The organism is Streptomyces sp. NPDC031497, assembly GCF_055580905.1.
Window position 1 is genome coordinate 1 of record NZ_JBVIKO010000035.1, and the last position, 57,671, is coordinate 57,671.

The 57,671-nt window shown below is 72.0% G+C and carries 42 protein-coding genes (1 of these 42 running past the window's edge); 9 read left to right on the forward strand and 33 right to left on the reverse strand.

The window, feature by feature from the left end:
* Nucleotides 1-96: 96 nt before the first annotated feature.
* Nucleotides 97-1,599 carry an outer membrane protein assembly factor BamB family protein gene (locus ACZ5K7_RS42985; RefSeq protein ID WP_468922940.1) on the reverse strand — a complete coding sequence of 501 codons (1,503 nt, stop codon included), beginning with the start codon at nt 1,597-1,599 and terminating at the stop codon, nt 97-99.
* 565 nt (nt 1,600-2,164) lie between these two features.
* Between ACZ5K7_RS42985 and ACZ5K7_RS42990 the strand changes: the two genes are divergently transcribed.
* Nucleotides 2,165-5,710, forward strand: a complete 3,546-nt coding sequence (locus ACZ5K7_RS42990; protein ID WP_468922943.1) for an SCO5717 family growth-regulating ATPase — start codon at nt 2,165-2,167, stop codon at nt 5,708-5,710.
* A gap of 74 nt (nt 5,711-5,784) precedes the next feature.
* Here the strand turns inward: ACZ5K7_RS42990 and ACZ5K7_RS42995 are convergent, their stop codons facing one another.
* The 9 genes from ACZ5K7_RS42995 to rimP form a co-directional block, all read right to left on the reverse strand.
* Nucleotides 5,785-6,735, reverse strand: a complete 951-nt coding sequence (locus ACZ5K7_RS42995; RefSeq protein ID WP_351711941.1) for a bifunctional riboflavin kinase/FAD synthetase — start codon at nt 6,733-6,735, stop codon at nt 5,785-5,787.
* 120 nt (nt 6,736-6,855) lie between these two features.
* Nucleotides 6,856-10,509: a trypsin-like peptidase domain-containing protein gene (locus ACZ5K7_RS43000; protein ID WP_468922947.1), complete on the reverse strand. Its 3,654-nt coding sequence runs from the start codon at nt 10,507-10,509 to the stop codon at nt 6,856-6,858.
* A gap of 248 nt (nt 10,510-10,757) precedes the next feature.
* Entirely contained in the window at nt 10,758-11,663 is a 906-nt protein-coding gene (gene truB, locus ACZ5K7_RS43005; protein WP_450973562.1) for a tRNA pseudouridine(55) synthase TruB, read from the reverse strand.
* Complete coding sequence (gene rbfA, locus ACZ5K7_RS43010) at nt 11,660-12,121, reverse strand: 30S ribosome-binding factor RbfA (RefSeq protein ID WP_351711947.1); 462 nt, start codon at nt 12,119-12,121, stop codon at nt 11,660-11,662. The genes truB and rbfA overlap by 4 nt, the downstream gene beginning before the upstream one ends.
* 40 nt (nt 12,122-12,161) lie before the next feature.
* Nucleotides 12,162-12,455 (reverse strand): DUF503 domain-containing protein, encoded by a 294-nt coding sequence (locus tag ACZ5K7_RS43015; RefSeq protein ID WP_351711949.1) that lies wholly within the window; start codon nt 12,453-12,455, stop codon nt 12,162-12,164.
* 158 nt (nt 12,456-12,613) lie between these two features.
* Nucleotides 12,614-15,766, reverse strand: coding sequence for a translation initiation factor IF-2 (gene infB / locus ACZ5K7_RS43020; protein WP_468922952.1), 3,153 nt, complete (start codon nt 15,764-15,766; stop codon nt 12,614-12,616).
* Nucleotides 15,767-15,920: 154 nt separating this feature from the next.
* Nucleotides 15,921-16,190 (reverse strand): YlxR family protein, encoded by a 270-nt coding sequence (locus tag ACZ5K7_RS43025; RefSeq protein ID WP_351711953.1) that lies wholly within the window; start codon nt 16,188-16,190, stop codon nt 15,921-15,923.
* Between the two features lie 156 nt (nt 16,191-16,346).
* The gene (nusA, locus tag ACZ5K7_RS43030; protein ID WP_360497183.1) at nt 16,347-17,333 is read right to left on the reverse strand and encodes a transcription termination factor NusA; all 987 of its coding nucleotides are present in this window, start codon (nt 17,331-17,333) and stop codon (nt 16,347-16,349) included.
* Nucleotides 17,334-17,335: 2 nt separating this feature from the next.
* On the reverse strand, nt 17,336-17,845 hold the full coding sequence (gene rimP / locus ACZ5K7_RS43035; protein ID WP_468922957.1) for a ribosome maturation factor RimP: 510 nt from the start codon (nt 17,843-17,845) through the stop codon (nt 17,336-17,338).
* Nucleotides 17,846-18,061: 216 nt separating this feature from the next.
* Here rimP and ACZ5K7_RS43040 point away from each other — a divergent pair, with 216 nt between their 5' ends.
* The 3 genes from ACZ5K7_RS43040 to ACZ5K7_RS43050 are packed head-to-tail and all read left to right on the forward strand — an operon-like array spanning nt 18,062 to nt 19,999.
* A complete protein-coding gene (locus ACZ5K7_RS43040; RefSeq protein ID WP_468922960.1) occupies nt 18,062-18,589 on the forward strand; it encodes a hypothetical protein in 528 nt (175 codons plus the stop codon).
* Nucleotides 18,586-19,074: a DUF4439 domain-containing protein gene (locus ACZ5K7_RS43045; protein WP_450973561.1), complete on the forward strand. Its 489-nt coding sequence runs from the start codon at nt 18,586-18,588 to the stop codon at nt 19,072-19,074. The genes ACZ5K7_RS43040 and ACZ5K7_RS43045 overlap by 4 nt, the downstream gene beginning before the upstream one ends.
* A 31-nt stretch (nt 19,075-19,105) precedes the next feature.
* The gene (locus ACZ5K7_RS43050; protein ID WP_468922964.1) at nt 19,106-19,999 is read left to right on the forward strand and encodes an aminoglycoside phosphotransferase family protein; all 894 of its coding nucleotides are present in this window, start codon (nt 19,106-19,108) and stop codon (nt 19,997-19,999) included.
* A gap of 63 nt (nt 20,000-20,062) precedes the next feature.
* On the opposite strand, the gene ACZ5K7_RS43055 is transcribed toward ACZ5K7_RS43050, so the two are convergent.
* The 11 genes from ACZ5K7_RS43055 to dxr form a co-directional block, all read right to left on the reverse strand.
* Entirely contained in the window at nt 20,063-20,263 is a 201-nt protein-coding gene (locus ACZ5K7_RS43055) for a ferredoxin (RefSeq protein ID WP_351711965.1), read from the reverse strand.
* A 1-nt stretch (nt 20,264) separates the two neighbouring features.
* Nucleotides 20,265-21,482: an NADH-ubiquinone oxidoreductase-F iron-sulfur binding region domain-containing protein gene (locus tag ACZ5K7_RS43060; RefSeq protein WP_468922968.1), complete on the reverse strand. Its 1,218-nt coding sequence runs from the start codon at nt 21,480-21,482 to the stop codon at nt 20,265-20,267.
* Nucleotides 21,479-22,057 carry a ferric reductase-like transmembrane domain-containing protein gene (locus tag ACZ5K7_RS43065; RefSeq protein ID WP_468922971.1) on the reverse strand — a complete coding sequence of 193 codons (579 nt, stop codon included), beginning with the start codon at nt 22,055-22,057 and terminating at the stop codon, nt 21,479-21,481. Before ACZ5K7_RS43065 ends, ACZ5K7_RS43060 begins: the two co-directional genes overlap by 4 nt.
* Nucleotides 22,054-23,022, reverse strand: coding sequence for an FAD:protein FMN transferase (locus tag ACZ5K7_RS43070; RefSeq protein ID WP_468922974.1), 969 nt, complete (start codon nt 23,020-23,022; stop codon nt 22,054-22,056). Before ACZ5K7_RS43070 ends, ACZ5K7_RS43065 begins: the two co-directional genes overlap by 4 nt.
* Nucleotides 23,019-23,411 carry a hypothetical protein gene (locus tag ACZ5K7_RS43075; protein WP_468922977.1) on the reverse strand — a complete coding sequence of 131 codons (393 nt, stop codon included), beginning with the start codon at nt 23,409-23,411 and terminating at the stop codon, nt 23,019-23,021. Before ACZ5K7_RS43075 ends, ACZ5K7_RS43070 begins: the two co-directional genes overlap by 4 nt.
* 166 nt (nt 23,412-23,577) lie before the next feature.
* Nucleotides 23,578-25,284 (reverse strand): proline--tRNA ligase, encoded by a 1,707-nt coding sequence (locus ACZ5K7_RS43080; RefSeq protein WP_468922980.1) that lies wholly within the window; start codon nt 25,282-25,284, stop codon nt 23,578-23,580.
* Between the two features lie 80 nt (nt 25,285-25,364).
* Nucleotides 25,365-25,895, reverse strand: coding sequence for a GNAT family N-acetyltransferase (locus ACZ5K7_RS43085; RefSeq protein WP_468922983.1), 531 nt, complete (start codon nt 25,893-25,895; stop codon nt 25,365-25,367).
* Nucleotides 25,896-25,954: 59 nt separating this feature from the next.
* Complete coding sequence (locus tag ACZ5K7_RS43090; RefSeq protein WP_351711979.1) at nt 25,955-26,803, reverse strand: GNAT family N-acetyltransferase; 849 nt, start codon at nt 26,801-26,803, stop codon at nt 25,955-25,957.
* Nucleotides 26,804-27,060: 257 nt separating this feature from the next.
* Nucleotides 27,061-28,218: a flavodoxin-dependent (E)-4-hydroxy-3-methylbut-2-enyl-diphosphate synthase gene (ispG, locus tag ACZ5K7_RS43095; protein ID WP_351711981.1), complete on the reverse strand. Its 1,158-nt coding sequence runs from the start codon at nt 28,216-28,218 to the stop codon at nt 27,061-27,063.
* Nucleotides 28,219-29,124: 906 nt separating this feature from the next.
* Nucleotides 29,125-30,417: a M50 family metallopeptidase gene (locus tag ACZ5K7_RS43100; protein ID WP_468923076.1), complete on the reverse strand. Its 1,293-nt coding sequence runs from the start codon at nt 30,415-30,417 to the stop codon at nt 29,125-29,127.
* Between the two features lie 8 nt (nt 30,418-30,425).
* Nucleotides 30,426-31,697, reverse strand: a complete 1,272-nt coding sequence (dxr, locus tag ACZ5K7_RS43105; protein WP_351711983.1) for a 1-deoxy-D-xylulose-5-phosphate reductoisomerase — start codon at nt 31,695-31,697, stop codon at nt 30,426-30,428.
* Nucleotides 31,698-31,885: 188 nt separating this feature from the next.
* Here dxr and ACZ5K7_RS43110 point away from each other — a divergent pair, with 188 nt between their 5' ends.
* Nucleotides 31,886-32,344 carry a lamin tail domain-containing protein gene (locus ACZ5K7_RS43110; RefSeq protein WP_351711985.1) on the forward strand — a complete coding sequence of 153 codons (459 nt, stop codon included), beginning with the start codon at nt 31,886-31,888 and terminating at the stop codon, nt 32,342-32,344.
* Nucleotide 32,345: 1 nt separating this feature from the next.
* Here ACZ5K7_RS43110 and ACZ5K7_RS43115 read toward each other — a convergent pair whose 3' ends face one another.
* Complete coding sequence (locus tag ACZ5K7_RS43115; RefSeq protein ID WP_468922990.1) at nt 32,346-34,280, reverse strand: acyl-CoA dehydrogenase family protein; 1,935 nt, start codon at nt 34,278-34,280, stop codon at nt 32,346-32,348.
* Nucleotides 34,281-34,603: 323 nt separating this feature from the next.
* Here ACZ5K7_RS43115 and ACZ5K7_RS43120 point away from each other — a divergent pair, with 323 nt between their 5' ends.
* From ACZ5K7_RS43120 to ACZ5K7_RS43130, 3 genes are all read left to right on the forward strand, one after another.
* Nucleotides 34,604-35,617, forward strand: a complete 1,014-nt coding sequence (locus tag ACZ5K7_RS43120; RefSeq protein ID WP_450973556.1) for a LacI family DNA-binding transcriptional regulator — start codon at nt 34,604-34,606, stop codon at nt 35,615-35,617.
* Nucleotides 35,618-35,696: 79 nt separating this feature from the next.
* Nucleotides 35,697-37,751, forward strand: coding sequence for a TIM-barrel domain-containing protein (locus ACZ5K7_RS43125; RefSeq protein ID WP_468922994.1), 2,055 nt, complete (start codon nt 35,697-35,699; stop codon nt 37,749-37,751).
* A 117-nt stretch (nt 37,752-37,868) separates the two neighbouring features.
* The gene (locus ACZ5K7_RS43130; protein ID WP_468922997.1) at nt 37,869-39,056 is read left to right on the forward strand and encodes a sulfotransferase family protein; all 1,188 of its coding nucleotides are present in this window, start codon (nt 37,869-37,871) and stop codon (nt 39,054-39,056) included.
* Between the two features lie 48 nt (nt 39,057-39,104).
* Here the strand turns inward: ACZ5K7_RS43130 and ACZ5K7_RS43135 are convergent, their stop codons facing one another.
* From ACZ5K7_RS43135 to ACZ5K7_RS43165, 7 genes are all read right to left on the reverse strand, one after another.
* On the reverse strand, nt 39,105-39,818 hold the full coding sequence (locus ACZ5K7_RS43135) for a glycoside hydrolase family 12 protein (protein WP_450973554.1): 714 nt from the start codon (nt 39,816-39,818) through the stop codon (nt 39,105-39,107).
* A gap of 36 nt (nt 39,819-39,854) precedes the next feature.
* The gene (locus tag ACZ5K7_RS43140) at nt 39,855-42,083 is read right to left on the reverse strand and encodes a glycosyl hydrolase family 95 catalytic domain-containing protein (RefSeq protein WP_468923001.1); all 2,229 of its coding nucleotides are present in this window, start codon (nt 42,081-42,083) and stop codon (nt 39,855-39,857) included.
* Nucleotides 42,080-44,047, reverse strand: coding sequence for a beta-galactosidase (locus ACZ5K7_RS43145; RefSeq protein WP_468923004.1), 1,968 nt, complete (start codon nt 44,045-44,047; stop codon nt 42,080-42,082). Before ACZ5K7_RS43145 ends, ACZ5K7_RS43140 begins: the two co-directional genes overlap by 4 nt.
* Nucleotides 44,047-46,233 (reverse strand): 1,4-beta-glucanase, encoded by a 2,187-nt coding sequence (locus ACZ5K7_RS43150; RefSeq protein ID WP_468923007.1) that lies wholly within the window; start codon nt 46,231-46,233, stop codon nt 44,047-44,049. Before ACZ5K7_RS43150 ends, ACZ5K7_RS43145 begins: the two co-directional genes overlap by 1 nt.
* A 301-nt stretch (nt 46,234-46,534) precedes the next feature.
* On the reverse strand, nt 46,535-47,473 hold the full coding sequence (locus ACZ5K7_RS43155) for a carbohydrate ABC transporter permease (RefSeq protein ID WP_468923010.1): 939 nt from the start codon (nt 47,471-47,473) through the stop codon (nt 46,535-46,537).
* Entirely contained in the window at nt 47,470-48,507 is a 1,038-nt protein-coding gene (locus ACZ5K7_RS43160) for an ABC transporter permease (protein WP_351712005.1), read from the reverse strand. Before ACZ5K7_RS43160 ends, ACZ5K7_RS43155 begins: the two co-directional genes overlap by 4 nt.
* A gap of 27 nt (nt 48,508-48,534) precedes the next feature.
* Complete coding sequence (locus tag ACZ5K7_RS43165) at nt 48,535-50,235, reverse strand: extracellular solute-binding protein (RefSeq protein WP_351712007.1); 1,701 nt, start codon at nt 50,233-50,235, stop codon at nt 48,535-48,537.
* 365 nt (nt 50,236-50,600) lie between these two features.
* Here ACZ5K7_RS43165 and ACZ5K7_RS43170 point away from each other — a divergent pair, with 365 nt between their 5' ends.
* Nucleotides 50,601-53,456 (forward strand): glycoside hydrolase family 3 C-terminal domain-containing protein, encoded by a 2,856-nt coding sequence (locus ACZ5K7_RS43170; protein WP_468923015.1) that lies wholly within the window; start codon nt 50,601-50,603, stop codon nt 53,454-53,456.
* Between the two features lie 172 nt (nt 53,457-53,628).
* Here ACZ5K7_RS43170 and ACZ5K7_RS43175 read toward each other — a convergent pair whose 3' ends face one another.
* The 4 genes from ACZ5K7_RS43175 to ACZ5K7_RS43190 all read right to left on the reverse strand — a co-directional run.
* Nucleotides 53,629-54,015 (reverse strand): TraR/DksA family transcriptional regulator, encoded by a 387-nt coding sequence (locus ACZ5K7_RS43175; protein ID WP_351712065.1) that lies wholly within the window; start codon nt 54,013-54,015, stop codon nt 53,629-53,631.
* Between the two features lie 58 nt (nt 54,016-54,073).
* Nucleotides 54,074-55,144, reverse strand: coding sequence for an NADH:flavin oxidoreductase/NADH oxidase (locus ACZ5K7_RS43180; protein ID WP_467596579.1), 1,071 nt, complete (start codon nt 55,142-55,144; stop codon nt 54,074-54,076).
* 247 nt (nt 55,145-55,391) lie between these two features.
* Complete coding sequence (locus ACZ5K7_RS43185; RefSeq protein WP_468923020.1) at nt 55,392-56,840, reverse strand: aldehyde dehydrogenase family protein; 1,449 nt, start codon at nt 56,838-56,840, stop codon at nt 55,392-55,394.
* Nucleotides 56,841-57,016: 176 nt separating this feature from the next.
* Nucleotides 57,017-57,671, reverse strand: the 3' portion of a protein-coding gene (locus ACZ5K7_RS43190; protein ID WP_468923023.1) for a PucR family transcriptional regulator. 911 nt of this gene lie beyond the right edge of the window; 655 of the gene's 1,566 nt are visible here — the last part of the coding sequence; its start codon lies beyond the right edge, outside the window — the gene reads right to left on this strand; the stop codon is at nt 57,017-57,019.

Genomic DNA, 57,671 nt, shown 5'->3' on the forward strand with positions numbered 1-57,671 from the left:
CCCCACCCCACACCCCCCACCCCCCCCCCCCCCCCCCCCCCCCCCCCCCTCCCCCCCCCCCCCCCCCCCCCCCCCCCCCCCCCCCCACAGCCGGGCTCAGCTCTCTCCGGCGCTGCCGATGCCGAGCACGGACAGCACGGCGGCCTTGGGGTGCTTGTCGTCGGCGGCGAGTTCCCGCTTCGCGAAGAAGACCCTGCCCTGCTCCACCACGATGTCCGACCGCGTCGGGTCGCCGAGTTCGCCCTCCTCGTCGGACGGGAGGCCGAAGAGCAGGTACGGGGTCAGCCTGCCGGTGCGGGGATTCCAGGTCTCCACGGCGGACGGTTCGATGTCGCTGAGGCTGCTGCGGAAGACCAGCAGCCGGTCACCGCTCATCCGCAGCGGGACGACGGGCTCCAGGGGCCGTCCGTCGAGTTTGCCCACGGTCTTGCCGGTCGTGCGGTCGAAGGCGACGATCCAGTTCTCCGGCTGGTCGATCTCGGACTGGTCCTTGCTGGTGACGTAGACCTGGTCGGGCCCGACGACCACGCCGTCGCAGTTCTCCAGGTCGCCGAAGAAGCCGGCGGAGAAGTAGCGGTCGCCGCACCGGGGGTCGTAGGCGTCGCCGCCCATGGAGATGGTGGCGAGCTTGCCGCCGTCGTCGCCGTCGAGGGTGATGAGGTCGGTGACCAGGGTGTCGCCCGCCGCGACCGCGAGCACCGGCGGATCGGCGGAGGGCAGATAGACGTCCTGGACACCGGCGGCGACCTTGTAGGTCCAGCGCGGCTTCCCGGTGCGCGGGTCGAGCCGCTGCACCCGGTAGGTGGTGTCGGGTGCGGCTCCGCAGCCCTCCAGGGCGAGCAGCGCGCCTCCGCCGGCGAAGCCCTTGTCCACGCACTTGGCGCCGGTGGTGCTGTTCCAGAGCCGGTCGCCGCTCTTCATGTCGTAGGCCACCGAACCGTGCCCCCAGGCCACGGCGACGACGCCCTTGGTCAGCGTGAGGTTCGTGTTGGTGACATAGGCCTCGCGCGCCGAGGGCATCCGGGCGGTCCACAGCTTCTTGCCGTTGTTCAGGTCGACGAGGACGACCTCGTCGCAGATGCCGGCGTCCTTGGTGCCCTTGCGCTTGCTCGGCTGCACCACGACCGCGGTACGGCCGTCGACGGTGACATGGCCGCTGGTGGCGCAGAGGTGACCGTCCAGTTGGAGGGTCCAGGCCGTGTCGTCGACGCCCGCCTCTATCTTGACGCCCACGATCCTGGTGCCGATGCCCTTGGCCAGGACCTTGCCGGTGGCCCAGGTGCCCGGCGCGTACCGCGGGCTGGGGTCGCTCTCCTTGGGGAGATCCTCCTCGTAGTGGTCGACCACGACCCGGCCCTCGGGCGAGGCCGGGGTCCGCTCGGTGGTCCGCCGTATCGCGTCCGGGGCGGGGGCGGCGGCCTGCCGGGCGGCGGACGACGTGTCGTCGCCCAGGGACATCACCAGCGCGCCGCCCGCGGCCAGTACGACGGCCACGGCGGCCGCCACCGCGCCGAACAGACGCCTGCGTCGCTTCCTGCGCTCACCGTCGGCGGCGAGTGTGGACTGGGTGTAAATGGATGGAGGTGGGCCGAAGCTCACGCCGAACGTTCCCTTTCTTCCCTTTTCTTCTCTGCTTCGCGCTACGCGTACGGCAGAACTTCCGGGAAGGCTGCGGCATGTGCCGTGCTCACTCGTACTCCCCCGTCCCCCGTGGCGTCCGCGCGCAATACCCCCGTCTTCGGGGAGAGTTCATCTGTGCTCACGCGAACACACGCTCACCCTATCCCCTTCGCACCAGGGCATCATGGACATGACTCACACATGGCTCACACACCCCGGAGCGCTCAACTACCGCCCGAAGTGACGGTTCTTGCCCGTTTTGTTCATCGATTGTTGGGCAATACGAAAGCTCTGCACAGGAGTTCCGGGCAGGGTGTGACCAGGCGGACGTCCGTATTGAGACGGACGGGCCTGCCGAGGTCCGGCTCCTGGTGATTAGGCTGGGAGGGGGGCGCGACGTCAGGACCGTGAACGAGACGTCGGTGCCTCGAGGGGGAGAGCCGGTGGATCGGACTACCTCAAACGAATACGGATGCTGAGAACGACACGACATGGTCGTCGCGCCGGCACGGCATGAGGGTGCTCGACCACACCAGGAGGAACTGTGAGCAGCGATCGGGACGGGATCCGCGGGGGCTGGGCCACACCCGGCGAAGACCAGCCCGACGCGGAGTCCCTCAACGAGATGACGGGCGAGTTCACGATCGACTACGCGCCGCCCGCCTGGTACACGCAGAACGCGGCGGGCGGCCCGGGAGCGGCCGACGGTCCCGGCGGGCCGGGGGCGGCTCAGGGTGCCCCGGGGTCCGGTGACCCGTCCGGCGCGCCCGGCGGAGCGGGGGCTCCGGGCTCCGGTTCCGGTACGACGCCTGCCGCGCAGCCCCGTTCGCCGTTCCCGCCGGGAGCGCCGATCCCCGGGTTGACTCCCCCGCCGCACGCCCAGCAGAGGGGCGTAACGCCTGGTCCCGCCGGTCCGTTCACTCCCGCGCCGACGTCGGGTCCGGGTGTGCCCTTCAACCCGCCGCCGACGGCGACGCCCGGGGCACCGTTCACGCCCCCGCCCGCCTCGACGCCGGGTGCGCCGTTCACGCCGCCGCCCACCGCCACGCCGGGCGCGCCGTTCACCCAGCCGCCCGCTTCGGCGCCGGGTGCGCCGTCGGCACCCGCGCCTGCCGCGACGCCCGGGGCACCGTTCACGCCCCCGCCCACGTCAACGCCCGGCGCACCGTTCACTCCTCCGCCCGCGTCAACGCCCGGAGCACCCTTCACCCCGCCGACGGCGACGCCCGGGGCACCGTTCACCCCGCCGGCCACCTCGACGCCGGGTGCGCCCTTCACGCCGCCGCCCACCGCCACGCCGGGCGCGCCGTTCGCGCCGCCCGCCCCGAGCGCGGACGCGGGGGCGCCGGCCGCTCCGCCGGCGCCGGTCGCCGGGCCCGCCGCGCCGTTCACCCCTGCCGCATCCCCCGCGGAGGGTCCGGCCGCCGTGCCGAAGCTGCCGGTCGGTTTCGAACCGCAGCGGTCCGCCGCCGAAGACCCGGCGCCGGACCCCGAGCCGGAGAACGGCGACCTGGGCAGCGGGTCGACGATGCGGATCTCCCCCGTCGCGCTGAAGCGTGACATCGCCGAGGCCGCCGAGCAGGGCCGCACCAAGGACGAGGGCAGGACCGAAGCCGAGGCCGACGAGGAGGAGCAGTCGGCGGCCGACGTCATCGCGCTGCTGGTCGACTCGGGCGCCAGGGGCACCGACGAACCGTCGCACGTCGGTACCGAGGACGAGGCCCCCCTCGACGACGACGCCGACCCCAGCGGTACGGCCGAGACCGACGAACTCGCCCAGAACGCCGCCCCGGTGAGCGACACCGAGGAGGACGAGCACCAGGACGCGGTCGCCGACACCGACGGCGACACCGACGACGAGTACGACGAGCACGACGACGAGTACGACGAGACGCACTCCGCGTCCGACGATGCCGCCGACGCCGTAGTCCCCGAGGACGCCAACGAGCCCGAGGACGCGCCCCCCGCGCCCCAGGACGCCGTAGCCGCCACTCCCGCGCCGCAGCACGCGCCCCCTGCTCCCGAGGCCGCCGTGCCGCCCGCCGCCTGGACTCCCCCGCCGACACCGCCGACGCCGCCGGCACCGCCGGCCGTGGTGCCGCCCTTGCCGCCGTCCTACCAGCCCGCCGCCCCCGCACCGGCCGCCCACTGGCCGGCCCAGTCGGAGCCGACGCCCGGTCAGCCGCAGCCCCAGCCGGCGGCCGCGCAGGGCCCCACGGGCGTCCCCGGGCAACAGCCGGCGTTCCAGCCGCAGGCACCGCAGCCCGCGCCCGCCCCTTGGCAGCAGCCGGGCGCCCCCGTCCCGCCGCCGCAGGCACCGGACGGCTACGGCTTCCCCCAGCCCGGCGCCCAGCCCGCCCAGCCCCCCGCTCCGCCGGCCGCACAGCCGCAGCCCGCCGCCCCCGACGCCCAGGGCGGTTACGGCTACCCCGGCGCACCCGTGCCCCAGGCGCCCGCACCGGCCGGCTATGGCTTCCCCCAGCCGGCCGCGCAGCCCCCGACGCCCCCGGCTTCCGCGGCCCAGCCCGGCGGTTACGGCTTCCCGCAGCCCGGTCAGCAGCCGCAGGCCCCCCAGGACCCGCGCGCAGTCCAGCCCGCCCAGCCGCCCGCTCCGGCCCCGCACCCCGAGCAGCAGAACCCGCAGGCACCGCAGGCTCCCCAGCCCCCGGTCGACCCGCGGGTCGGTGCCGCCTGGCCGCAGCCCATGCAGCACGACCAGCGGCAGATGACCAACCCCGGTGCGGCGCCGCTGGGTTACACCGCGGCCGTGGAGCTGTCCTCCGACCGGCTGCTCAACAACAAGAAGCAGAAGGCGAAGAGCGGCCGGCCCGCCGCCGCGTCCTCCCGGTTCAAGCTCGGTGGCAAGAAGGAGGAGGCCGAGCGGCAGCGGAAGCTGGAGCTGATCCGTACGCCGGTGCTGTCCTGCTACCGGATAGCGGTGATCAGCCTCAAGGGCGGTGTCGGCAAGACCACCACGACCACCGCGCTCGGCTCCACCCTCGCCACCGAGCGCCAGGACAAGATCCTCGCCATCGACGCCAACCCGGACGCCGGCACGCTCGGCCGCCGGGTGCGCCGCGAGACCGGCGCCACCATCCGTGACCTGGTCCAGGCGATCCCGTACCTCAACTCCTACATGGACATCCGGCGGTTCACCTCCCAGGCGCCGTCCGGTCTGGAGATCATCGCCAACGACGTCGACCCGGCCGTCTCGACCACGTTCAACGACGAGGACTACCGGCGCGCGATCGACGTCCTGGGCAAGCAGTACCCGGTCATCCTCACCGACTCCGGAACCGGTCTGCTCTACAGCGCCATGCGCGGTGTGCTCGACCTCGCCGATCAGCTGATCATCATCTCGACGCCGTCGGTGGACGGTGCGAGCAGCGCGAGTACGACGCTGGACTGGCTGTCCGCGCACGGGTACGCCGACCTCGTGTCGCGGTCCCTCACGGTCATCTCCGGGGTGCGCGACACCGGCAAGATGATCAAGGTCGAGGACATCGTGGCGCACTTCGAGACCCGCTGCCGTGGCGTCGTGGTCGTCCCCTTCGACGAGCACCTGTCCGCCGGTGCCGAGGTCGATCTCGACATGATGCGGCCGAAGGTGCGCGAGGCGTACTTCAACCTCGCGGCGATGGTCGCCGAGGACTTCGTGCGCCACCAGCAGATGCACGGCCTGTGGACCAGCGACGGCAACCCGCCGCCGGTCGCCGCCCCGCCGATGCCGGGCCGGCCGCTGCCCGGCCAGCAGTACGCCCCGCCGCCGGCCCCGGGCCGGCAGGAGCCGTACGCGCCGGGACAGCCGTACCCGCAGCCGTATCCGCAGCAGCCTGGACAGCCTCCGCAACAGGAGCTCTACGGCCGGCCCCAGCCCGGCGCCCAGCCCTACCCGCCGCAACAGCCCGGCCAGCCGTATCCCCCGCAGCCGCAGGCACAGCAGCAGCCCGGTTACGGCTATCCGCAGCCGGGCGCCCAGCCCCCGGCGCCCCCGGCCCCGCCCGGCGGCTACGGCTTCCCGGAGCAGCCGCAGCAGGGCCAGCCCCAGCCGCCCCACCCCCAGGAGCCGCCGCAGCCCCCGCAGCAGTAGCGGAAACGCCGAAGGGCGGCCGGTGCCTCACCGCACCGGCCGCCCTTCGGCGTGTTCCTGGACGGACCCCCGGGTCAGGCGTCCTCGGCCGCCAGCAGCTCACGGCACCGTTTGACGTCCTCGGCCATCTGCTCCAGCAGCGCGTCCAACGAGTCGAACTTGGCCTGGCCCCGGACGTAGGCCAGGAAGTCGACGGCGACATGCAGCCCGTACAGGTCGAGGCCGACGCGGTCGATGGCGTACGCCTCCACCGTGCGCTCGGTGCCCTCGAACTGCGGGTTGGTGCCGACGGAGACCGCCGCCGGCATCACCTCGCCCTGGGCGTGCAGATAGCCGGCGTAGACGCCGTCGGCGGGGATGGCCGTGTGCGGCAGGGTCTCCACGTTGGCGGTGGGGAAGCCCAGCTCACGGCCGCGCTGGGCACCGCGTACGACCACGCCCTCGACCCGGTGCGGGCGGCCCAGGATCTCGCGGGCGCCCGCCATGTCACCCTCGGCGACCAGGCGCCGGGTCAGGGTCGAGGAGAACGGCTCGCCGCCGCCCGCCTCGCCGCGCACGTACAGGTCGACGACCTCGACCTCGAAGTCGTAGACCTTGCCCTGTTCGGTGAGGAACTCGACGTTGCCCGCGGCCTTGTGGCCGAAGCGGAAGTTGGGGCCCTCGACGACGGCCTTGGCGTGCAGCTTGTCGACCAGCACCTTGACCACGAACTCGGCCGGCGACAGCCGCGAGAACTCGGCGGTGAAGGGCAGGACCAGCGCCGCGTCCACGCCCAGCTCCGCCATCAGCTCGGCGCGGGTGTGGTGCGGGGCCAGCAGCGGCGGGTGGCTGCCGGGGCGGACGACCTCGCTGGGGTGCGGGTCGAAGGTGACGACGACCGCCGGGATGCCCAGCTCACGGGCGCGGTCCACGGCATGCCGGATGATCAGCTGGTGACCGCGGTGCACCCCGTCATAAGAACCGATGGTGACGACGCTGCGCCCCCAGTCCTCGGGGATGTCCTCCAAGCCACGCCAGCGCTGCACTGTGACCGCTCCTCGAACCTGTGTCCGTTGTCCGTCTTAGCCAGGTCTAAGGGTGCCATGTTTGCCGGACCCGTCTCACACCGGCACGGTCGCTGTGACCCGGCGCACGCCCTGACCGTGTCACGCGGGCACCCGGACACCGGCCAGGTTCCCCAGCATCCGCCGGGTGCTGGGCCCCACCACGGCGGCCCATTCCTCCGGGGTGTCGGTGAGCCAGCGGGCCATCTGGGCGGCGAATCCGGGCACGTGCCGGCCCAGGTCGACCAGTCCGCGGTCGAACCGGGTCGCCCCGTCCGGGGTACGGACCAGCAGCAGCCCGGTGCGCCGGACCAGCTCACGCATCGCGTCGCCGTCGTCCTCACGCTGTACGGCGGCCGCGTGCAGCAGCGCGTCGAGCACGCCCGGGTCCCGCTCGTGGGCCAGCAGGAACTCCAGCAGTTCCCGGCGCAGCGGGCGCGAGACGGGGGTACCGGCCGCGCCCAGTACCGTCGCCAGAGCCGCCCGCACCGGCTCGGGGCCGTCGTCGAGCAGCCCGGTGACCAGCGGCAGCAGGACGGCACGGGCTCCGACGCCCTGGTCGAGGCGGCGCTCGACGAACCCGGCCACCTGCCCGGCGGCCTCCGGGCGCAGCTCGACGGCCTCCAGGACCAGCTCGGTGACCCGGTGGGCGAGGGCCGGTGTGGTGACGTCGGCGAGGGCGCGCAGCACCTGTCCGGCGCCGGGCCCGCGCAGCCGGGTACGGAAGGCCTCCAGGACGTCGTCGGGGTGGGTGGCCAGGGCGGGCACCAGGGCACTCGGCGCGAGCTGCGGGTCGCCGGTGGCGAAGTGCCCCAGCGCCTGCGGGAGATGGCGGGCCCGGGTCCGCGGGTCCCGGACCAGCAGGGCGAGGGCGCCGCCGTGCAGGGTGCAGTCGGCGGGGCGGGCGAGCAGGGCGAGCGCTGCGTAGCGGAGCAGTTCGCGGTCGGGCTCACTGCGGACGTGCGGGGCGGCGCGCAGGCCGTAGGCCACGGCGGCCACCCGGCGGGCCGGGCGCTCGTCGTGCGCCCAGCGGTCGACGGCCCGGCACACCGCGGACGGCTCGTCCTCGGCGAGCACGGCGAGCAGTTCGTCGCCCCGCCGGTGCGCGGCGTCGACCAGTACCTCGGTCAGATCGTCCAGTGCCCGGTGCCGATGGGTGTGCAGCAGCGCCTGGGCCGCGGTCGCCACGGTGGCGTGCGGCATCGCGGGCAACGGCCGCTCGTCGTCGAACCACCGGGTGAGATACGGCTGTACGGCGGTGGGGGCGGCGGCGAGCAGCCGGGCGACGGCGTCCAGGTAGCGCGGGGCGGTGCCCTCGGGCTCCTCCGCCGCCGGCTGGGCCCCGAACCGGCCGACGCCCGCGGTCTCCGGCAGCGGCTCGTCGGCGAGCACCAGCCTCCGCAGCAGATCGAAGCGATCGGCGTCGGACAGGGCGAGCGCGGTCCAGAAGTCAGGCGCGAACTCGGCGGGTGCGGTGCGCTGCCGGCCCACGACCCGGTCGGCGAGCAGCCGCAGCACCCCGGTGTACGGCGTGGCGTCGGGCAGCCGGAGCAGGGTCTGGGTGAGCAGCCGGGCGGCCCACCAGGAGCCGGGGTCGAGGTCGAGGGCGTGTGCCAGGTCGTTGAGCCGGGGGGCGAGTTGGGCCGGCCCGTACTGGCGGTCGAGGAGCAGCAGCGCCTGCACCACCGGGCCGACCCGGTGGTGCGGGACGGGCAGGGGGTGGGCGCTCCCGGGGGTTCGGGGCCGGTGGACGAGGGCGTGCAGGGCCTCGTCCAGGTCCAGGTGCATGCCCTGGATCCAGTCGGCCAGCTCCTCGTGGGCGAAGCGGTAGCCGCCGCCCGCCGGGACCAGCAGGCCCTCGGTGAGGACGGCGGAGGCCCAGCCGGAGCCGCCGCCCAGATGGGCCGGGACGGGTCCCCAGGGGAACACCGCCTCGAACGACTCCCGGTCCAGTTCGCCCTGGCCGGGCCCGAGGCTGCGCCGGGCGGCCTCGTGCACCTGGCCGGAGACCCGGGCGGCGAGCCGTCGTACGGCCGTGCCGCGCAGGCCGTTCTCGGCGGCCAGCCGGACCGCGATGCGCAGGCACAGCAGGTCGAGGTAGGCGGCGAAGACGTCGTGCCGGTCGATCGGGCCGTCGGCGGGGGCGTCCGGGAGGGCCGCGCGGACCTCGGAGAGCAGGCGCAGGGCGAGGGGGTGGCGGGCGTCGCGGTCGGTGAGGACGCCGTCGGGCACACCGTAGCGGGAGCGGGCGCGGCGGGCCTCGTCGGGGGTGAGGTCGGTCAGCCGGACGCAGGAGGGGGTGCCGGTGCCCCGGTGCAGCAGGTGGGGCGGGAACTCGGCGCCGGCCCGCTCCCAGTACTCCTCGCGGCAGGCGACGAGGAGCCGGGCGCCGGTGTCGCACAGCCATGCGGCGGTGCCGGCGGTCCAGGCGGAGAGCCGGTGGGTGAGGACCGGTGGCATCTCTTCGGGGCCGTCCAGCAGGAGGAGCAGTGGCCGTCCGGCCCGGGCGGCCACCCGGGCCAGCCGTTCCACGGTGAGTTCGCCCAGGTCGCCCGGGAGTTGGGAGCGGGAGGCGGCGACAATCCGGACGGCGCGCTCCAGCGAGCGGCGGGCCGCGTCGGCGACCGAGTCGTCGGCGTCCTTGAGGTCGGCGCCGCGGAGCCAGAGGGTGGGGGCGGGGTGTGCGCCGCGGTTGCGGCGGGCTGCGAGGGCGGCGAGTTCGGTGGTGCGGCCGGTCCCTGGGGCGCCGACGAGGGCCAGGACAGTCCCGTTGGTCTCGTCGGTTCCGGTGTCTTCGGCGAAGGCCGACAGTTGTTCTGAGGTTGCCGCCCGCTCCACGGGCTGAACGGGGTCGGTGTGTTCGTCCGCGGGTGCGTGGGGGCTTGTCGCGCCCACGTGGCGGTAGCCGCATGTTTGATGCAGCCCCGCGCCCCTCTGGGGCGCTCCGGTGCGGGGCGCTGACATGCGAGGTGTGGAATGGCCCACATAGCCGGCCAGGGCGCCCGGGGGGCCGTCCTGGCCTACCGACGTGGCTGTCAGTTCCAGGAGGCCTGCGAGGTTGAGGTCGGGGCCGTAGGCGGGGACCGTCGCGGCGTTGCGGGTGAGGAGGTCGGTCAGGGGGGCGCTGTCCGGGTGGTGGAGCGAGACGGCGAAGCCCACGTCTCGCTGGCCGGACTGGAGGGCCGTGCCCAGGACGCCGAGGACCGCGCCGGTCTCCGCGTCCAGGACCGGGCCGCCGGCCGCGCCGCCACCGAGGCGCAGGGCGTCCCGGCCGGCCGTGCCGATCGCCAGTTCCAGGGCGTCCTCGAGGAGGTGGAAGCGGTCGGTGGCGGTGTACGTCACCTGCGTCGCGGCCAGCACCCTGGCCTCGCGCCAGCGGTCGGCGGCGATCCGGACGTAGGTTCCGGCCGGGATCCGCTCCCGTACCGTGATCGGCAGCGGGTCCACGCAGAGGCCCTCGGTGCGGATCAGGGCCAGGTCGTGGGCGGGCAGCGGAGTGACCGCGTCCGAGTCGACCACGCAGGTACGGTCCCCGGCCGCGTGCAGCACGATCCGGGCGAGCCCGTCGACGGCCTCGTGGCTGGTGATCAGGGTGCCGTGGTGGTCGGCGAGGAAGCCGGTACCGCGTGGGCGTCCGGCGAGATCGCGGACCCGGACCAGCCGGTCGTCGAGTACCGGCCAGGTGTCCTGCCGTGCCTCCCGCGTACCGTCCGCCGTGCGGCGACCGCTCCCGGTCCGCGGGCCCCGTCCCGCCATGATCGAACCTCCCCGCCCGTACATCCGTGCCCTTGTCTGAGACGGTAGGCGCGAAATGATCAGCGGGACAGAGCGGGTGGCGAACGCGCCCCCCTCCGCTCCCCCGGTTCACTCCGAGCGCCTGCTCGGTCGGGTGAATAGCCCGGGGCGGGTGGATACACCCTAGGGGTGGGGGAACCGAGGGGGGACCGTGGAGCGGCGGCGGCGCCAGACCCCGTGGTCGCCGCTCCACGGGCACACCGGGTGGTTCAGCCGAACACGGCGAGGCTCTTGGCCTTGCCCTTCTGCTCCTCGACGAGCACCAGGAAGCGGCCCTCGGGGCCGAACACGGCGACGGGACCGGCGTCGGCGTACTGCTCGGGCATGTCGATCCGCACCCCGTTGGTGAGCAGGCCGGCCCGTCTGGCGTCGACGTCCCAGCGCGGGAACGCGGCCCCGGCCGCCTCGGCGATCGGCATCACGGTCAGCTCCTGCTGGAGCTGGTCGAGGGTGCGCGCGGAGTCCAGCTTGTACGGTCCGACGCGGGTCCGGCGCAGCGCGGTGAGGTGGCCGCCGACGCCCAGGTCGGCGCCCAGGTCGCGGGCGAGGGCGCGGATGTAGGTGCCGGAGGAGCAGACCACCGAGACGACCAGGTCCAGCACGGGGGTGCCGTCCTCGGCGACGGCGTCCCGGACGTCGTAGACCGTGAACGACGAGACGGTCACCGGCCGGGCCGGGATCTCGAAGTCCTCGCCCTCCCGGGCACGCTTGTACGACCGGACACCGTCGATCTTGATGGCGCTGACCTTGGACGGCACCTGCATGATGCGGCCGGTCAGCTTGGCGATGCCGGAGTCGACGGCCTCGCGGGTGACCTTCGAGGCGTCGGTGGACGAGGTGATCTCGCCCTCGGCGTCGTCGGTGAGGGTGTTCTGCCCGAGGCGGACGGTCCCCAGGTACTCCTTCTCGGTGAGGGCGAGATGCCCGAGGAGCTTGGTCGCCCGTTCGATGCCGAGGACGAGGACGCCGGTGGCCATCGGGTCGAGGGTGCCTGCGTGCCCGACGCGCCGGGTGCGGGCGATGCCCCGCATCTTGGCGACGACGTCGTGCGAGGTGAAGCCCGACGGCTTGTCGACGATGACAAGGCCGTCGGGCGGGGTGGGCTTGCTGGTCATTCGGTGGCGTCGTCCGTCTCGTCGGCGTCGTCCTCGGAACCCGGCTTCTTGTACGGGTCCGCTTCACCGGCGAAGGCGGCGCCGGCGGAGACCTCGCGGACCTTCGCGTCCGAGGCCCGTGCCTTGTCGAGCAGGTCCTCGATGGTCTTCGCGGTGTCCGGGAGGGCGTCCGCGACGAAGGTCAGGGTCGGCGTGAACTTCACGCCCGCCGCCGCGCCGACCGCCGAGCGGAGCACGCCCTTGGCGCTCTCCAGGCCCGCGGCGGCCGCGGCCCGCTCCTCGTCGTCGCCGTACACCGTGTAGAAGACGGTCGCCTCCCTGAGGTCACCCGTGACCCGGGTGTCCGTGATGGTGACGTTGGTGCCGAGCCGCGGGTCCTTGATCCCGCGCTGCAGCTTCTGGGCCACCACCTCTCGGATGAGGTCCGCCAGCCTCTTGGCACGCGCGTTGTCGGCCACTGGTCCGTCTCCCGTTCTTTCTTCTTTGTCGTTCTCAGGTCTAGTCGTCGTCGCCGTGGACGCGCCGTCGGACGGACAGCAGCTCCACCTCGGGGCGGGCGGCGACCAGCCGTTCGCACCGGTCGAGTACGTCGGTCAGGTGCGCGACGTCGCCGGAGACCATGGCAAGGCCGATGCCGGCCCTGCGGTGAAGGTCCAGGTGGTCCACCTCGGCCGCGCTCACGGCGAACTTCCGCTGGAGTTCGGCGACGATCGGGCGGACGACGGAGCGCTTCTCCTTCAGCGAATGGACGTCGCCGAGGAGGAGGTCGAAGGACAGAGTCCCCACGTACATGTATGTAACCGGTTCACCCGCCGGTACGGGATCGATGGCCCTGTCAGGAACGGTACCCCGTCCCCGCCTTGGGCTCGACCGACTTTCCCGGCCCACGGGGCCGGGAAAAGCGCCGGCCGACGGTACCGAAGTCCCGTCGGCCGGCGCCAACCGTGGGATTACACCCGCGGCTTCTCGCGCATCTCGTACGTCGCGATGACGTCGTCGATCTTGATGTCGTTGAAGTTTCCGAGGTTGATACCGCCCTCGAAGCCTTCCCGAATCTCGGTGACGTCGTCCTTGAAGCGGCGCAGACCGTCGATGTTGAGGTTCTCCGCGATGACCTTGCCGTCGCGGACCAGGCGCGCCTTGGTGTTGCGCTTGACCTCGCCGGAGCGGATGAGAACACCCGCGATGTTGCCCAGCTTGGACGACTTGAAGACCTCGCGGATCTCCGCCGTACCGAGCTCGACCTCTTCGTACTCCGGCTTGAGCATGCCCTTGAGGGCCGCCTCGATCTCCTCGATCGCCTGGTAGATGACCGAGTAGTACCGGACGTCCACACCCTCGCGCTCGGCCATCTGCGCCGCACGGCCTGCCGCGCGGACGTTGAAGCCGATCACGATGGCGTCCGAGCCCATCGCCAGGTCGATGTCCGACTCCGTGACCGCACCGACGCCGCGGTGCAGGACGCGGATGTCGACCTCTTCGCCGACGTCCAGCTGGAGCAGGGACGACTCGAGAGCCTCGACGGAACCAGAAGCGTCACCCTTGATGATGAGGTTGAGCTGCTGGACCTCGCCGGCCTTGAGCACCTTGTCCAGGTCCTCGAGGGAGACACGGCGCGTGCGCTTGGCGAACGCGGCGTTGCGCTCACGGGCGGCGCGCTTCTCGGCGATCTGACGGGCCGTACGGTCCTCGTCGACCACCAGGAAGTTGTCGCCCGCACCCGGGACGTTGGTCAGACCCAGGACCTGGACCGGCGTCGCGGGTCCGGCCTCGGCGACGTTGTTGCCGTTGTCGTCGAGCATGGCGCGGACGCGACCGTAGGCGTCGCCCACGACCATCGTGTCGCCGACCCGCAGGGTGCCTCGCTGGACGAGGACCGTCGCCACGGCACCGCGGCCGCGGTCGAGACGGGACTCGATCGAGATGCCCTGCGCGTCCTGGTGCGGGTTGGCCCGCAGGTCGAGCGAGGCGTCGGCCGTCAGGATCACGGCCTCCAGCAGGGAGTCGATGTGCAGACCCTGCTTGGCGGAGATGTCGACGAACATCGTGTCGCCGCCGTACTCCTCGGCCACCAGCCCGTACTCGGTGAGCTGACCGCGCACCTTGGTCGGGTCGGCGCCCTCGACGTCGATCTTGTTGACCGCGACGACGATCGGGACGTCGGCCGCCTTGGCGTGGTTGAGCGCCTCGACCGTCTGCGGCATGACGCCGTCGTTGGCCGCGACGACCAGGATCGCGATGTCGGTCGACTTCGCACCACGGGCACGCATGGCGGTGAACGCCTCGTGACCCGGGGTGTCGATGAAGGTGATCTTGCGCTCTTCGTCGTTGACCTCGGTCGCGACCTGGTAGGCACCGATGTGCTGAGTGATGCCGCCGGCCTCGCCCGCGATGACGTTCGTCTTGCGGATGGCGTCGAGCAGTCGGGTCTTACCGTGGTCGACGTGACCCATGACGGTGACGACCGGCGGACGGACCACCAGGTCCTCCTCGTCGCCCTCGTCCTCGCCGAACTCGATGTCGAAGGACTCGAGCAGCTCGCGGTCCTCCTCCTCGGGGCTGACGATCTGGACCGTGTAGTTCATCTCGCCGGCGAGGACCTCAAGGGTCGCGTCGGAGACGGACTGCGTGGCCGTGACCATCTCGCCGAGGTTCATCATGACCGCGACGAGGGACGCCGGGTTGGCGTTGATCTTCTCCGCGAAGTCGGTGAGCGACGCGCCGCGGGAGAGACGGATGGTCTCGCCGTTGCCGCGCGGCAGCATCACGCCGCCGACGCTCGGGGCCTGCATGGCCTCGTACTCCTGGCGACGCTGCCGCTTCGACTTGCGACCGCGACGCGCCGGACCGCCGGGACGGCCGAAGGCGCCCTGCGTGCCACCACGGCCGCCGGGACCGCCCGGACGCCCGCCGAAGCCGGGACGACCGCCGCCGCCACCGCCGGGACCGCCGCCGAAGCCGCCGCCACCGCCGCCGGGGCCACCGCCGCCGGGACGGCCGGCGAAGCCGCCGCCACCGCCCGGACGGGCGCCGCCACCGCCGCCGCCGGGACGACCGGCGAAGCCGCCGCCGCCCGCGGGACGACCGGCGCCGCCGCCGGGACGACCCGCACCGCCGGGACCGCGACCGCCGCCACCGGGGCCGGGACGCGGGCCGGCAGCGGGACGCTGCGGCATCATGCCGGGGTTCGGACGCGGACCCGCGGAACCGCCGCCGGGACGCGGACCGCCCTGCGGGCGGGGCATGCCGGACGGGCTCGGACGGGAACCGCCGGGAGCCTGGGGACGCGGACCGCCGCCCTGGGCGCCGGGCGCCTGGGGACGGGGAGCGCCACCGGGACCGCCGGGGCCGGGACGGGCGCCGCCCTGCGGGCGCGGGGCCTGCGGGCGGGCCATGCCGGTGGAGCCACCGGAGGTGAAGGGGTTGTTGCCCGGACGCGGACCGGCCGGACGGGCACCGCCCGGACGGGGGGCGCGGTCACCGGGACGCTGGCCGCCCTGGCCCGGACGGGCCTGGCCCTGACCGGGGGCGGGACGACCGCCGGGGCGCGGGGCGCCCTGGCTCGGACGAGGAGCGCCACCGGGACGCTGGCCCTGGCCCTGGCCCTGGCCCTGGCCCTGTGCGGCGGCCGGGGTCTGCGCCGGGGCGGCCGGAGGGGCCGGCGGGGCGGTGAACTCGGGCGCGGCCGGAGCCGGACGCGGGGCGGGCTTCGGGCCCGGACGCGGGCCGGAGGCGGCCGGCGCCGGGGTGACCGGTGCCGGAGCCGAGGGCGCCGCCGAGGCCGAGGCCGAAGCCGCGGGGGCGGGCGCCGCAGGGGCCGGCGGCTGCGGGACGGCCGGACGCGGCGCGCCCGGCTTGGGTGCGCCACCCGGGCGTGCCGCCTGCGCCGGAGAGGGCGCGGCGGGCCTGGGGGCAGCCTTGCGCGGGGCGGGCTTGCCGTTGCCACCGCCCTGGAAGGCATCTGTCAGCTTGCGTACAACGGGCGCCTCGATCGTCGAGGACGCCGAACGGACGAATTCACCGAGTTCTTGGAGCTTGGCCATGACGACCTTGCTCTCGACCCCGAACTCCTTGGCGAGTTCGTATACCCGGACCTTAGCCACTTCGCTCCTTTTAGGTCCGGGTGCGTCCGGACCGTCGCTACTTCATGGGCGTACTCATCGCGTGCTCATCGAGTGCTCATCGCAATCTCGACCTACTTCCAACTCGCGGGGTACCAGAGCCGCACGGACGTTCCGTACGACGCTTCTTACGGTGTTACTGCTCGACGTAGGGGCGCAACGCCTTTACGTCCAGCGGACCCGGGACGCGGAGCGCCCTCGGAAGTGCCCGGCGGCGCACCGCCTGGTCCAGACAGACCTGGGCGGGGTGTACATATGCACCCCGGCCGGGCAGCGTACCGCGAGGATCGGGGACACATTCATCCTCGACCGCCACGATCCGCAGCAGTTCGGTCTTGGCCGCTCGCTGCCTGCACCCCACACAGGTGCGCTCAGGGCATGCGCGGGCATGCGTCCGGCCAGACACTGCTAAGTCTACCTCCCCGTACCGACCTCACCCCTTCGGGGCAAAGATCGAACGGCTGTTGTCGTAATCCAAGCGACCTGCGGCTTGGAACTATTCCCCCCGTCCGAGTGAACCCCCGACGAGGTCGAGAGCGATCCGGACGAGGGCGAGAGTGATCTACTCGGACACCTGTTCGGTATCCGGCCGGATGTCGATCCGCCAGCCGGTGAGACGGGCGGCGAGGCGGGCGTTCTGTCCCTCTTTGCCGATCGCCAGTGACAGCTGGTAGTCGGGCACGGTCACCCGGGCGGACCGGGCCGCCAGGTCCACGACCTCCACCTTGGAGACGCGGGCCGGCGACAGCGCGTTCGCCACCATCTCGGCCGGGTCGTCCGACCAGTCGACGATGTCGATCTTCTCGCCGTTCAGTTCGCCCATGACGTTGCGGACCCGGCCACCCATCGGGCCGATGCAGGCGCCCTTGGCGTTCAGGCCCGAACGGGTGGAGCGGACCGCGATCTTGGTCCGGTGACCGGCCTCGCGGGCGATGGCGGCGATCTCGACGGACCCGTCGGCGATCTCCGGCACCTCAAGGGCGAAGAGCTTCTTCACCAGTGCGGGGTGGGTGCGGGACAGCGTCACGGAGGGACCGCGGACACCCTTCGCCACCCGCACGACGTACGACCGCAGCCGCATCCCGTGCGGATACGTCTCGCCGGGGACCTGCTCCTGCACCGGCAGGATGGCCTCCAGCTTGCCGATGTCGACGAGCACGTTCTTCGGGTCGCGGCCCTGCTGGACCACACCGGTGACGATGTCGCCCTCGCGGCCGGCGTACTCGCCGAGCGTGGCGTCGTCCTCGGCGTCCCGGAGCCGCTGCAGGATGACCTGCTTGGCGGTGGTGGCGGCGATCCGCCCGAAGTCCGACGGCGTGTCGTCGAACTCGCGGGGTGCCTGCCCCTCCTCCAGGTCCTCGGGGTCCTCCTTCGCCCACACGGTCACATGCCCGGTCTCCCGGTTGAGCTCCACGCGCGCGTGTCGGCGGCTTCCCTCGGTGCGGTGGTAGGCGATGAGGAGGGCCGACTCGATCGCTTCGACCAGCAGGTCGAAGGAGATCTCCTTCTCCCGAACCAAGCCCCGCAGGGCACTCATGTCGATGTCCACGGCTACGCCTCCTCTTCTTCCGTCATGTCCTTCTTGTCCTTGCGGTTGAACTCGACCTGCACGCGCGCCTTGTCGACCTCGGCGAAGCCGAGTCTGCGGCTGGTGGCCTTGCGGCCCTTGACGCCGGGCACTTCGAGATCGAGGCCTTCGTCGTCAACGTCCAGGATGCGCGCGACCAGTTCCCCGCCCTCGGCCAGCTGGAATCGCACCAGGCGGTCCACGGCACGCACGTAGTGCCGGTGTTCGGTGAGGGGGCGCTCCGCGCCCGGGGTGCCGACCTCGAGGGTGTACTCGCCCTCGCCCATCGCGTCGCTGTCGTCGAGCTTCGCCGAGAGCTCACGGCTCACATCGGCGATCTGGTCCAGGTCCGCCCCGGTGTCGGAGTCGACGACGACGCGCAGCACCCGCTTGCGTCCGACGGAGTCCACGGCGATCTCTTCGAGATCCAGGCCCTGAGAGGTGACGAGCGGTTCCAGGAGCTCTCGCAGCCTCTCGCTCTGGGTCGTGCTCATCCGGGTGACTCCTCGGCCGCGTGTGCTGTTGTGGGTTGGGTCGCGTGTCTGGTCAAAGGGTATCCGGTCGCGAGGAGTGTTGCCGTCCACCTGGGTACGGACGGTGCCGATGAGTGGCTTCGGACAGGTGCGCGGGTACGGTGATCACGGGCGGGTCCGTCCCGTACCCCTTTCCTTTCGCGTTTCTTCGTTTCCTGCTCCCCGAGGACGTCTGCCGTGCCGTTCCCCCCGCCGTCGCGTACCCCCTGGGGAGTACGCAGAAGGAGCCTGATCGTCTCGGCGGCCTCGGCCGCCATGCTGGCGGGCTGCTCCGCCGCCCCCGACCCCGCAGTCAGCGGCGGCAGTACGTCGGTCTCCGCGCGGGCACGCGCGCGTGCGGCACGGGACAGCGAGGCGCTGCTCCGGCAGTACGACGCCGTCCTCGCCGCCCACCCCGCGCTCGCGGAGCGGCTACGGCCGCTGCGGGCCCAGGTGGCGGCCCACGCCGCGGCCTTCACGGAGGGCGCTTCCGGGGGCGGTACGGCGACGGGCTCACCGTCGGCCACGGCGTCCCCGCCGGCCTCCCCCGAGGTTCCGGCCGACGAGAGGTCCGCGCTCGCCGCGCTGGCCGCCGCCGAGCGCGGCCTCGCCGACCGGCGGGCCAAGGAACTGCTGGACGTGCCCGGCGAACTGGCGCGGCTGCTGGCCGGGGTCTCGGCGGCCGGGTCCGCGCACGCCTACCTGCTGACGGAGGGTGAGAAGTGAGCGACGAGGCGGAGGCCGGGGTGCTGGCGGCGCTCCAGGCGGCACTGGCGGCCGAGCACGCGGCGGTCTACGGGTACGGCGTCGTCGGCGGGCGGGTCGGCCGGCAGCGGCTGACCGAGGCCCGTTCGGCGTACGACGCACACCGGGCCCGCCGGGACGCGCTCGCCCGTGAGGTGCGGGACCTGGGTGCCGCACCCGTCGCCGCGAGCGCGGCCTACGCGCTGCCGTTCGCCGTCACCGACGCGGCGACGGCCGTACGGCTCGCCGCCGAGCTGGAGGACCGGGTGGCCGACGTGTACTCCGACCTGGTCCGGGCGTCCTCGGGCGAGCGCCGCGGGTCGGCGGCCGGGGCGCTGCGGGAGGCCGCGGTGCGGGCGGTGCGGTGGAGCGGGAAGAGCGTAGCCTTCCCTGGGCTCGCCGAGCGGGACGCGCCGCTGGGCCGGGCCGGCGGTTCGGCGTCGCCCTCGACCTCGTCGACTCCCTAGCGCACCCGTGCAGGAAAGGAACGACTCGCGTATGGCTTTCGAACCGCCGCGGCGCCTGGTGAAGGCACTCGGTGAGACGGCGCCGGACGGTGACGAGTGGCTGGAGAAGCTGCCGGGCGCGGTGGAACGGGCCGTCGCGCTACGCGAGTTGACCGTGGAACGGGTCCAGGTACCCGGCGGGCGCAGCAGCGTCGTCCTGCTGGTGCGGCGGGCGGACGGGACACCGGCGGTGCTGAAGCTGGCGCCGCGGCGGGCCCGGCCGGAGAGCGAGGCGGCCGCGCTGGCGCACTGGGGTGGCCTGGGTGCCGTACGGCTGCTGGACGCGGACGCGTCCGACGGGGTGCTGCTGCTGGAGCGGCTGCATCCGGAGGTCTCGGTGCGGTCGCTGCCCGAGGCGAAGGCGTTGTTGGAGGCGGCGGGGACGTTGCGGCGGCTGTGGGTGGAACCGCCGGACGGACCGGTCTTCGAGACGGTGGCGGAACGGACCGGGCGGCAGGCCACGGCGATGCGTGCGGCCGCCGACCTGGAGGTGACCCCGCTGGTCGACGCGGCGCTCGCCGCCCGGGACGAGCTGCTGGCCGCGCCCCCTGAGCGGCGGTTGCTGCACGGCACGTTCCGGCAGAGCAAGGTGCTGGCCGGGGAACGGCTGCCGTGGCTGGCGGTGGGGCCGGATCCGGTGGTCGGGGAGTGCGCGTTCGATCTGGCGCGGCTGGTGCGGGACCGGGTGGAGGATCTGATCGCCTCGTCGTCGGGGGCGGCGATCACCCGGCGGCGGATCAAGCGGCTCGCGGAGTCGCTGGAGGTGGATCAGGAGCGGTTGCGGGGGTGGACGTTGTTCCGGGCGGTGGAGTCGGGTGTGCGGGCGCTTCGCGTGGGGCGGCCGAGGGATGCGGAGCTGTTGCTTGAATTCGCGGGGTGGGTCTGACGGGGTCGGGTGCGGGCTCGGTGGGGGGCTGAGCGCGCAGTTCCTCGCGCCCCTGAGGGGCGCTCAGCTCTGCCTTGGTTTCAAGGCGAGGACCGGACAGTCCGCCGCTGCCCTTCGGGCTCGCTTTCTGGTGCGGGGTGGGATGGGCCGGCCGTCGATGACGGGGTAGCCCCACTCGTCCAGGGTGATGTGTTCCGGGAGGAGCTCCGCGCACAGGCCGTGGGCCTGGCAGGACGTCCAGTCGATGTCCAGGTGCTGGTCCATGTCAGGTCCTCTCCGCGGGGACGGGCAGCAGGGGCGTGTGGTCCGTCGCGGTGCACACCCCGTCGGCGTGGGCTTCCACCTCGGTCGCGAACGTCGTCAGCGCGCTGCGGACCAGGCGGGTGGTGCCGTCGGGGTGGTGGCAGGCGCCTCGGCCCGCCACCAGGCCCGCCCAGCGCGAGATGTCGGCGCGGCTGCTGCCCTGGGGGCCGGGGGCGGCCAGGGTCCGGAAGGCGGCGGCGATGCGCGGGAGGCCGTTGCGGCAGGGGCCGCACTGGCCCGCCGATTCCAGGGCCAGATATCGCAGGACCCGCGCGGTCTCGGCCACCCCGCAGCGGCCGGCGGGCAGGGCGGCCAGCACTCCCGCGCCCAAGCAGGCGGAGGAGAGCGGGACCTGGGCGGCCTCGGTCGCCGGTATCCAGGTGCCGTGGTAGCCGCCGACCAGGGCCGCGGACGCGCCTTCCAGGGGGAGCAGACGGCCGATCGGCATGCCGAAGGGGGCCTCCACCACCCGGACTTCGCGGCCCGGCACATGCAGGGTGCACAGGGTGCTGCCGGGGTCGGCGGGGGTGCCTGCCGTGCGGAACCAGTCCGCGCCGTACCGGGCGATCAGCGCCAGGTGGGCCAAGGTCTCGACGTTCTGGACCAGGGTGGGGGCGCGGCGCACCCCGCGTTCGCGGACCGGCGGGACCGGATGGGTGGGGCGGGCCGGGCCGCCGGAGATGTACCGCGCCAGGGCCGAGGCCTGCCCGGAGAGGAAGCGGGCGGGCACCCGTACGACCGTGACGCTCACCGGGTCGTGGCGCTGGGCCAGGGCCGATTCCAGGTAGGAGGCGCCGTCTTCCACGGCGAGGTAGGCCGCCCCCGCGCCGATCGCCTCGGCCGCCAACTGCAGCCCGTCCAGGACCAGGTGGGGTGAGAGCCGCAGGAGGGTCTTGTCCTTGTGGGCGGCCGGTTCGCTCTCCGCACCGTTCGCCACGACGACCGGGGCGCGTTCGGTGCGCCGGGCCGCGTCGGCGACCGCGACGAACTTCCGGTAGGCCGGGAAGCCCGCCCCGCCGCGGCCGGTGAGGCCGGATTCGGCGAGGGTGCGCAGGACGGCGGCCGGGTCGCCGTGGGAGAGCGGGCCGTAGCGCCGCACATGCGTGGTGAGGTCGGCCGGGGTGCCGCCGGGGGCCAGCAGCCGGGGTGACATGTAGACGTCGGTGAAGAGCATGGTCATCGGTGGGCCTCTTCGGGGTGCAGAAGCGCGGCGGGGGTCTGGCCGGAGGCTCGGACGGCCTGGGCGGTACGCAGGGCGAAGGCGGTGATCACCGTCGCCACGCAGGCCACCGTCAGCCAGGTCATCCAGTCGGTGCCGGCGTCCGTGCCGATGCCGATGCCGTGGATGAGGGCGACCGGCCAGGAGAGGTACGCCAGCCAGTGCACGGCCCGCCAGGTGCGCCGGCCGAGCCGGTCGCGGAGGAGGCTGGTCACCAGGACCGCGAGCAGGAGGTCGAGGGCGACCGTGCCGAGGCCGAGCCAGAGCGGCCGGTAGGCGGAGACGAAGGGGACGAGGGCGTCGAGGGGGCTGATGCCGACGTAGCCGTCGACCACCGCCGCGGTGATGTGCAGGGCCAGGAAGCCGGTGGCGGAGAGGGAGAGACTGCGGTGCAGGGCGACCGTGCCGAAGCGGGGCAGGCCGGGGAGGCGGGTGCGCAGCCGGACGGCGATGCCGAGCAGGACGACGACCGTGAAGAGGACCAGGCAGACGGCGCCGGTGGCCCGGTTGGCGTACCAGAGGGTCTCGGAGGTCACGCGGCCGCCTCCAGCGGCGCGGCGGGGGCGGGCCAGCCCGGGGTCGTGACGACCGTGCCCTGGTGGGTCACCAGCCGGGCCGGCAGGCCGAGCCGGGTCAGCCGGCGTTCCGCGCCCGCGCCCTTCACCAGGGCCGCCGTGCTCGCCGCGTTGGCGTCGGCACAGGTGGCCGCGGCCACGGACACCGTGCGCCACGGCGAGCGGACCGGCAGTCCGGTGCGCGGGTCGACGATGTGGTGGAGGTCGTAGCCGCCGCGCTGCCAGCGGCGGGCGCCGGTGCCGGAGGTGGCGAGGCCGCCGGAGCCCAGGCCGACCGTGTCGTACGACCCCTGCGCGGGTCGTTCGCCGACCGGGCCGGTGATGTCCTGGACGCGGATCTGCCAGCCGCCCGCCGGGGGTTCACCGGCGACGGCCGTGTCGCCGCCGAGGCTCACCAGCACCCCGCAGCCGGCCGCGCCGGCCAGCATCCGCGCGGCCCGGTCGGCGGCCCAGGCCTTGGCGGTCGCGCCCAGATCGAGGCGGACGCCCTCGGGGACGGTCACCGTGCCGGTGGCCCGGTCGAGGGTGACCTTGCGCCAGCCCGGGGCGCGCCGCACCCGCAGGGAGACCGGGCGGTCGTCCTCGCGGACGAGGGTGAAGTCGCGGTCGTAGCCGATGGCGTCCATCGCCGAGCCGACCGTGGGGTCCACCGCGCCGTCGGTCGCCTCGGCCGCGCGCAGGGCGACGGCGAGGGCCTCGGCGAGCAGCGGGCTGACCCGGACCGGGCGGCCCTGGGCGGTGTCGAGGGCGGCCAGTTCGGAGTCGGTGCGGAACCGGCTGCAGGCCGCGTCCACCTCGGCGAGTTGCCGGGCGAGGAGCAGGTTGCAGGAGTCCAGCAGGGCCGGGTCGGTGACGACCAGGCGGACGGTGGTGCCGAGGGCACGCCAGTCGGCGGCGGCCTTCGTCCGCGGGGCGAGGCCGGTCATGACGCCCCCGAGGTGGCGTCGGTGGAGCCGCTGCCGGAGGTGAGGCCGCCGGAGGAGGACTGGAGGTCGGAGGAAGAGCCCGCGGAGGAGTCCGCGGAGCTCGAGGAGGAGTCCGCGGAGCTCGAGTCGGTCGAGGAGCCGGACGAGGAACTGTCCTCGCTGGAGCTGGAGCTGGAGCTGGTGCTCGACGTCGTACCCGTGCTGCTGCTCGCCGCCGCCGTGTCGGCGTCCGCCTGCATCGTGCCGACCAGGGCGAACACCCCGGCCGCCGCGGCGAGCGTGACCGCCGCCGCCAGGGCCGCCGTGCGCCGGGCCCCCCGGCGGACCACCGCGGCCGCCAACTGCCCCGTCTTCTCCCCCTGCTGCCTGCGCTGCACTCTCTCGGTCATGACCGATCCCCTCCTGCGTGACTCTCTGTCACGCATTACGTTCGGGGATCACCCTGAGAGAAGTCTGTGAGGCTCCCATACGGAGCGGAAGAACTCTCTGAGACGTTCCTGAAAAGGCGCGGCGGCCGCCGGTGTGTCACCGACGGCCGCCGCTAGGGGACTTGGGTCAGTTCGCGCTCAGGCGGGCGATCGCCTCGTCCACCGTCAGCTCCTCGCGCTCGCCCGTCCTGCGGTCCTTGAGCTCCAGGACGCCCTCGCCGGAGCGACGGCCCGCGACCAGGATCTGCGGTACGCCGATCAGCTCGGCGTCCGTGAACTTCACGCCCGGGGAGACCCCGGCCCGGTCGTCGACCAGGACGCGCAGCCCGGCCGCCCGCAGCTTCTCGGAGACTTCCAGGGCGAGTTCGGTCGGCAGTGCCTTGCCTGCGGCGACGACGTGGACGTCGGCCGGGGCGACCTCGCGGGACCAGACCAGGCCGTGCTCGTCGGCGGTCTGCTCGGCGAGGGCGGCGACGGCGCGGGAGACGCCGATGCCGTAGGAGCCCATGGTGACGCGGACCGGCTTGCCGTGCTGGCCGAGGACGTCCAGCTTGAGCGCGTCGGCGTACTTGCGGCCCAGCTGGAAGATGTGGCCGATCTCGATGGCACGGTCCAGCTTCAGGCCGGTGCCGCACTTCGGGCAGGGGTCGCCCTCCAGCACGACGACGACATCGACGTACTCGTCGACGGTGAAGTCACGGTCCGCCACGACGTTCTTGGCGTGCGTGCCCGCCTTGTTGGCGCCGGTGATCCAGGCGGTACCCGGGGCCACGCGCGGGTCGGCGATGTACTTCACCTTCTCGCCGAGGCCCTGCGGGCCGACGTAACCGCGGACCAGGTCGGGCCGGCCGGCGAAGTCGGTCTCGGTGACCAACTCGACGGCGGCCGGGGCGAAGTGCTCCTCGACCTTGCCCATGTCGACCTCGCGGTCGCCCGGTACGCCCACGGCCACGATCTCGCCGTCGACCTTCACCAGGAGGTTCTTCAGGGTGGCGGAGGCCGGGACGCCGAGGTGGGCGGCGAGGGTCTCGATGGTCGGGGTGTCCGGGGTGGGGATCTCCTCGAGGGCGGGCACGCCGGACGCGTCCACCGGCTTCAGCTCGTAGGCGATCGCCTCGGTGTTGGCCGCGAAGTCGCAGTTCGGGCAGTCGGCGAAGGTGTCCTCGCCGGCCTCCGCCGGGGCCAGGAACTCCTCCGACTTCGAGCCGCCCATCGCGCCGGCGGTGGCGGCGACGATGCGGTAGTCGAGGCCGAGGCGCTCGAAGATCCGCTGGTAGGCCTGGCGGTGCAGGGCGTAGGAGTGGGCGAGGCCGTCGTCGTCCAGGTCGAAGGAGTAGGAGTCCTTCATGAGGAACTCGCGGCCGCGCAGGATGCCGGCGCGCGGACGGGCCTCGTCCCGGTACTTGCTCTGGATCTGGTAGAGGATGACCGGCAGGTCCTTGTAGGAGGACGCCTGGTCCTTCACCAGGAGCGTGAAGATCTCCTCGTGGGTCGGGCCGAGGAGGTAGTCGCCGCCCTTGCGGTCCTGGAGACGGAACAGCTCGGGGCCGTACTCCTCCCAGCGGCCGGTCGCCTCGTACGGCTCCCGGGGCAGGAGGGCCGGGAGCAGCACCTCCTGGGCGCCGATCGCGTCCATCTCCTCGCGGACGACCCGCTCGATGTTGGACAGCACCTTCAGGCCGAGGGGCAGCCAGGACCAGATGCCGGCCGCGGTGCGGCGGACGTAGCCGGCCCGGACGAGGAGCTTGTGGCTGAGGACCTCGGCGTCCGCCGGGTCGTCACGCAGCGTCTTCGCCATCAACTGGGACATGCGTTGGACCGGTGCGTTCGCCATGGTTCTCGTACTCCTGCCGGGAAAGGTTGATGGCTAGGAGGTTAGCCGGGCCTGCTGTGCCGGTGGAAATCCGTTAACGGCTATCGGCGGAGCAGCGGCAGCGGGGCGCCCATCACGGCGTACGGCCTGGGCGCGCTCGGGAAGTGGACCCGGCGGGCCAGGTCGACGTATCCGAGGGAGTGGTAGAGGCCGCGGGCCGGGCTGTCGGTGTCGATCGCGGAGAGGATCGAGCGGGACTCGGCGGCGCCGTCCGTGATCGTCGTGATCAGCCGGCGGCCGATGCCGCGGTTCTGGTGGCCGGGGTGCACATGCAGCTCGGTGATCACGAAGGAGTCGTCGAGCCAGTCGGCGTGGCCCTGGGCGCGCAGATAGGGCTCCACGACGGTGGACCACCAGTGGGTGCGGCTGTTCGGCATGCCGTAGACGAAGCCGACGAGCAGGCCGTCGGAGGTCGCGCCGAGGGCTCTGGCGCCGGGGTACTGCATATGGCGAACGACGATCTGGCGGCGTACGGCTACCTCGTCGGGGCCCAGGCCGAAGGCGACCGCTTGGACTGCCAGGGCCTCGTCCACGTGGGAGGAGAGGTCCAGGGAGCCGATCACGAGGTCCATGTGGGGAGGGTACAGGGAGGTTCCGGTCGCTGCCCCGGGCGCCTGTCTCCGGAGAACGGTCAGAACAGGACACTCATGAACGCGCCGACTTCCTGGAAGCCCACCCGCAGATACGTCCTTCTCGCCGCCGTGTTGAAGTCGTTGACGTAGAGGCTGACCACCGGGGCCACGTCGGCCAGGGCGTAGCGCAGCACCGCCGCCATGCCCGGGGCCGCCAGGCCCATCCCCCGGTACTCGGGGGCCACCCACACACCCTGGATCTGGCAGGCCTGCGGGGTCGCCGCGCCGATCTCCGCCTTGAAGACCACCCTGCCGCTGTCGTCGAGCCGGGCGAACGAGCGGCCGGAGCCGACGAGTTCGGCGACCCTCGCCTGGTAGAGGAGACCGCCGTCACCGGCCAGCGGGGAGACGCCCACCTCCTCGGTGAACATCGCCACGCACGCCGGCATGATCGCCTCCATCTCGTCCTTGCGGATGCGGCGGACGTACGGATCCGGGGCGATGTCGGCGGGCATCCGGTCGGTGACCATCAGGGGCTGGTGGGCGCGGACCTCGCGGGCCGGGCCCCAGTGCGGCTCCAGCAGGCGCCACAGTGGGGCGGTGGCCTCGCTGGGGCCGACGATGGAGGAGCAGCGGCGGCCGGCCCGGCGGGCGCGGTCGGCGAACGCCCGGACCGCGCGCGGGGTGGCGCAGATCGGGACCAGGTTGGCGCCGGCGTAGCAGAGGGACGTGAGCATGCCGTCCTCGTACCAGCCCCACATCTCTCCGCCGAGGCGCCAGGGGTCGAGGCCGGCCACCTGGACACGCGAGGTCACGAAGGCGTTCGTGACCGGCTCGCGGTCGAGTACGGCGAGCGCGGCGTCCAGGTCGCTCGGTTCGAGCACCCGAGAGGTGGTCTGCGTCAACACGTGCGGGACCTCACGCTGAGGGGTTCTGCTGATCTCCGCACTGTACCTGCGGAAGCTTGGCCGTGCCGCCCCGTGTGGGTGACCGCCGGTCCTGCCGTGCCGACGGCCGCGGTCCCGTCGCCGGGGCCCCCGCCCCGGACCACGCTTCGAGGCGCCTGCGAGCTCGGGAACCACGTCTGTGCGCGAGCGCGGGTCGTCGGGGGCTGGTCGCGCAGTTCCCCGCGCTCCTATCGGGGCGGAGGACCTGGGGGGCTCCCTCAGCCCGCCACCGCGACCGAAGGCTCTCCCGACGCCACGCCCTCCGCCTCCATCTGTTCGGCCAGCTTCATGGCCTCCTCGATGAGGGTCTCGACGATCTTGGATTCGGGGACGGTCTTGATGACCTCGCCCTTGACGAAGATCTGGCCCTTGCCGTTGCCGGAGGCGACGCCGAGGTCGGCCTCGCGGGCCTCGCCGGGGCCGTTCACGACGCAGCCCATGACGGCGACGCGCAGCGGGACCTCCATGCCGGTCAGGCCCGCCGTGACCTCCTCGGCCAGCTTGTAGACGTCGACCTGGGCACGGCCGCAGGACGGGCAGGAGACGATCTCCAGGCCGCGCTGCCTGAGGTTGAGGGACTCCAGGATCTGGTTGCCGACCTTGACCTCCTCGACCGGAGGAGCCGACAGGGAGACCCGGATGGTGTCGCCGATGCCCTGGGAGAGCAGCGCGCCGAAGGCGACCGCCGACTTGATCGTGCCCTGGAAGGCCGGGCCGGCCTCCGTGACGCCGAGGTGCAACGGGTAGTCGCACTGGGCGGCCAGCTGCCGGTACGCCTCGATCATCACGACCGGGTCGTTGTGCTTGACGGAGATCTTGATGTCCCGGAAGTCGTGCTCCTCGAAGAGGGACGCCTCCCACAGGGCCGACTCGACCAGGGCCTCGGGGGTCGCCTTGCCGTACTTCTGGAGCAGCCGGCGGTCCAGGGAGCCGGCGTTGACGCCGATGCGGATCGGGGTGCCGTGGTCCTTGGCGGCCGCCGCGATCTCCTTGACCTTGTCGTCGAACTGCTTGATGTTGCCGGGGTTGACCCGGACCGCGGCGCAGCCGGCCTCGATGGCGGCGAAGACGTACTTCGGCTGGAAGTGGATGTCCGCGATGACCGGGAGCTGGGACTTCTTCGCGATGGTCGCCAGGGCGTCCGCGTCGTCCTGCGTGGGGCAGGCGACGCGGACGATCTGGCAGCCGGACGCGGTGAGCTCGGCGATCTGCTGGAGGGTGGCGCCGATGTCCGACGTACGGGTCGTGGTCATCGACTGGACCGAGACCGGGGCGTCTCCGCCGACAGCCACGGAGCCGACCTGGATCTGCCGGCTCTTCCGGCGCTCGGCGAGCTTGGTCGGAACGGACGGCATGCCGAGAGAAATCGCAGTCATCTGCTGTGCAACCCCAAGTCGTGGATCTAGGTCCAGGTCCCGTCGTAAGCGGGTTCCGGACTCCGAGATTACGGCACCGGGCCAGGCGCGAGCACATCCCCTTCGGGTAAACCCACTCAATGGAAGCGGCCCGGAACACAGTGTTCCGGGCCGCTTCGAACGTCGTATGGCTACGAGATTTTCACGGGGTTAACCACGTTCGGCCACCCTCGGAGCCTCGAGAGCCCTCGGGTTCGGAGCCGGGTACGGATGGCCGGCGTCGGGCCTGCCTCGTGGCTCAGGACCGGTGTGCCCGCCCCCTCGTCGTTCAGGAGCTTCACGATCTCCCGCCACACGCCGTCCGCCAGCCAGGTGCGCTGCCGCGCTCGGACCTTCTCCGGGTCACCGAACCGCTGACGGCGAGCGAATGTGATGCGCCCGGTACACGTGATCAGCCGGCAGAAAGACACAGCCGCAGGAGTCGGTCGCGTTCCATCCCGAACAGCGACAGGTCCGTATTCCGTCCTTGCTGCGGAAGCACCCGATATACGGACGCCCGCAACTCCCTCGGATCCGTCCGGTGAGCGGGTACTCCCGGACAGGGTTCCTAAGCTGCCGACTCAGCGCGGCCAATGCTTCCCGAAAGGCACACATCCGTTCAGCCGGGAGAATTGCCGGCAGCGGATCACCACGGGCTCGCCGTGCAGGGGACGTCCGTCATCGTCGAGCCTGGTGGAGCACGTGCCGCGCCGGATTTCCGTACTGGCCAGACCCCGGGGTGTTGGCGCACCGCTGGGGTCACCCATGAACAGCAAGAACGTACGAAAGAGCCCGTACGCGTCGCACAGAAAAGCCGCGCCCTTCACTCGTCAGATTTAGGCGAGTGAAGAGCGCGACCCAGGCAGAGCGACAGAAATTGCTCGTTAGCTAGCTGATTTTGACCGGATTGACGACATCTGCAATGAGCACGAGAACCGTAAAGCAGATGAACACGCCCGCCACCACATAGGCCACCGGCATCAGCTTCGCCACGTCGAAGGGGCCGGGGTCCGGGCGGCGGAGTACCTTCGCCAGGTTCCGGCGGAGTGACTCCCACAGGGCGCCCGCGATGTGGCCGCCGTCCAGGGGGAGCAGCGGGAGCATGTTGAAGAGGAACAGGGAGAGGTTGAACCCGGCCACCAGCATCAGGGCCATGGCCAGCTGCTGCGTGGGCGGGATGTCGAGGGTGAAGATCTCGCCGCCGACCCGTGCCGCGCCGACCACGCCCATCGGGGAGTCCGGCTGGCGGGGGGCGCCGTCGAAGGCCGCGTCCCACAGGGCCGGGATCTTCCCGGGCAGGCCGGCGATGGAGTCGACGGCCTCGCCGAGGCGGTCGCCCATCCAGGTCACCGACTGGCCGAAGTCCTGGCGGACGATGCCGGTGGCCGCGCTGAAGCCGAGGAAGCCGGCCGTGACGTACTGGCCCTGGACGATCTGGCCGCTGGAGTCCTTCTTGGCGACCTGGTTGGTGGCGATCTTCGCGTGCAGGGTGACGTCCTGGCCCTTGCGGTGGACGACGATCGCGACGTCCTTGCCGGGGGTGGCGCGGATCAGGTCGGAGAGCTGGTTCCAGCTGGTGGTCCGCACCCCGTCGAAGGAGACGATCTTGTCGCCGGCTTTCAGGCCCGCGGCGGCGGCCGGGGCGGCCGCGTCGGTCTTCTTGCAGGTGTCGCGGTTCTGGCTCTGGGCGATCACGCACTGGGAGACCGAGCTGACGGTGGTGGTCTGCTGGCTGATGCCGAAGCCCATCAGGACCGTGAGGAACAGGGCCACCGCGAGGATCAGGTTCATGAAGGGTCCCGCGAACATCACGATCACGCGCTTCCAGGGGGCGCGGGTGTAGAAGAGGCGGGTCTCGTCGCCGGGCTGGAGCTCTTCGAAGGCGGCCGAGCGGGCGTCCTCGATCATGCTGCGCCAGGGGGAGGTGGAGCGCGCGGTGATCCGGCCGTCGGCGCCCGGCGGGAACATGCCGATCATGCGGATGTAGCCGCCGGCCGGGATGGCCTTGAAGCCGTACTCGGTCTCGCCCTTGCGGCGCGACCAGACGGTCGGGCCGAAGCCGACCATGTACTGCGGGACGCGGATGCCGAAGAGCTTGGCCGTGGACAGGTGCCCCAGCTCGTGCCAGGCGATCGAGACCAGCAGGCCGATCACGAAGACGACTATGCCGAGGATCATCATCAGGGCTGTCATGCACGCGCCTCCGCGGTCGCCGTCTGTGCTGTCAGTTCCCGGGCCCGGGCCCGGGCCCAGGTCTCCGCTTCGAGTACGTCCGGCACGGTGAGCGAAGTTCCCGTACGAGGGGTTCCGTGTTCCTCGACGACCCGGGTGACGGTCTCGATGATGCCGTTGAAGGGCAGCAGACCGCTCCGGAACGCCTCGACGCATTCCTCGTTGGCGGCATTGAACACCGCCGGGGCGGTGCCCGCGAGCTCACCGACGTGCCGGGCGAGGTTCACGGAGGGGAAGGCCTCGTTGTCCAGGGGGAAGAACTCCCAGGTGGAGGCCTTGCTCCAGTCGAAGGCGGGGGCCGCGTCCGGGACCCGTTCGGGCCAGCCGAGACCGATGGCGATCGGCCCCCGCATGTCGGGGGGCGTCGCCTGCGCGATCGTGGATCCGTCCGTGAACTCGACCATCGAGTGGACATACGACTGCGGGTGCACGACCACCTCAATGCGATCGAAGGGAATGTCGTAGAGGAGGTGTGCCTCGATGACTTCCAGTCCCTTGTTGACCAGGGTGGCGGAGTTGATCGTGATGACCGGTCCCATCGCCCAGGTGGGGTGGGCGAGCGCTTCCTCGACGGTCACCCGGGCCAGGTCGGCCCTGGTGCGGCCCCGGAAGGGCCCGCCGGACGCCGTGACGACCAGCTTGCGGACGTCGGCCCGCGTCCCCGCCGCCAGCGACTGGAAGAGCGCCGCGTGCTCGGAGTCGACCGGGATGATCTGGCCGGGCTTGGCCAGCGCCTTGACCAGCGGGCCGCCGACGATCAGCGACTCCTTGTTGGCGAGGGCGAGGGTGCGGCCCGTCTCCAGGGCGGCGAGGGTGGGCGCGAGGCCGATGGAGCCGGTGATGCCGTTGAGGACGGTGTGGCAGTCGGAGGCGGCGACGTGGGTGGCCGCGTCGGGTCCGGCGAGGATCTCGGGAAGCGGCTCGCCGGCGCCGTAGAGACCGGTCAGGGCCTCGCGCAGTGCCGGTACGACGTCCTCACGGGCGACCGCGACGGTCCGTACCCGCAGCCGGTGCGCCTGCTCGGCGAGGAGGGCGACCCGGCCGCCGTTGGCGGACAGGGCGGTGACCCGGAAGCGGTCGGGGTTGCGCAGGACGAGGTCGATGGCCTGGGTGCCGATGGATCCGGTGGAGCCGAGGATCACCACGTCCTTGGGGCCGTCGCCCGCGAGCGGGTCGTACACGAGGTGCGGGTCGGCGAGGGGGGCCGGACTGGCAGGACTGTCGGTCATCCCCCCATTGTTGCCGCAATCGGCGGCCCGGAGGACAGCGCGTCCCGCACGCGGGTGCCTTATCAGTTCTTGGCGCCGTATGAAGCGAGATTCCCCTTGTGAGGTTCGCGTGAAGATCATGTGATAACACTTCTGTCGGGTCGGCGAAGGGCCGACCCGACCGGAAGACATCCTGGGGGGATCTCTCCATGCGTACTGTGCGCATACGTGCTGCCCTGCCCGCGCTCGCGGGCGCCGCGCTGCTCACCGGCACCGTGCTCAGCACCCCGGCGCAGGCCGCCGGCGGCGTGACCATCTACCACGTCTGGTTCGACAGCCCGGGCAGCGACAACCGCTCCAACACGAGCCTCAACGCCGAGTGGGTGCAGATCAAGAACACCGGCGGCTCGGCCGTCTCCCTCAAGGGCTGGGTCCTGAAGGACACCTCGAACCACCGCTACGTCTTCAAGAACATCAAGATCGGCGCCCACAAGACGATGAAGGTGCACACCGGCCGGGGGACGGACACCGCGTCGGACAAGTTCCAGAACCGCCGCGCCTACGTGTGGAACAACACCAGCGACACGGCGACGCTGACCAAGGCGACCGGCACCAAGGTCGACTCCTGCTCCTGGACGACGCGGGATCCGAGCGACAAGTACTGCTGACCTACTTCAGGGGACGGCGGACGTTCTCGCGCCGCGACGGCCCGGGGGTCGCGTCGGCGATCCACGGGCCCTCGCCCGACGGGTCGACGATCCCCCGCTCCAGCCACTCGTAGGAGCCGCCGAGCACACCCTTGACGACCTTGCGGTCCAGGTCGTCGGTGTTCGACCAGAGGCGGGTGAACAGCTCGTCGACGCGGACCCGGGCCTGCCGGCAGAACGCGTCGGCGAGCTGGTAGGCCTCGCGGCCGTGGTCGCCCTGGCGGCGCAGCAGTTCGGCGCGGACACAAGCCGCGCTCATCGCGAACAGCTCGGCGCCGATGTCCACGATCCGGCCCAGGAAGCCCTGCTTGGTCTCCATCCGGCCCTGCCAGCGGGACATGGCGTAGAAGGTGGACCGGGCGAGCTTGCGGGCGTGCCGCTCGACGTAGCGCAGATGCGGGGAGAGGTCCACGCCGTGCTTGAAGTCGGCGTACGACGTGGGGAGTTGCCCCGGGCCCGCGACCAGCTTCGGCAGCCACTTGGCGTAGAAGACGCCCGCGTTCGCGCCCGCCTTCGCCTTGTCCTGGAGGGACTTGTCGGGGTCGATGAGGTCGCCCGCCACCGAGAGGTGGGCGTCCACGGCCTCGCGCGCGATCAGCAGGTGCATGATCTCCGTGGAGCCCTCGAAGATGCGGTTGATGCGCAGGTCGCGCAGGAGCTGCTCGGCGGGGACGGCACGTTCCCCGCGCGCCGCGAGGGACTCCGCCGTCTCGAAGCCGCGGCCGCCGCGGATCTGGACCAGCTCGTCCGCCATCAGACAGGCCATCTCGGAGCCGTAGAGCTTGGCGAGGGCGGCCTCGATGCGGATGTCGTTGCGGCTCTCGTCGGCCATCTGGGAGGACAGGTCGACGACCGCCTCCAGGGCGAAGGTGGTCGCCGCGATGAAGCTGATCTTGGAGCCGACCGCCTCGTGCAGCGCGACCGGCTTGCCCCACTGCTCCCGGACTGCCGACCACTCGCGGGCGATCTTCAGACACCACTTGCCGGCGCCCACGCACATCGCGGGGAGGGAGAGCCGGCCGGTGTTGAGGGTGGTGAGAGCGATCTTGAGGCCCGCGCCCTCGGGTCCGATGCGGTTGGCCGCCGGGACCCGGACCTGGTGGAAGCGGGTCACGCCGTTCTCGAGGCCGCGCAGGCCCATGAAGGCGTTGCGGTTCTCGACGGTGACGCCCTCGGAGCCGGCCTCGACCACGAAGGCCGTGATCCCGCCCTTGCCGTCCGCGGACTTGGGGACGCGGGCCATGACCACGAGCAGGTCGGCGACCACCCCGTTGGTGGTCCACAGCTTCACCCCGTCGAGGACGTAGTCGTCGCCGTCCCGTACGGCGGTGGTGGCGAGGCGGGCCGGGTCCGAGCCGACGTCCGGCTCGGTGAGCAGGAACGCGGAGATGTCGGTGCGGGCGCAGCGGGGCAGGAAGGCGTCCTTCTGCTCCTGGGTGCCGAAGATCTTCAGCGGCTGGGGTACGCCGATCGACTGGTGGGCGGAGAGCAGCGCGCCGACCGCCGGGTTCGCGGAACCGACCAGGGCGAGGGCCTTGTTGTAGTAGACCTGGGTGAGGCCGAGGCCGCCGTACTTGGTGTCGATCTTCATGCCGAGGGCGCCGATCTCCTTGAGGCCGGAGACGACCTCGTCGGGGATGCGCGCCTCGCGCTCGATGCGGGCCGAGTCGATCTTCGTCTCGCAGAACTCGCGCAACCGTGCGAGGAACTCCTCGCCGCGGCGCACGTCCTCGTCCGCGGGGAGCGGATGGGGGTGGATGAGGTCGAGCCGGAAGCGCCCGAGGAACAGTTCCTTGGCGAAGCTGGGCTTGTGCCAGTCCTGTTCCCGGGCGGCCTCCGCCACCTGACGGGCTTCCCGCTCGGTGACGGTGGGTTTCTTGGTGGTGGGGGCGGACATTGGGGCTCACCTCGCCACAAAAAGGGGTGTTGTGGACCGTTCGTTACCGACCAGTGCTACTGGATCGTTGGTACCCGAAACGGGCCGCACCCACCAGCCCTCGCGGTCCGATCGGGTCACCCGGACCCGTCGACGCGGTCCGCGGTGTTGCATCGGGGGGTTCTTCCGGGGGACGGTTCGGCGAGAGTGCCGTCAATTCACTGTCGAAGCGCTTCGACACCCTATGGACACCCACCCCCACTGGGGCTACTGTCGAACCACCCTTACCCACCCTTGTCAGCAACGCGCACTGTCGAAGCGCTTCACAAAGCTTGGAGAGCTGGATGGTCACCCTCGCCGAGGTCGCCCAGCACGCCGGAGTCTCGGCGAGCACGGTGAGCTATGTCCTCAGCGGCAAGCGGTCCATCTCCACCACCACCCGGCAGCGGGTCGAGCAGAGCATCCGGGAGCTGGGCTACCACCCGAACGCCGGCGCCCGTGCCCTGGCCAGCAGCCGGTCGAACATCATCGCGCTGATGATCCCGCTGCGTACGGACATGTACGTGCCGGTGATGATGGAGATCGCGATCGCCGTGGCCACCACGGCCCGCGCCCACGGCTACGACGTCCTGCTGCTCACCGGCGAGGAAGGGCCGGACGCGGTACGCCGGGTCACCGGCAGCGGGCTGGCGGACGCGATGATCCTGATGGACGTGGAGCTGGAGGACGAACGGCTGCCACTGCTCCGGGGGACCGACCAGCCCTCCGTACTCATCGGTCTGCCCGCTTCCACCACCGGGCTGACCTGCGTCGATCTCGACTTCGGGGCCACCGGCGCACTGTGCGTGGAGCACCTCGCGAAGCTCGGCCACCACGACATCGCTGTCATCGGCGAGGCACCGGCGGTCTACGAGCGGCACACCGGCTTCGCCGAACGCACCCTCGACGGACTGCGGTCCCGGGCCCGGGAGCTGGGGCTGCGGGTGCTGCACCGGCCGTGCGAGGGCGGGTACGACGCGATGGCCGTCACCCTGGCCCGGATCTTCGACGAGCGCCCGGGCACCACGGGCTTCGTCGTCCAGAACGAGTCCGCGGTGGAGCCGCTGCTCGCGCTGCTGCGCCAGCAGGGCCGGGCCGTGCCCGAGGACGTGTCGGTGGTCGCGATCTGCCCGGACCAGGTCGCCGTCCAGGCCTCGGTGCGGCTGACGTCCGTCGCCATCCCCGCCCAGGAGATGGGCCGGTACGCCGTGGAGCACCTGGTCGCCAAGCTGGACGGCCGCGGCGGTGACGACGTCGTGCTGATCGCGCCCGAGTTGACGGTGCGGGCGAGCACGGGCCCGGCGCCGGCCCGGGCCTGACCCACCCCGCTCTTGCGCACCGCCCCGCACCGCCCTGCCGGGGCACCCCCATGTCTGCACTCATTCAGGAGCACGCCTCGTGAATCAGCCTGCCGAAATCCAGTCCGCCGAAGCGCAGCCCAAGGTGAGCCTCGCGCAGTCCTCCCCCACCGTCGGCACGTTCCGTGAGCGGGACGGTGCCCTGGAGTGGAGCGGGCGCCAGGAGACGCTGCGGATCGAGCCGTGGGGGCCGGACGCGGTCCGGGTGCGTGCCCGGCTCGGCGGTCCGGTCCTCGACGACCTGCCGGGCGCCCTGCTCGACGCGCCGCCGGCCACCGGGTCGACCGTCAAGATCGCCGACGGTGAAGGACGGCTGACGGTCGGCGGCCTGACCGTCGAGGTGTCCGCCGAGGGCCTGGTCCGGTACCTGCGCACCGACGACCTCTCGGAGATCCTGGCCGAGCAGCGCGCCCACTTCTGGTGGCCCGGCTCGCGTCTCTACACCGCCGTCGGCAACGGCCACCACCGGCTGGAGCAGCGGTTCGCCGCCTACGAGGGCGAGCGGCTGTACGGCCTGGGCCAGCACCAGCACGGCCGCCTCGACCAGAAGGGCCTCGTCCTCGATCTGGTCCAGCGCAACGCCGAGGTCTCGGTCCCGGTGCTGGTCTCCAGCCGCGGCTACACCCTGCTGTGGAACAACCCCGCGATCGGCCGCGTCGAACTGGCCGGCAACGGCACCCGCTGGGTGGCCGACTCGGCCCGCCAGCTCGACTACTGGATCACCGCCGGCGATCCGGCCGGCGGCCAGCGCAACTACAGCGCGGTGACCGGCCGTTCGCCGATGCTGCCGGAGTGGGCGGCGGGCTTCTGGCAGTGCAAGCTGCGCTACCGCACCCAGGACGAACTCCTCGCCGTGGCCCGGGAGTACAAGCGGCGCGGGCTGCCCCTCTCCGCGATCGTCTGCGACTTCTTCCACTGGACCCACCTCGGCGACTGGAAGTTCGACCCGAAGGAATGGCCCGACCCGGCCGCGATGGTCCGTGAACTGGCCGAGCTGGGCGTCAAGCTGGTGGTGAGCGTGTGGCCGTCGGTGTCCCCGCTGTCCGAGAACCACCCGGTGATGGAGCAGCGCGGGTACTTCATCGGCACCCAGTACGGCCCGATGGCGCACGCCGACTGGCCGGACAAGGAGGTGGCGTCGACCGTCCAGGTCGCCTTCTACGACGCCACCAACCCCGAGGCCCGCGCGTTCGTCTGGTCCCGGGTGAAGGAGAACTACCTCGATCCGTACGGCATCACGGCGTTCTGGCTGGACGCCTGCGAGCCCGAGCTGAAGCCCGGCTTCCAGGAGAACCTGCGTTACTGGACGGGCCCGGGCCTGGAGGTCGGCAACAGCTACCCCGCCGAGAACTCCCGCACCTTCTACGAGGGCCTGCGGGCGCAGGGCGAGGAGGTCGTCACCCTCAACCGTTCGGCGTGGGCGGGCAGCCAGCGCTACGGTGCCGCATTGTGGTCCGGCGACATCGGCACCGACTTCGCGACCCTGCGCCGGCAGATCGCGGCCGGCCTCAACACGGCCCTGTCCGGTATCCCCTGGTGGAACACGGACATCGGCGGCTTCCACGGCGGCGACCCGGACGACCCGGCCTACCGCGAGGTGCTGGTCCGCTGGTTCCAGTTCGGCGCGCTGTCCCCGCTGATGCGCCTGCACGGCTTCCGGGACCCGGGCATGCCGCTGGGCCCCGACATGACCGGCGGTCCCAACGAGGTGTGGTCGTACGGCGCGGAGGCCGGCCCGATCCTGGAGAAGTACCTGCGGCTGCGCGAGCGCCTCAGGCCCTACGTCCTCCAGGTCATGCGGGAGGCCCACGAGGAGGGTCTGCCGGCGATGCGGCCGCTGTTCCTGGAGTTCCCGCAGGACCAGGCGGCCTGGACGGTGGACGACAGTTATCTGTTCGGCCGGGACCTCCTGGTGGCGCCGGTGCTAACGGCGGGCGCCACGGCCCGGACGGCGTATCTGCCGGCGGGTGCCTGGTGGACGGACGCGTGGACCGGTGAGTCGTACGAGGGCGGTACGGCGGTGACGGTGGACGCGCCGCTGGACCGTATCCCGCTGTTCCTGCGGGACGGGGCGGAACTGCCGGTCACGGAGTAGCACCGGGGGACTGCGGTTACCGGCCGGTTAATGTCTCAACTCAGCGGTGTGGTGGGGCAGTTGGAGGGGGTAGTAGGTATCCCCTCTTCCTGTCCCCCCACGAAGGGTCCCGTTGCCGTGTCCTCCGGACCGCTCCCCCTCACGCTCGCCAATCTGCTCCTCAGACCCGCCTCCCGTACCCGCCGCGCACCGGACCAGGCCTTCGAGCGGCTGCTCGACGCGGCCGGGCGGACAGCGGGCGACGAAGCGTTCGCCGACGGCTTCCGTCACCTGCTGCGATGTTGGTCCGGCGCCGAGCACCTCACCCCCGTCGGCTGGCTGTCGGCACGCGGCCACATCGGCCGCCACCTCGCCAACCGGGCCCGGGTCCGCCGACTGCTCGCCGAGCACCCCGGGATCGAGCGGGAGCCGGTCGACCGGCCGGTGTTCGTGGTGGGCCTGCCCCGCACCGCCACCACGCTCACCCACAGCGTGCTGTCTCTCTCCGCGGGCCACCGTTGCCCGCTGCTCTGGGAGTTACTCACCCCGGACCTCGAACTCGGTTCCACGGAACGGGAGAAGGCGATCGAGACCGCCCGCCGCCTGGTCGGCGGGATCAACCTCTTCGCGCCGGGCTTCCGCCACATCCACAACCTGCGCCCGGAGGGGCCGGAGGAGTGCACCTTCGCACTGCCGCACACGGTGATGCCGCTGTCCCAGGCCGTGATCCCGGAGTACCTGCCCTGGCACGAGAGCCATGACTTCGAGGCCGACTACCGGTACCTCAAGCAGATCTACCAGGTACTCCAGTACGGCCGCCCGCGCCGCCGCTGGGTGCTGAAGTCCCCGCTGCACCTGGAGAACCTGGACGCGCTGCGCGCGGTCTTCCCGGACGCCACCATCGTGTGGACGCACCGCGATCCGGCCACCGCCGTGGCCTCGTTCTGCAGCCTGGTCGAGCACGGCATGGCGGTCAGCACCCGCCCCCTCGACCTGGACTGGATCGGCGCCACCTGGCTGGAGCTGCTCAGCCGCTCGGCCGCCCGCGGCCTGGCCGCCCGCGCGGGCATCCCTCGCGAGGCACTGGTGGACGTGCCGTACACCTGGCTGGGCGCCGACCCGGCCGCGGGCGCCCCGAAGCTCTACGCGGCCGTCGGCGCCCGCTGGACCGAGGCCGACGCGGCCCGCCTCCCCGCGGTCGTCGCCCGTCCCAAGGGGACCCCCGTGCACAGCTACGACCTGGCCCGCTACGGCCTCAGCCGCGCGGACGTCGACACGGCCTTCGCCGACTACAACGCGCTGCGCGCGGAGGTCGACCGGGCATGACCGCGCACGGGCCGGCCCCGCGACGCGCACGGGGCCGGCCCGTCCGGCTCAGCTGCTGCTGACGGTGAGGCTGTTGGTGGTGAAGTTCAGCCCGCCGGACGAGCTGGTGATCTCGTAGCCGAACTGCACGTCACCGATGGTCACGTTGCCGAACCAGCCCTTGGTGTCCTTGATCCACTTCAGGATCGGCAGGATGTCGATCGTGCCGGAGGTGGAGTTGGAGCTCCGGATGAACGAATAGACGTTGTTCGCGCCGTTGTTGCCCTTGTAGACGGTCCAGGTGTTGCTGCCCAGGGTGAGCGTGCCCTGCGAGGTCCCGAGCGGGCCGACGGCACCGGTCTTGTTGACCCAGAGCATGATCTCGTTGGCGTACCCGGTGTCCCAGATGTCGTACGACGTGTTGTACGCGCCGGACGACGGGACGGTCACGTTGTAGCTGCTGGTGAGCGATCCGAGAGAGGTGATCGTCTTGTTGATCACCTTCTTGGAGTTGGGGTACGACTTGATGCCGCCGGTGTTGGGGTGGTTGGCGGTGACGCCCCAGTTGGTGCCGGAGTTGGCCCAGATGCACTGGGTGCCGGCGCCGGAGCCCCAGATGTTGTTGTAGAGGGTGTAGCCGTTCAGCGTGGTGTTGCCCCATTGGTCGCAGGAGCTCCAGACGGCGGCCGAGGCGGGCGCCGAGGCGAGGCCGACGGTGGCGCCGAGGGCGAGCGCGGGGGCGATCAGGGCCGTGGCGGCCCTGCGATACGTGCGTGATGCCATGGTGTCCCTTCCATGGGTGGGGGGAGGTGCGGGTGGCTACCACGTCCCCAGGGTGAGGACGTGGTCTTCTCCGGCGACGAGGTCGAGCGGCTGGGCGCCGGAGGAAGTCCACAGGTCGATACGGAGCGTCCGGTGCGGCTTCAGGACGGCTCGCGCGCCTTCAGGGGTCCAGTCGAGGTCGAGTTCGGCTCCGAACCGGGTGCGGATTCCGGTCAGCCGGCCGCGGCCGAGGGCGGCCGGCGGTGCGGGGAGCAGGACCAGCCGGTTTGGGGTCGACTGGACGAGGGCCTCGATCAGGACGGCGGGCAGGGTGTGCGCGGCGTCGGCGTTGTAGACGTCGCGGTTCGGGTAGTGGGCGCTCATCAGGGAGGCGTGGAAGAAGTCGCCGGCCAGGACCCGGTCGAGGGCGGCGGCGACCCGTTCGCCGTCCCTCAGCCGGGCGGCGACGAGCGCGTGGTGGAGGTGTCCGTGCGCCGAGTCGTTCTCGGCTCCGCGCAGTTCGAGCGCGCGACGGGCGGCGGCCGCCAGCTCCGGGGTGTCGTAGGGCGTGATCTCGTCGAGCGGCCAGACGCCGTAGAGGTGGCTGAGGTGGCGGTGGTCGTAGGTGTCCCGCAGGCCGGGCCAGGCCCATTCGGCGAGTGCGCCGTCGGCGTTGATCCGGTGCGGGGGCAGCCGGTCGGCGAGAGCGCGCCAGCGGTCGGCGTCCGGGCCCGGGTGGTAGTCGGCCGCGGTGCGCAGGGCGTGCCGGGCGGCGGAGAGGTCCATCGCCGCGTTGATCGCGCCCCAACTGGCGTTCGCGGGGCGGTTCTCGGGCGAGTAGGAGGGCACGATCACGAGGTGGCCGTCGGCGTCGGTCCGGGTGAGGAAGTCCTCGTAGAATCGCGCGACTTCGGCCAGCACCGCCGCCGTACGGGGATCACGGCCGCCGCGGATCTCGTCGTGGTCGACGAGCGGCTTGAGCAGCCAGTCGGCGCCGGCCGTCCACAGGTGCAGGGGGTATTCCCGGCTGTAGTGGTAGGCCAGCCCGGACTCGCCGTCGCTGTGCGCGGGCGCGACCGCACCCCGGGCGCCGAACACCGCGCGGGCGTTCTCCCGCCAGTCGCCGAGCTGGCGCTGGATCAGTGCGGCGCAGGCCTGTGTGACTTCGGGAAGGGCGGCGGCCGCGGCCGAGGCCGTCTGGAGGTTGACGTTGGCGTCGTTGGTGAACGCGCCCGACCATGCGGTGTCCCAGTCGCCGGTCCACAGGCCGGTCAGGCGGGGCGGGTTGAGGCCGGAGGCGGAGAGCAGGTGGTAGCGGCCGGCGGCGAAGAGCCGCTCCAGGAGGGCCGCTTCGGCGGGCTTCCTGAGCAACTCGGATCCTGGCAGCGCGCGTTCGGCCGGGTCGGCGCCCAGGTCGAGGGTGACGCGGGTGTAGGCGGTGCGGTGCGGGCCGAGGTGGCGGGCGAGCAGCGCGTCGTACGACTCCTGGTCGGCGAGCAGGTCGCTCAGTGCGCGTGCCTCGGCGGTCACGTCGAGTTCGCCGGTGTGGCGGCGGACCCGGGTGAGGAGGAGGACGGACTCGGCGCCGGTGACGCGGACGCCCGGCGGGACGAGTCCGGTGCTGCCGCCGGTGACGGCGACCAGGGTGACGCCGGTGTAGGCGCGGTCGCTGTCGGGGTAGCGGGCGCGGAGGCTGAGCAGGGCGCCCTCGGGGGTGCGCAGCGCGCCGTGGCCGACGCCCAGGCCGGGCGGGGCGCCGGGGAGCCGGTGGTCGAGGGCGATGTCGAGGTCGGCGGCGCCGACGACCTGCTGCACGATCACGTCGTCCGCGCGGGAGACGAAGACTCGGCTGGTCCAGTCGGCGGCGGTGGCGGTGGCCTCGCCGGTGGTGAAGTCGACGGAGCGGCGGTAGCCGTCGGACCGGCCGTGCGGCCTGCGCAGCCGGATCTGGAAGGCGGGGTGGAAGGGCTGCACCCACTGGAGCGGACGGCCGTCGGTGAAACTCTCGGCGGCGGCCGGCTCCCCGGCGAGCAACCTGTCCTGTACGTCGGCGAGTTCGGCCGCCAGGCGCGGCGGCCGGGCGTGTTCGCCGCCGTTCGGGCGGACGAGGGTGTGGTGGGTGACGATGACACGGTCGTCGTTCGGATCGCCGAACGCGAGGGTGCCGTGGTGGCCGTTGCCGCTCAGGAAGGCGTCCTCCCAGCGAGCGGCGGGGGCCGGCTCCCAGGTGCCGTGGACGGGGCCGGTGGCGGTGTTGACGCGGGTGTCCGTGCCGGTGGCGGTCATGGCTTGAGCACCGCCACGCCGTAGCGGCCGAGGACGGTCTCGTCGGTGACGGTCGTACCGGTCAGCAGGTCTCGATGTGTTCCCATGAGGGAGATCTTCACCTCGTCACGCCCGTGGTTGAACAGGAACAGCAACTCGCCCCGGCGGACCGCCTCGACGCCCGGGGGCAGCCCGTCGAGCACCGGGCGCACCCCCGCGTCCGCCGCGATCCGGCCGAGCAGCTTCCGCAGCGCCTCCGGCTCCGGGAGCGTGGAGAGGTACCAGGCCCGTCCGGTGCGCAGCACGGCGGGCAGCCCGTCGAGTTCCCCGCCCTGGTACGGCACGGTCTCGGAGACCCCGGGCGCGGCCTCGATCTCCTCCGACCACAGGGTTCCCCGGAAGCCCTCGCACGCGACGCGCTCCCCCGCGTCCAGCGGCCACCACTCGTGCAGGGTGCGGATGCCGAACAGCTCGCGCAGCCGTGCGTCCATGCCGCCGGGGCGGATCCGGTCGTCCTCGTCGGCGACGCCGGTCAGGAAGCCGCTGACCAGGGTGCCGCCGCCGCGGACGTAGCCGAGAAGGTTGCCGATCGCGGCGTCGGTGAGGAGGTAGAGCTGCGGGACGACGACCAGCTTGTAGGAGGACAGGTCGTGTTCGGGGTGGGCGAAGTCGGTGGTGAGGTTCGCCTCCCACAGGGCCCGGTGCCAGGCGTGCAGGACGTCGGGGAGGTCCACCTCGGTGGAGAGCCGGCCTTCGTGGGCGCCGGCCCACCAGGAGTGCCAGTCGTGGAGGATCGCGATGTCCGCCTCGATATGACAATCGGTCACCTCGGCTCCGACTGCTGCCAGTTCGGAGCCGAGCCGCTTGACCTCCTGATACGTACGGCCCTCCTCCCCCGCGTGGCTGACCATCCCGGAGTGGAACTTCTCCGCGCCCTGCCTCGACTGCCGCCACTGGAAGTAGCAGACGGCGTCCGCGCCCCGGGCGACGGCCTGGAGGGACCACTGACGGTTGAGGCCACGGGGTTTGGGGTGGTTGACCCCACGCCAGTTGACCGGCCCGGCGGCCTGCTCCATCAGCATCCAGGGGCCGCGCGCCTGGGAACGGGTGAGGTCGTGGACGAGCGCGCCCTGCTGCGCGCCCAGCGGATCGCGCGGGTCGGGATAGAGATCGACGGAGACGACGTCCTCCTCGGCCGCCCAGCGCCAGGCGTCCTGGCCGATCCACAGCGGCATGAAGTTGGTGGTCACCGGGATGTGCGGGGTGTGCCGGGCGACGATGTCCCGTTCGGCCGTGTAGCACTCCAGGAGCATGTCTGAGGTGAACCGGCGGAAGTCCAGCACCTGGGTGGGGTTCTTCATGTAGTGGGCGTGGCGCGGCGGCAGGATGCCGTCCCAGGTGTCGTATCCCTGGCTCCAGAAGGCCGTGCCCCAGGCGGAGTTGAGGGCGTCGAGGGTGCCGTAGCGCTCGCGCAGCCAGCGGCGGAAGGCGGCGGCCGCCTCGTCGCCGTAGTCGAAGGTGCAGTACTCGTTGTTGATGTGCCACAGGGTGAGGGCCGGGTGGCCGCCGTAGCGGGCGGCGAGGTCCTCGGTGATGGCGGCGGCGTAGCGGCGGTAGGTGGCGCTGGAGTGCGAGAAGTGCTGGCGGCCGCCCCACCACTCGGTGCGGCCGTCGGCGTCCCGGGGCAGGGTGTCCGGGTGCAGTCGGCCCAGCCACGGCGGCGGCGCGGAGGTCGGGGTGGCGAGGACGACTCCGATGCCGTTGTCGTGCATCAGGTCCATGAGCCGGTCCAGCCAGCCGAAGTCGCGCTCTCCCGGCTGGGGTTCGAGCTTCGCCCAGGAGAAGACACCCATGGTCACGGAGTTGACGCCGGCGGCCTTCATCAGCCGGACGTCCTCGGGCCAGGTCTCCTCGGGCCACTGCTCGGGGTTGTAGTCGCCGCCGAAGAGGATGCGGCCGCGGGAGGCGTCGGCGAGGTTCGGCATCAGACGGGCTCCCCGTACTGGATGCCGCGCCCGTTGGTGGCGAGGTAGACCCGGCCGTACACGCGCGGGTCGCCGGTGATCGCCTGCCCGGTCCAGCCCCACTGGTGCCGGTCGTCGTTGATACGGGTCCAGGTCCCGGCCTCGTCGTCGGAGCGGTGGACGGCGGTGACGGACTCGGTGGAGCCGACGAGATAGACCGCTGGGTAGCCGGCGCCGTCGGCGGCCTTGCCGAAGCCGAGGGTGTAGGCGGCCCGGCAGCTGGCCACCTTGGTGAAGGTCGCGCCCCCGTCGGTGGACCGGTACAACCCGTTCCACTTCACGCTCAGCCATAGGTCACCGGATCTGCCGGGAGCCGCGGCCAGCTGGAACTGGCTGTCCCCGGCGGGCAGCCCGGTGGCACGCGCCGTGAACGTCCGGCCACTGTCAGTGCTGGCTTGTAGCGTTCCTGTGTCGGTGTCGTATGCGTAGAAGAGCGTCGGGTCGGCCGGGTCGGCGACCGGCGTGGCGCCCTTCGGGAAGGAGGGGATCTCGGTCCAGGTGGCGCCGTTGTCGTCCGACCGGTGGGCGGGGTACTTCGTCCCGTCCCAGTGCACGAAGGACCACAGCAGCGCGCTGCCGTCGGCGTTGGCGGCGATCGGCCCCGGTGCGTCGTGGGCGAGGGAGGGCTGGGCGGCGAAGGGCGCCCAGGTCCGGCCCCCGTCGTTCGAGAAGGCACCGTTGCCGTGGTCGCCCCAGCCGGTGCGGACCACGTACGCCGGCCTGCCCGCGGCCTGCGCGAGCCCCGTCGCCGACCCGAACACGGGGTTCGTGGCCATACCGCGGGACGGAGACGCGGTGAGCCGCTCGTGGTACAGGACGCCGATGTCCCCCGAGCCGCTCAGCAGGTGCGCCTCCCCGACCGGGGGCGACACCAGCTGCAGTACGGACGTCTCCTCCAGACCGCGGATCCGCGGGGCCCAGTGGACGAGGTCGCGGGTGCCGTAGAGGGTGGCGCCGGTGCCGTATACGACGTGCTTCGAGTCGTGCGGGTCGACGGCCACGGCCTGGATCCACCACCCGAACTTGGGCTGATCAGCGCCCCACTTCAGGAAGGGAGTCTCCGACACGTCGAAGACCGCGGTGTCCTTCAGGGACGTCCAGGTACGGCCGCCGTCGGTGGTCCGGTAGAGGGTGTCCACGGCCGCCCACCGGTTGTTCGTCGAGACGACGACGGTGCCGGGCCGGCGGGCGTCGACGGCCACCCCGCCGTAGCCGAAGGTGTCGCCGCCGCCGGGGTGGACCGGGGTGACCTCGGTCCAGCGGCCGGTGACGGTGGAGAGCTTGTGCACGCTGCCGTCGGCCTGGCCGTTGGGACCGGGGGCGTCGGCGTAGGTCACGTACAGCTCGCGCGCGTGCCGGTCGTGGGCGGCGCGGACCGGGATCTTGGCGGAGGTGCCGGTGGGTTGGCCGGGGACGGCTGCCCAGGTGCTCCCGTCGGTGGTGCGGTACAGGTTGACGGCGCCGGTGCTGCCGTCGGCGTCGCCCCAGCCGGCGTAGACGGCGCGGCCGACGGCGACGAGGAGGGTGACGCCCTGGCCGGAGGCGGCGGGGGTGGCCGGGAAACCGGTGACGGCCGCCCAGGTGGCGCCGCGGTCGGTCGACTTGAGCAGTCCGTCGTGCCGCGTCCCCAGCCAGAGGGTGTCGCTGTCACGCGGGTCGACCAGGAGGCGCTCGCCCATGCCCCGGCCGTCCTCGTTCGCGCCGAGCTTGACGGCGAGGTCGGTACGGGTCCAGGTGGCGCCGCGGTCGTCGGAGCGGAGGACCGCGCCGTTGCCGGCCCAGGACTGGGCGTAGGTGCCGAGCGCGAGGTAGAGCCGGTCCGGGTGGGCGGGGTCCACGGCGAGGGCCTCGACACCGAGGAGGTTCCAGTCGTCCCAGCCGAGGTGGTCGGTGAGGGGGGTCCAGCGGGCGGCGGGGGCGTCCCAGCGGTAGGCGCCGCCGATGTCGGTGCGGGCGTAGGCGAGGCCGGGGGTGGTGGGGTGGAAGAGGACGCCGGTGACGAATCCGGTGCCGCCGATCGCCGCGTTGCGCCAGCGGTACGCCTGCGGGCGGGGCTCGGCCGCGAGGGCGTTGGCGGTGAGGGCGGGGAGAGTGGCGAGGGCGGTGGCGGTGGCGGCGAGGACGGTTCTGCGGCTCAGGGTGGGCATGGGGAACCTTCGGTGGGTTGGGTGGGCGACCGGGGTGGGGGCTGGGCGGGGGTGGGGACGCTTACCGGCGCTTGCAGGGTGCCGCCCGCGCCCACCCGTGCCGCCTGAGGGTCCCCCAAGGTCTTTCGGGCTCCGGGGGAGGCACGACTGCCCGCGGCCGGAGAGTGTCACGAGCGCCCGCGGCTGGGGAGATGCGGCGGCTGCAGCGCCCCTTCAGGGGCGCGGGGAACTGCGCGGCCGGCCGCGAACCACCCGCAGTCGCCGACACTCCCCCGCCACCCCGTTCACAAGGCGCCGTCGGCTACCCCTTCACCGCCCCCGTCAGCATCCCCTTCTTGAAGTGCTTCTGGACGAACGGCGAGAGCACCGCCACCGGCAGCAGCGCCATCACCATCACCGCCATCTGCACCCCGAGCCCGGACAGCTGACCCGTCTTGATCGCCTGCCCCAGCCCCACCGGGGCTTCCTGCTTCTGCACCAGCTGGATCATGACGTTCTGCAGCGGCATCTTGTCCTGGTCGTTGAGGTACAGGGACGCGTTGAACCACGCGCTCCAGTACCCGACCGCGTAGAAGAGGGTGATCACGGCGAGCACCGCACGCGACAGCGGCATGACGATCTGCCACAGGATCCGGAAGTCGCCGGCGCCGTCTATGTGCGCGCTGTCGATCAGCTCCTGCGAGATGCCCATGAAGAACCCGCGCAGGACGAGGATGTTGAAGACGCTCACCGCGCTCGGCAGGATCAGGGCGAGATAGCTGTCGGTCAGGCCCAGGGACTGGACGAGGAGGTACGTCGGGATCAGGCCCGCGCTGAAGAACATGGTCGCCAGCAGCAGCATCAGGAACCAGCGGTGGCCCAGGGAGCCGATGCGCGAGAGGCCGTACGCGCACAGCACCGACACGGCCATCGAGAACAGCGTGCCGACGACGGTGATCAGGATGCTGATGATCGTGGCCCGGGTGACCTGGCCGCCGCTCAGCAGCTCCTTGTAGGCGATGAAGGTGATGCCCTTGGGCACCATCACCAGTCCGCCGGCCTCGTCGATCGTCTTCCGTGAGGAGAGGCTGGTCACGACGATGATCCACAGGGGGAAGAGGATGCCCAGGCAGGCGAGGGCGAGCACGAGACCCTTGCCGGCCAGGCCCGCCCTGCCGGGCTCCTCCTCCCATGCCGGACGGGGTGGGGCGCCCCATCGGGAAGGTTCCCGTACGGGAGGCTTGTCGATGACGGCGGTCACTTCTTGTACACCCCCTGCTCGCCCATGAGATGGGCCACTTTGTTCGCGGCGAGGACCAGGCCGAGGCTGACCACGCCCTTGATCAGACCGGCGGCGGCCGCGTAGCCGAAGTCCTGGTTGCGGACGCCGTTCCACCAGACGAAGGTGTCGAGGACTTCGGCGGCTCCTGGGCCGACCGCGTCCCGTTGGAGCAGGATCTGTTCGAAGCCGACGGTCAGCGCGTCGCCCACGCGCAGCACCAGCAGCAGGGCGATCACCGGCCGCAGGGCGGGCAGCGTGACATGCCAGATGCGGCGCCAGCGGCCGGCCCCGTCCATCGCCGCCGCCTCGTAGAGGTCCGGGCTCACGGAGGCCAGCGCGGCCAGGAAGACGATGATCCCCCAGCCCGCGTCCTTCCAGACGCCCTCCGCCGTGACCAGGAACTTGAAGGTCGACGGGTCGGTCATGATGTCGAGGCCGTCGTAGCCGTGCTGTCTCAGCAGCTGCGACAGCAGACCCGCGCCACCGAAGATCTGCTGGAAGACGGAGATGACCAGCACCCAGGAGAAGAAGTGCGGGAGGTACAGGACCGCCTGGGAGATCGCCCGCACCCGGGGCCGGACCACGCTGTTGATGAGCAGCGCGAGTGCGATCGGGATCGGGAAGAACAGCACGAGCTGCAGGGAGAACAGCACGAGTGTGTTCTTCACCGCGTCCCAGAACGCCGAGTCGGCGAAGATCCGCTGGAAGTTCTCGAAGCCCACCCAGGGGCTGTGCAGCATGGAGACGATGCCGTTGTCGCTGATGTACGGGTCGTAGTCCTGGAAGGCGACGATGTTGCCGAGGATCGGCAGGTAGTTGAAGACCAGGATCAGCAGGACCGCCGGCAGCGTCATCAGGATCAGCGCGCGGTCGCGTCTGAATCTGAGGCGCAGGCTCAGCTTCCCGGCCCCCGTCTTCCCGCGGGTGCCGGTGGCGCCGCCGGACGCCACGGGAGTCCGCCCCGCGCTGTCGTCTGCCTCGGCCCTGCTGCGAGGCACCGTGCTGTGGGACACGGCCGTTCTCCTTGCCTCGGTGCCGGGTCAGCTCGCCGACGAGCCGTTGTCGTCGAGCAGCTTCTTGTACCAGTCGCGCAGCCGGTCGCCGCCCTTGCTCTTCCAGTCGGAGACGGCCTGCTGCATGTCGCTGATCTTCTTGCGGCCGCGGGTGATGTCGTCTTCGAGCGTCTCGAAGTCGTTCATGAGGTTGGTGTAGCGGGACGGCTCGGTGATCATCTGGCCGAAGAAGCTGGACTTCCTGGTGAAGGAGCCCATCCGCTGCTGCCACTCGACCTGCGCCTTGGCGACGTCGGGGAAGTCGGGGTGGGCGATGGTGGGGGCGGGGCTGGCGACCATGACGTAGGCGTTGAGGACCTCGTTGTTGCCCTGGGTGGTCTTGGTGGGCACGCCGTTCTTGACGGTGTAGTGGGTGCCCTCGACGCCGTAGTTGGTGGCCATGTACTCCTTGGTGCCGTAGGGCGCGGCGGTGACGTTGGCGACGGCCAGCACGTCGTGGACGACGGACTCCGAGGCCTTCTTGTTGATGAAGGCGAAGATGCCGGCCGGCTGTTCGGCCCAGACCTGCGGGTCGCCGCCGTCGTGGGCGTAGACGTCCATGCCCCAGATCTTGTATTCCGGGTTCTGGGTGGCCTGTTCGGCGGTGCGGCTCCACCACTGGCTGATGTCGTTGGGGTAGATCAGGAACTCGCCGGCCGCGAACTTGGGGCCCGCGTCGGGGGCGTTCTTGCCGAGCTTGGCGTCGGGGTGCACGACGCCGGCGGCGAAGAGCTTGCGGGTCCACTCCAGTGCTTCGAGGTACTCGTCGGTCTCGATGCGGTTGATCAGCTTGCCGTCGACGAGGTTCCAGCCGAGCGGTTTCTCGCTGCCGGACAGGACGCTGAACATCTGCCAGGCGGTCCACTTCATGTCCATGCACGCCCAGCGCTTGGCCTTGGCGTTGGTGATCTCCTTGGCCAGGGAGAGGAACTCGTCCGCCGAGCGCGGGACCTCGTAGCCCTCCTTGTCGAAGATGTCCTTGCGGTAGAAGGGCACGATGTTGGTGACGTACGAGGACGGCATCGGCAGTCCGCGCAGCTTGCCGCCGAAGATGCAGCGCCGCCAGGCGTCGGTCGGGATGGCGGCGAGGTTCGGGTAGTCCTTGACCTTGTCACCCGACAGATACGGGCCGAGGTCGGCGAACTTGCTGATGATGGCGGTGGGTATCTTGCCGCCCATGTTCCAGTTCGGGACGACCACGACGTCCGGTACGTCGCTGGAGGCGAGGACCGCGCCGAGCTTCTGGTCGTAGGTGTTGCCGTCCTGGTTCTGCCACTCGACGTCGACGCCGATCAGGGCGTTCATCGCCTTGTAGTAGGCGTTGTCCTGCTTGGGCGGGGAGCCCCAGAACGGCGACATGACGGTGACCTTGCCGCCCTTGCCGAGCGTCTTCGGGACCGAGGTCTTCAGGGTCGCCAGGTCGAGCTTGCTGGTGAAGCCGATCGCCGAGCCGTTCTTCGCCGGGATGTCCGGGGCCACCACGTTGTTGGCGACGTAGGACGGCAGCAGCTTCGTCGCGTCCTTGCCCGAGGAGGAACCCCCGCCCGACCCGCTGTCCGACGCCCCGCAGGCGGCGAGCAACGGCGTGCCCCCCGCCACCGCTGCGGCGGCGACCGCCGTGGAGGCGAGGAAGCTTCTCCGGCTCGGACCGGAAGGACCAGAGGAGGGGGAAGCGGCGTTCGGCGTCATTGCGTCAACCCTTCATGGCGCACCAGGACACCCGGCGGTGGCCGTCGGCTGCGGTGTCTCGAGTGGAACTGGCTGAGCTGAAGCGATCCCCCGACCACGGTCGACCGCTGTCATGTGGTCCCTGGGGCGGACCGGTGAGTCGGCTGGTCGGCCAGTCGAAGCGCTTCGATGTTGCTGCGAGGTTAAGTGAACACCCGGGGGTGCACAAGGGTCGCTCCCAAGATTCCTCCGAGCCGACAGGGATGACCTCTTCGTATGCGCCGCTTGAAATTTCGGTGAGCGTCTCTTGACACCCGACGGTGCGTCGAATGAGCATCGAAGCGCTTCGAAAGCGCCTCGTCGCTCCATCGCAAGGGGAACCGCACGTGACCGATCGAACGCCGCCTACGCCGCCTTTCCGCGATCCGCACCTGCCGTTCGCGAAGCGCATCGACGACCTGCTGGCGCGGCTCACCCTGGACGAGAAGGTCTCCTTCCTGCACCAGTTCGCTCCCGCCGTGGAACGCCTGGGCATCGCCGCCTTCCGCACCGGCCAGGAGGCCCTGCACGGTGTCGCCTGGATGGGCCCGGCCACGGTGTTCCCGCAGGCGGTCGGCCTCGGCGCGACCTGGAACACCGATCTCGTACGACGGGTCGGCGAGGCCGTGTCCCGGGAGGTCCGGGCGATGCGCGCCCGCGACGACCGCGTGGGCCTCAACGTCTGGGCGCCGACGGTGAACCTGCTGCGCCATCCGCTCTGGGGCCGCAACGAGGAGGGCTACTCCGAGGACCCGAAGCTCACCTCCGCCATCGCCACCGCCTACACCCGCGGTCTGCGCGGCGACCACCCGGTGTACTGGCGCACCGCGCCCGTCCTCAAGCACTGGCTGGCCCACAACAACGAGACGGACCGCGCCACTTCCTCCTCCTCGGTCCGCCCGCGGGTGCTGCACGAGTACGACCTGCGCGCCTTCGAGGAGACCGTGCGGGCGGGCGCGGTGGCCGGCGTGATGCCGGCGTACAACCTGGTCAACGGCCGCCCCAACCACGTCTCCCCGTACCTGCGCGAGCAGTTGCGGACGTGGACGGCGGAGGATCTGCTGGTCTGCTCGGACGCCGGCGCGCCCAGCAACCTGGTCGACCACGAGCACTACTTCGACACCCACGAGGAGGCCACGGCGGCCGCCCTGCTCGCCGGTGTCGACAGCTTCACCGACCACGGCACGGACGGTTCGGAGATCGTCGCGCGGATCGACGGGGCTCTGGCCCAGGGCCTGTTGACCGAGGCCGACATCGACACGGCCGTACGCCGCCAGCTCTCGGTCCGCTTCCGCCTCGGCGAGTTCGACCCGCACGACGATCCACACGCCGACCCGCACGCGGACCCGTCCGACTTCGACACCCCCGCGCACCGCGCCCTCGCCCAGGAGGCGGCGGAACAGGCGGTCGTCCTCCTCAAGAACGACGGCGACCTGCTGCCGCTCGCGCCCGACACCCGGATCGCGGTGGTCGGTCTGCTCGCCGACGAGTGCAAGCTCGACTGGTACAGCGGCACCCTGCTGCACCGCTCCACCCCGCTGGAGGGCCTGTACGAACGGTTCGGCGCGGAGCGGGTGGAGTTCGCGGAGGGCGTGGACCGGGTCCGGCTGAGGCTCGCGGACGGCAGCTTCCTGCACGTACCGCCCGCCCCCGAGGCCGCCGAGGAGACGCGTGGCGCGACGGGCGCCCTGGACCCGGCGCTGCTGGCGGGCCGCACCGACCTGCCCCCGCTGACCACCGACGCGACCGGCACCGAACTCGCCCTCGTCGACTGGGGCGAAGGCGTGCTGACGCTCCGCGCCCCCGACGGCCGCTATCTCTCGGTCGCCGACGACGGCCGGGTCCGCGCCTCCGCCGACCAGCCCGGCGGCTGGGTCGTCCAGGAGACGTTCCGCCTGGAACCCCATGAGAACGGTCACCTCCTCCGGCATCTCGGCACGGGTCGCCACGTCTCTGTCGCCACCGACGGCGTGCAGGTTGCCGCCGAGAACGCGTCGATCTTCGAGTTGATCATCGTCGAGCGGGGTGCGGAGGCCGTCGCCAGGGCGGCCGCCGCGGCCGACGCGGTCCTGGTCGTCGCAGGCAACGACCCGCACATCAACGGCCGTGAGACCGAGGACCGTACGACCCTGGCCCTGCCCCCGCACCAGGAGCGTCTGTTGCGCGCGGCCCGGTCCGCGAACCCGCGGACGGTCCTGGCCCTGACGTCGGCCCACCCCTACGCGGTGGACGTGGCCCGCCTCCCGGCGGTCCTGTGGACGGCGCACGGCGGCCAGGCGGCCGGCACCGCGCTCGCCCGGGTGCTGGCCGGTGACGTCTCCCCCGCGGGCCGCCTCCCGCAGACCTGGTACGCCTCCGACGCCGACCTCCCCGACCTGCTCGACTACGACGTGCTGGGCGCCCGCCAGACGTACCTCTACTTCGAGGGCACCCCGCTCTTCCCGTTCGGCCACGGCCTGTCCTACGCGTCCTTCTCCTACGCCGACCTGGTCACCGAGGTGGCGGACGGGACGGTCCGCGTGTCCTTCACGGTCACCAACACCGGTGACGTGACGGCGGACGAGGTGGCCCAGCTGTACTCCCGGGCGGTCGAGCCGTCGTCGGTGCGCCCGCGCCGCGAACTCCTGGCCCACCGCAGGATCACCCTCGCCCCCGGCGCACGGACCGGGCTGACCTTCGAAGTCCCGCTCTCCGCCTTCGCGTTCTGGGACGTGGCCCGGGACGGATGGCGCCTGGAGAAGGGGCCGTACGAGGTCCTGGTCGGCGCGTCCAGCGAGGACATCCGGCTGCGTACGACGGTGATCCTGGACGGCGAGCCGGCGGTACCGCGCGATGTCACCGCCCAACACGGCCTGGAGGTGGCCGGCTTCGACGACCAGTCGGGCATCGCGATCGTGGACCGTACGAGGACGGCGGGCGACGCGGTCACACCGAAGGGTGACGGCCTCGGTGAACTCGTCTACCGGGACTGCGACTTCGGTCAGGGGGTGACGGAGGTGACCGCGCGGGTGTCGGGCGCCGGCTCGCTCGAACTGTCCCTGGACGGCGGCCCGTCGCTGACGGTGCTGACGCTCGCCGAGCCGACGCCGGGCCCGTACGCGTACACCTCGCTCACCGCCGGCATCGCCGCCGAGGGCGTGCACGACATCCACCTCAGACTGCGCGGCCCGCTGCGGCTCGCGCACGTCGGCTTCTCCGGTTGAGGGTCCGGAGCGGCCGGCACCGAGAAGGGGCCCGGCACCGGAAGGCAAGGGTGCCGGGCCCCTTCGAGGGGACGACGATCGAGCGTCACGACCGAACGTCTTTGAAACTCGGCATCCACCCGCACACCGAGTTGGGGCAGGACGACATGTCGCGCCCTCAACTGTGCACCCTTCAACGAGCTACGGACGCGCAGCGCACGCAGGTTTTCGCCGCCGGGCGAACTTCGAGGCGCTCCGTCGGGATCGGCTCACCGCATAGCTCGCAGCGCCCGTAGTCGCCTCTCTCCAACCGTTCCAGGGCGCGATCGAGATCGTTCAGATGCTCGCGCGACTGGGACAGCAGAGCGGTGACGTGCGCCCGCTCGAAGGCCGTGCTCGCCCCCTCCGGGTCGTGCTCGTCGTCAATGGCCACCAGTGCGTTCGCCTCGACGATCCCTTCGAACTCACGGCCAAGGGCGGATATCTGCTGCAGCGTGGCGACACGGTCGGCCGCGAGCAGCGCCCGCATCGACTCGCCCTGAGGCACGGGAAAAGCGGCATTGGTGCATTGATCGCTCATATCGGAGGAAACCTCATTGTCTTGTGTCGAATTCCCGGCTGCTCGGGCGACGACGGCCTCAGCGATGACGTGGGCGGCCACGCTGGTACTGCTTCGGCCACGGGACGTCGTCACCGAGCACGCGGGCCGCGCGGAGTGGCCAGGTCGGGTTGCGCAGCAGTTCGCGCGCGAGCATGATCGCGTCGGCCGAGCGGTCCACGAGGATCTGGTCGGCCTGCTCCGGTGCGGTGATCAGGCCGACCGCGGAGACGGGCAGGGCCGCGCCCTCGCGGACGGTTCGGGCGAAGGGCACCTGGTAGCCGGGCTCCACTTCGATACGGGCGTTGTGGACGAGCCCGCCGCTGGTGACGTCCACCAGATCGACGCCGTGGGCCACCAGGTGCCGCGACAGCTCGACCGTCTCCTCCGGGGTCCAGCCGCCGTCGGCCCAGTCCGTGGCCGAGAAGCGTACGAACAGCGGGCGGTCCTCGGGCCACTGCGCCCGTACGGCGTCGGTGACCTGGACCAGGAAACGGCTGCGCCCGTCGAGATCGCCTCCGTACTCGTCGCTGCGGTGGTTGGACAGCGGTGACAGGAACTGGTGCAGCAGATAGCCGTGCGCGGCGTGGATCTCCAGGACCTCGAAGCCGGCGGACAGCGCCCGCGCGGCGGCCTCGCCGAAGGCCCGGACCAGAGCGCGGATGTCGTCCGCGCCGAGTTCCCGCGGGGCCGGCCAGTCGCCGAACGGCAGCGGTGACGGTGCGACCGTCTGCCATCCTCCGGCCTCCGGTTCGACGTACACGTCACCCTCCCAGGGCGGTGCCGTCGACGCCTTGCGGCCGGCATGGGAGATCTGGATGCCGGCAATGGCTCCCTGCCCGTGGACGAAGTCGGTAATCCGCTTGTACGCGGCGGCCTGCCCGTCATCCCAGATGCCGGCGTCGGAAGGGGTGATCCGGCCCTCGGGTTCCACTGCCGTGGCCTCCTGCATGACCAGGCCGGACCCGCCGCGTGCCAGGGAGCCGAGATGGACCAGATGCCAGTCCTGCGGATAGCCGTCGACCGAGCTGTACTGGCACATGGGAGCCACCCAGGACCGGTTTGGGAAGGTCGTGCCGCGGAGGGTGAGCGGCGAGAAGAGACGGCTCATGGGAGGCCTCGCAGGAGGGATGGGGGACGCCGGGTGCCCCGCACCCGTCGGGCCGTGACGGCCTGGGTTCCTGCGGGGCGCCCCGCACGGTGGGTCTACTCGAGTACCCCGGCCGCTCGTGGCACACACCACCGGCCAGGCATGCTCACCCGCGCGGATGTCCTGCCCAGGTCACACCCCCGTGCGCAACACCACGGCCGGAGCCCCCGCACAGCGGGCTTCGGCCGTGGTGAGCTGTCCTGGCAGGTCAGAGGGCGAGGCCGGTGAGGACCAGGACTCGCTCGTAGGTGTAGTCGTCCATCGCGAACCTGACGCCCTCGCGACCGACGCCGGACTGCTTGGCGCCGCCGTACGGCATCTGGTCGGCGCGGTAGGACGGGACGTCGCCGATGACGACACCGCCGACCTCGAGCGCGCGGTGGGCACGGAAGGCGGTCTGCAGGTCGTGGGTGAAGACGCCCGCCTGGAGGCCGTACTTGGAGTCGTTGGCGGCGGCGAAGGCCTCGGCCTCGCCGTACACCTTCTGCACGGTGAGGACGGGTCCGAAGACCTCCTCGCAGGAGATGGTGGTGTCGGCCGGGACCTCGGTGAGGACGGTCGGCGCGAAGCTGGCACCGTCGCGGTCGCCGCCGGTGACCAGGGTGGCGCCGGCCTCCACGGCCTCCTTCACCCACGCCTCGACGCGCTCCGCGGCGGCCTCGCTGACCAGCGGGCCGACGTCGGTCTTCGCGTCGGCGGGGTCACCGGTGACCTGGGCCTCGACGGCGGCGACGATGCGCGGGAGCAGCCGGTCGTAGACGGAGGCGTCGGCGATGACCCGCTGCACGGAGATGCAGGACTGGCCGCCCTGGTAGTTGGAGAAGGTGGCGATGCGGGTGGCGGCCCAGTCGAGGTCGGCGTCGCTCGCGTAGTCGCCGAGAACGATCGCCGCGCCGTTGCCGCCCAGCTCCAGGGTGCAGTGCTTGCGCGGCACCGAGTCCATGATCGAGTAACCGACCTTCTCGGAACCGGTGAACGAGATGACCGGGAGCCGCTCGTCCTGGACGAGGGCGGCCATCTTGTCGTTGGCGACCGTGAGGATCGACCAGGAGCCGGCCGGGAGGCCCTCGGTCTCGGCGAGCAGGTCGCCGATGATCAGGCCGGAGAGGGGGGTGGCGGGCGCCGGCTTGAGGATGATCGGCACGCCGGCGGCGATGGCCGGGGCGATCTTGTGGGCGCAGAGGTTGAGCGGGAAGTTGAAGGGCGCGATGCCGAGGACGACGCCCTTCGGGAACCGGCGGGTCAGCGCGAGCCGGCCCTGGCCGCCGAGGTCGGTGTCGAGCCGCTGGGCCTCGCCGCCGTTGAAGCGCCGGGCCTCCTCGGCGGCGAACCGGAACACGGAGACGGCACGGCCGACCTCGCCGCGCGCCCACTTGATCGGCTTGCCGTTCTCGGCGGAGATCAGCTGGGCTATCTCCTCGGTGCGCTCGACGAGGCGCCGGCTGACGTGGTCGAGGGCGGCGGCGCGTATGTGAGCCGGGGTGGCGGCGAACTCGTCCCGTACGGCGTACGCGGCGGCGACGGCTTCCTCGACCTGCGTGTCGGTGGGCACGCCGACCTTGCCGACAAGGCGCCCGTCCCACGGGCTGGTGACGTCGAAGGTGTCCTCGCCGGTGACCTGACGGCCGGCGAGCCAGAAGGCGTGGGTGGCGGTCATGAGAGTCCCGGCCCTTCCGCGTGTGTGGGGATGTTCTTGGCTTCCAAGGTCCACCGTAGGCGCGGGAAAGAGAAGCGGCGCTTGTCCGGGGTGTAGTGGTGGCGAGCGGGGGTGCGCCTCTTTGGCAGAGGCACACGGGCCGGGTTCTCCGGGTTCTCGGGCTTCTCGGGCGGCGGTCAGTCCGCCGATGTCGCCTTCAGCGCCAGCCACAGCTCCATCCGGGCGTCCGGGTCGTCCAGGGAACGGCCCAGGATCTCCTCGACCCTGCGCATCCGGTACCTCAGCGTATGCCGGTGCACGCCCAGGTCGGCCGCCGCCGCGTCCCACTGGCCGTGCCGGGACAGCCAGGCCCGCAGGGAGGCCACCAGGTCACCGCGGCCCGTCGCGTCATGCTCGTACAGCGCCCGCAGCAGACCGTCCGCGAACGCCTTCACCGCGTCGTCGGCCAGCAGCGGCAGCACCGAACCGGCGGCCAGCTGCTCGTGCTCGACCAGCACCCGACCCCGCCGCCGGGCCACCGACAGGGCCTGCTCGGCCTGTTTGTAGGCGGCCGCCGCGCCGATCGGACCGGACGGCGCCGACAACCCCACGACCAGGTCGTCCTCGTCGGTGGCGTCCTTCTCCGGTGCGGCCCGCGCGGCCTCGCGCGCCGCCGCGTGGTCGACGCCGGCCGCCACCGCCGCGCCCCCGTCCGCGGCCAGCACCACCAGCCGCTCCCCCTCCGGCACCACCAGCACCGCCTCCCCCGCGCGCGCCGCGGCCGACTCGACGGCCTCCGCGAGACCGGCGAGCAGTTCGGCGCCCGCATCGGCGACGACCATCCGGAAGGGC

Excerpts from the sequence above, each read along its gene's own strand:
- ACZ5K7_RS43000 (WP_468922947.1), bottom strand. The coding sequence starts at position 10,509 with ATGGCGGGACGGGGCCCGCGGACCGGGAGCGGTCGCCGCACGGCGGAC.
- truB (WP_450973562.1), bottom strand. The coding sequence starts at position 11,663 with ATGACCAGCAAGCCCACCCCGCCCGACGGCCTTGTCATCGTCGACAAG.
- ACZ5K7_RS43015 (WP_351711949.1), bottom strand. The coding sequence starts at position 12,455 with ATGTACGTGGGGACTCTGTCCTTCGACCTCCTCCTCGGCGACGTCCAT.
- rimP (WP_468922957.1), bottom strand. The coding sequence starts at position 17,845 with ATGAGCACGACCCAGAGCGAGAGGCTGCGAGAGCTCCTGGAACCGCTC.
- ACZ5K7_RS43050 (WP_468922964.1), top strand. The coding sequence starts at position 19,106 with ATGGCTTTCGAACCGCCGCGGCGCCTGGTGAAGGCACTCGGTGAGACG.
- ACZ5K7_RS43055 (WP_351711965.1), bottom strand. The coding sequence starts at position 20,263 with ATGGACCAGCACCTGGACATCGACTGGACGTCCTGCCAGGCCCACGGC.
- ACZ5K7_RS43060 (WP_468922968.1), bottom strand. The coding sequence starts at position 21,482 with ATGACCATGCTCTTCACCGACGTCTACATGTCACCCCGGCTGCTGGCC.
- ACZ5K7_RS43070 (WP_468922974.1), bottom strand. The coding sequence starts at position 23,022 with ATGACCGGCCTCGCCCCGCGGACGAAGGCCGCCGCCGACTGGCGTGCC.
- ACZ5K7_RS43075 (WP_468922977.1), bottom strand. The coding sequence starts at position 23,411 with ATGACCGAGAGAGTGCAGCGCAGGCAGCAGGGGGAGAAGACGGGGCAG.
- ACZ5K7_RS43080 (WP_468922980.1), bottom strand. The coding sequence starts at position 25,284 with ATGGCGAACGCACCGGTCCAACGCATGTCCCAGTTGATGGCGAAGACG.
- ACZ5K7_RS43085 (WP_468922983.1), bottom strand. The coding sequence starts at position 25,895 with ATGGACCTCGTGATCGGCTCCCTGGACCTCTCCTCCCACGTGGACGAG.
- ispG (WP_351711981.1), bottom strand. The coding sequence starts at position 28,218 with ATGACTGCGATTTCTCTCGGCATGCCGTCCGTTCCGACCAAGCTCGCC.
- ACZ5K7_RS43100 (WP_468923076.1), bottom strand. The coding sequence starts at position 30,417 with ATGATGATCCTCGGCATAGTCGTCTTCGTGATCGGCCTGCTGGTCTCG.
- dxr (WP_351711983.1), bottom strand. The coding sequence starts at position 31,697 with ATGACCGACAGTCCTGCCAGTCCGGCCCCCCTCGCCGACCCGCACCTC.
- ACZ5K7_RS43110 (WP_351711985.1), top strand. The coding sequence starts at position 31,886 with ATGCGTACTGTGCGCATACGTGCTGCCCTGCCCGCGCTCGCGGGCGCC.
- ACZ5K7_RS43115 (WP_468922990.1), bottom strand. The coding sequence starts at position 34,280 with ATGTCCGCCCCCACCACCAAGAAACCCACCGTCACCGAGCGGGAAGCC.
- ACZ5K7_RS43120 (WP_450973556.1), top strand. The coding sequence starts at position 34,604 with ATGGTCACCCTCGCCGAGGTCGCCCAGCACGCCGGAGTCTCGGCGAGC.
- ACZ5K7_RS43135 (WP_450973554.1), bottom strand. The coding sequence starts at position 39,818 with ATGGCATCACGCACGTATCGCAGGGCCGCCACGGCCCTGATCGCCCCC.
- ACZ5K7_RS43140 (WP_468923001.1), bottom strand. The coding sequence starts at position 42,083 with ATGACCGCCACCGGCACGGACACCCGCGTCAACACCGCCACCGGCCCC.
- ACZ5K7_RS43145 (WP_468923004.1), bottom strand. The coding sequence starts at position 44,047 with ATGCCGAACCTCGCCGACGCCTCCCGCGGCCGCATCCTCTTCGGCGGC.
- ACZ5K7_RS43150 (WP_468923007.1), bottom strand. The coding sequence starts at position 46,233 with ATGCCCACCCTGAGCCGCAGAACCGTCCTCGCCGCCACCGCCACCGCC.
- ACZ5K7_RS43165 (WP_351712007.1), bottom strand. The coding sequence starts at position 50,235 with ATGACGCCGAACGCCGCTTCCCCCTCCTCTGGTCCTTCCGGTCCGAGC.
- ACZ5K7_RS43175 (WP_351712065.1), bottom strand. The coding sequence starts at position 54,015 with ATGAGCGATCAATGCACCAATGCCGCTTTTCCCGTGCCTCAGGGCGAG.
- ACZ5K7_RS43180 (WP_467596579.1), bottom strand. The coding sequence starts at position 55,144 with ATGAGCCGTCTCTTCTCGCCGCTCACCCTCCGCGGCACGACCTTCCCA.
- ACZ5K7_RS43185 (WP_468923020.1), bottom strand. The coding sequence starts at position 56,840 with ATGACCGCCACCCACGCCTTCTGGCTCGCCGGCCGTCAGGTCACCGGC.